General features: G+C 68.5%; 44 protein-coding genes (2 of these 44 only partly in view). 25 read left to right on the top strand and 19 right to left on the bottom strand.

Annotated features, from left to right (window positions below):
* A protein-coding gene (locus tag ACR4XJ_RS02840) for an NAD(P)H-dependent glycerol-3-phosphate dehydrogenase (protein ID WP_434753849.1) crosses the window boundary here: on the top strand, window positions 1-234 show its 3' end. Its footprint begins 759 nt before the window's first position; only the last 234 of its 993 coding nucleotides appear in the window; its start codon lies beyond the left edge, outside the window; its stop codon occupies window positions 232-234.
* Between the two features lie 18 nt (window positions 235-252).
* Here the strand turns inward: ACR4XJ_RS02840 and ACR4XJ_RS02835 are convergent, their stop codons facing one another.
* A complete protein-coding gene (locus ACR4XJ_RS02835; protein ID WP_434753778.1) occupies window positions 253-648 on the bottom strand; it encodes a secondary thiamine-phosphate synthase enzyme YjbQ in 396 nt (131 codons plus the stop codon).
* A gap of 300 nt (window positions 649-948) precedes the next feature.
* On the opposite strand from ACR4XJ_RS02835, the gene selB reads away from it, so the two are divergent.
* The gene (gene selB, locus ACR4XJ_RS02830; RefSeq protein WP_434753777.1) at window positions 949-2,901 is read left to right on the top strand and encodes a selenocysteine-specific translation elongation factor; all 1,953 of its coding nucleotides are present in this window, start codon (window positions 949-951) and stop codon (window positions 2,899-2,901) included.
* A 241-nt stretch (window positions 2,902-3,142) separates the two neighbouring features.
* Here the strand turns inward: selB and ACR4XJ_RS02825 are convergent, their stop codons facing one another.
* From ACR4XJ_RS02825 to ACR4XJ_RS02810, 4 genes are all read right to left on the bottom strand, one after another.
* Window positions 3,143-3,361: a hypothetical protein gene (locus ACR4XJ_RS02825; protein ID WP_434753776.1), complete on the bottom strand. Its 219-nt coding sequence runs from the start codon at window positions 3,359-3,361 to the stop codon at window positions 3,143-3,145.
* Window positions 3,362-3,729: 368 nt separating this feature from the next.
* Complete coding sequence (locus ACR4XJ_RS02820) at window positions 3,730-4,656, bottom strand: ATP-binding protein (protein ID WP_434753775.1); 927 nt, start codon at window positions 4,654-4,656, stop codon at window positions 3,730-3,732.
* Window positions 4,644-5,672 carry a P-loop NTPase gene (locus tag ACR4XJ_RS02815; protein WP_434753774.1) on the bottom strand — a complete coding sequence of 343 codons (1,029 nt, stop codon included), beginning with the start codon at window positions 5,670-5,672 and terminating at the stop codon, window positions 4,644-4,646. The genes ACR4XJ_RS02820 and ACR4XJ_RS02815 overlap by 13 nt, the downstream gene beginning before the upstream one ends.
* Window positions 5,673-5,754: 82 nt before the next feature.
* Window positions 5,755-6,087 carry a DUF5320 domain-containing protein gene (locus tag ACR4XJ_RS02810; RefSeq protein WP_434753773.1) on the bottom strand — a complete coding sequence of 111 codons (333 nt, stop codon included), beginning with the start codon at window positions 6,085-6,087 and terminating at the stop codon, window positions 5,755-5,757.
* A gap of 231 nt (window positions 6,088-6,318) precedes the next feature.
* Between ACR4XJ_RS02810 and ACR4XJ_RS02805 the strand changes: the two genes are divergently transcribed.
* The 3 genes from ACR4XJ_RS02805 to ACR4XJ_RS02795 all read left to right on the top strand — a co-directional run bounded on the left by ACR4XJ_RS02805 (window position 6,319) and on the right by ACR4XJ_RS02795 (window position 10,188).
* Window positions 6,319-7,680, top strand: a complete 1,362-nt coding sequence (locus ACR4XJ_RS02805) for a sigma-54 interaction domain-containing protein (protein WP_434753772.1) — start codon at window positions 6,319-6,321, stop codon at window positions 7,678-7,680.
* Between the two features lie 691 nt (window positions 7,681-8,371).
* A complete protein-coding gene (locus ACR4XJ_RS02800; protein ID WP_434753771.1) occupies window positions 8,372-8,770 on the top strand; it encodes a NifB/NifX family molybdenum-iron cluster-binding protein in 399 nt (132 codons plus the stop codon).
* Window positions 8,771-8,772: 2 nt separating this feature from the next.
* Window positions 8,773-10,188, top strand: coding sequence for an iron-sulfur cluster carrier protein MrpORP (locus tag ACR4XJ_RS02795; protein ID WP_434753770.1), 1,416 nt, complete (start codon window positions 8,773-8,775; stop codon window positions 10,186-10,188).
* An 89-nt stretch (window positions 10,189-10,277) separates the two neighbouring features.
* Here the strand turns inward: ACR4XJ_RS02795 and pnp are convergent, their stop codons facing one another.
* From pnp to rimP, 9 genes are all read right to left on the bottom strand, one after another.
* A complete protein-coding gene (gene pnp / locus ACR4XJ_RS02790) occupies window positions 10,278-12,545 on the bottom strand; it encodes a polyribonucleotide nucleotidyltransferase (protein WP_434753769.1) in 2,268 nt (755 codons plus the stop codon).
* 293 nt (window positions 12,546-12,838) lie between these two features.
* Window positions 12,839-13,108, bottom strand: coding sequence for a 30S ribosomal protein S15 (gene rpsO, locus ACR4XJ_RS02785; RefSeq protein WP_333506709.1), 270 nt, complete (start codon window positions 13,106-13,108; stop codon window positions 12,839-12,841).
* 22 nt (window positions 13,109-13,130) lie between these two features.
* Window positions 13,131-14,057, bottom strand: a complete 927-nt coding sequence (truB, locus tag ACR4XJ_RS02780; RefSeq protein WP_434753768.1) for a tRNA pseudouridine(55) synthase TruB — start codon at window positions 14,055-14,057, stop codon at window positions 13,131-13,133.
* A 5-nt stretch (window positions 14,058-14,062) separates the two neighbouring features.
* Window positions 14,063-15,055 (bottom strand): DHH family phosphoesterase, encoded by a 993-nt coding sequence (locus ACR4XJ_RS02775; protein ID WP_434753767.1) that lies wholly within the window; start codon window positions 15,053-15,055, stop codon window positions 14,063-14,065.
* Between the two features lie 181 nt (window positions 15,056-15,236).
* On the bottom strand, window positions 15,237-15,527 hold the full coding sequence (locus ACR4XJ_RS02770; protein ID WP_434753766.1) for a DUF503 domain-containing protein: 291 nt from the start codon (window positions 15,525-15,527) through the stop codon (window positions 15,237-15,239).
* Window positions 15,528-15,635: 108 nt separating this feature from the next.
* Window positions 15,636-18,791, bottom strand: coding sequence for a translation initiation factor IF-2 (infB, locus tag ACR4XJ_RS02765; protein WP_434753765.1), 3,156 nt, complete (start codon window positions 18,789-18,791; stop codon window positions 15,636-15,638).
* The gene (locus ACR4XJ_RS02760; RefSeq protein WP_333506704.1) at window positions 18,788-19,039 is read right to left on the bottom strand and encodes a YlxR family protein; all 252 of its coding nucleotides are present in this window, start codon (window positions 19,037-19,039) and stop codon (window positions 18,788-18,790) included. Before ACR4XJ_RS02760 ends, infB begins: the two co-directional genes overlap by 4 nt.
* Window positions 19,040-19,046: 7 nt before the next feature.
* Window positions 19,047-20,423 (bottom strand): transcription termination factor NusA, encoded by a 1,377-nt coding sequence (nusA, locus tag ACR4XJ_RS02755; protein ID WP_434753764.1) that lies wholly within the window; start codon window positions 20,421-20,423, stop codon window positions 19,047-19,049.
* Window positions 20,420-21,130: a ribosome maturation factor RimP gene (gene rimP, locus ACR4XJ_RS02750; RefSeq protein ID WP_434753763.1), complete on the bottom strand. Its 711-nt coding sequence runs from the start codon at window positions 21,128-21,130 to the stop codon at window positions 20,420-20,422. The genes nusA and rimP overlap by 4 nt, the downstream gene beginning before the upstream one ends.
* A gap of 441 nt (window positions 21,131-21,571) precedes the next feature.
* Here rimP and flgF point away from each other — a divergent pair, with 441 nt between their 5' ends.
* The 11 genes from flgF (at window position 21,572) to fliW (ending at window position 33,859) form a co-directional block, all read left to right on the top strand.
* Window positions 21,572-22,351, top strand: coding sequence for a flagellar basal-body rod protein FlgF (gene flgF, locus ACR4XJ_RS02745; protein WP_434753762.1), 780 nt, complete (start codon window positions 21,572-21,574; stop codon window positions 22,349-22,351).
* 344 nt (window positions 22,352-22,695) lie between these two features.
* A complete protein-coding gene (flgG, locus tag ACR4XJ_RS02740; protein WP_434753761.1) occupies window positions 22,696-23,478 on the top strand; it encodes a flagellar basal-body rod protein FlgG in 783 nt (260 codons plus the stop codon).
* A gap of 201 nt (window positions 23,479-23,679) precedes the next feature.
* On the top strand, window positions 23,680-24,720 hold the full coding sequence (flgA, locus tag ACR4XJ_RS02735) for a flagellar basal body P-ring formation chaperone FlgA (protein ID WP_434753760.1): 1,041 nt from the start codon (window positions 23,680-23,682) through the stop codon (window positions 24,718-24,720).
* Window positions 24,721-24,802: 82 nt separating this feature from the next.
* Window positions 24,803-25,519 carry a flagellar basal body L-ring protein FlgH gene (locus ACR4XJ_RS02730; RefSeq protein WP_434753759.1) on the top strand — a complete coding sequence of 239 codons (717 nt, stop codon included), beginning with the start codon at window positions 24,803-24,805 and terminating at the stop codon, window positions 25,517-25,519.
* Window positions 25,520-26,050: 531 nt separating this feature from the next.
* Window positions 26,051-27,175, top strand: a complete 1,125-nt coding sequence (locus ACR4XJ_RS02725; RefSeq protein ID WP_434753758.1) for a flagellar basal body P-ring protein FlgI — start codon at window positions 26,051-26,053, stop codon at window positions 27,173-27,175.
* A gap of 147 nt (window positions 27,176-27,322) precedes the next feature.
* The gene (locus ACR4XJ_RS02720) at window positions 27,323-28,990 is read left to right on the top strand and encodes a peptidoglycan DD-metalloendopeptidase family protein (protein WP_434753757.1); all 1,668 of its coding nucleotides are present in this window, start codon (window positions 27,323-27,325) and stop codon (window positions 28,988-28,990) included.
* Window positions 28,991-28,994: 4 nt separating this feature from the next.
* Window positions 28,995-29,459, top strand: a complete 465-nt coding sequence (gene flgN, locus ACR4XJ_RS02715; protein ID WP_434753756.1) for a flagellar export chaperone FlgN — start codon at window positions 28,995-28,997, stop codon at window positions 29,457-29,459.
* On the top strand, window positions 29,460-31,568 hold the full coding sequence (gene flgK / locus ACR4XJ_RS02710) for a flagellar hook-associated protein FlgK (protein ID WP_434753755.1): 2,109 nt from the start codon (window positions 29,460-29,462) through the stop codon (window positions 31,566-31,568). It abuts the gene before it with no gap.
* Window positions 31,569-31,586: 18 nt separating this feature from the next.
* Entirely contained in the window at window positions 31,587-33,110 is a 1,524-nt protein-coding gene (gene flgL / locus ACR4XJ_RS02705) for a flagellar hook-associated protein FlgL (protein WP_434753754.1), read from the top strand.
* A gap of 15 nt (window positions 33,111-33,125) precedes the next feature.
* Window positions 33,126-33,365 (top strand): carbon storage regulator CsrA, encoded by a 240-nt coding sequence (gene csrA / locus ACR4XJ_RS02700; protein WP_007526389.1) that lies wholly within the window; start codon window positions 33,126-33,128, stop codon window positions 33,363-33,365.
* On the top strand, window positions 33,341-33,859 hold the full coding sequence (fliW, locus tag ACR4XJ_RS02695) for a flagellar assembly protein FliW (RefSeq protein ID WP_434753753.1): 519 nt from the start codon (window positions 33,341-33,343) through the stop codon (window positions 33,857-33,859). The genes csrA and fliW overlap by 25 nt, the downstream gene beginning before the upstream one ends.
* A gap of 149 nt (window positions 33,860-34,008) precedes the next feature.
* Here fliW and nifA read toward each other — a convergent pair whose 3' ends face one another.
* Both nifA and ACR4XJ_RS02685 read right to left on the bottom strand, forming a co-directional pair.
* Window positions 34,009-35,685, bottom strand: coding sequence for a nif-specific transcriptional activator NifA (gene nifA / locus ACR4XJ_RS02690; RefSeq protein ID WP_434753752.1), 1,677 nt, complete (start codon window positions 35,683-35,685; stop codon window positions 34,009-34,011).
* 221 nt (window positions 35,686-35,906) lie between these two features.
* Entirely contained in the window at window positions 35,907-38,456 is a 2,550-nt protein-coding gene (locus ACR4XJ_RS02685) for a mechanosensitive ion channel domain-containing protein (RefSeq protein ID WP_434753751.1), read from the bottom strand.
* Window positions 38,457-38,779: 323 nt separating this feature from the next.
* On the opposite strand from ACR4XJ_RS02685, the gene ACR4XJ_RS02680 reads away from it, so the two are divergent.
* The 5 genes from ACR4XJ_RS02680 (at window position 38,780) to ACR4XJ_RS02660 (ending at window position 47,270) form a co-directional block, all read left to right on the top strand.
* On the top strand, window positions 38,780-39,934 hold the full coding sequence (locus ACR4XJ_RS02680; protein ID WP_434753750.1) for a peptidase: 1,155 nt from the start codon (window positions 38,780-38,782) through the stop codon (window positions 39,932-39,934).
* Window positions 39,935-39,937: 3 nt separating this feature from the next.
* Complete coding sequence (locus ACR4XJ_RS02675; protein WP_434753749.1) at window positions 39,938-41,245, top strand: cytochrome ubiquinol oxidase subunit I; 1,308 nt, start codon at window positions 39,938-39,940, stop codon at window positions 41,243-41,245.
* A 69-nt stretch (window positions 41,246-41,314) separates the two neighbouring features.
* Window positions 41,315-43,096: a cytochrome c3 family protein gene (locus ACR4XJ_RS02670; protein ID WP_434753748.1), complete on the top strand. Its 1,782-nt coding sequence runs from the start codon at window positions 41,315-41,317 to the stop codon at window positions 43,094-43,096.
* Window positions 43,097-43,504: 408 nt separating this feature from the next.
* The gene (fdnG, locus tag ACR4XJ_RS02665; RefSeq protein WP_434753747.1) at window positions 43,505-46,537 is read left to right on the top strand and encodes a formate dehydrogenase-N subunit alpha; all 3,033 of its coding nucleotides are present in this window, start codon (window positions 43,505-43,507) and stop codon (window positions 46,535-46,537) included.
* Window positions 46,538-46,544: 7 nt separating this feature from the next.
* Window positions 46,545-47,270: a 4Fe-4S dicluster domain-containing protein gene (locus ACR4XJ_RS02660; protein WP_434753746.1), complete on the top strand. Its 726-nt coding sequence runs from the start codon at window positions 46,545-46,547 to the stop codon at window positions 47,268-47,270.
* A gap of 130 nt (window positions 47,271-47,400) precedes the next feature.
* Here ACR4XJ_RS02660 and ACR4XJ_RS02655 read toward each other — a convergent pair whose 3' ends face one another.
* The gene (locus tag ACR4XJ_RS02655; protein WP_434753745.1) at window positions 47,401-48,030 is read right to left on the bottom strand and encodes a TetR/AcrR family transcriptional regulator; all 630 of its coding nucleotides are present in this window, start codon (window positions 48,028-48,030) and stop codon (window positions 47,401-47,403) included.
* 130 nt (window positions 48,031-48,160) lie between these two features.
* On the opposite strand from ACR4XJ_RS02655, the gene ACR4XJ_RS02650 reads away from it, so the two are divergent.
* Genes ACR4XJ_RS02650 through ACR4XJ_RS02635 form a run of 4 tightly spaced genes read left to right on the top strand, consistent with a single transcriptional unit; the run spans window position 48,161 to window position 54,839 of the window.
* Window positions 48,161-48,820 (top strand): CerR family C-terminal domain-containing protein, encoded by a 660-nt coding sequence (locus ACR4XJ_RS02650; protein WP_434753744.1) that lies wholly within the window; start codon window positions 48,161-48,163, stop codon window positions 48,818-48,820.
* A 47-nt stretch (window positions 48,821-48,867) separates the two neighbouring features.
* The gene (locus tag ACR4XJ_RS02645; RefSeq protein ID WP_434753743.1) at window positions 48,868-50,106 is read left to right on the top strand and encodes an efflux RND transporter periplasmic adaptor subunit; all 1,239 of its coding nucleotides are present in this window, start codon (window positions 48,868-48,870) and stop codon (window positions 50,104-50,106) included.
* Window positions 50,107-50,124: 18 nt separating this feature from the next.
* Entirely contained in the window at window positions 50,125-53,325 is a 3,201-nt protein-coding gene (locus ACR4XJ_RS02640; RefSeq protein WP_434753742.1) for an efflux RND transporter permease subunit, read from the top strand.
* Entirely contained in the window at window positions 53,325-54,839 is a 1,515-nt protein-coding gene (locus tag ACR4XJ_RS02635; protein WP_434753741.1) for an efflux transporter outer membrane subunit, read from the top strand. Before ACR4XJ_RS02640 ends, ACR4XJ_RS02635 begins: the two co-directional genes overlap by 1 nt.
* 154 nt (window positions 54,840-54,993) lie before the next feature.
* Here ACR4XJ_RS02635 and ACR4XJ_RS02630 read toward each other — a convergent pair whose 3' ends face one another.
* On the bottom strand, window positions 54,994-56,400 hold the full coding sequence (locus ACR4XJ_RS02630; protein ID WP_434753740.1) for a sigma-54-dependent transcriptional regulator: 1,407 nt from the start codon (window positions 56,398-56,400) through the stop codon (window positions 54,994-54,996).
* Window positions 56,401-56,410: 10 nt separating this feature from the next.
* A protein-coding gene (locus ACR4XJ_RS02625) for an ATP-binding protein (RefSeq protein ID WP_434753739.1) crosses the window boundary here: on the bottom strand, window positions 56,411-57,671 show its final stretch. 2,306 nt of this gene lie beyond the right edge of the window; the window shows 1,261 of its 3,567 coding nt (coding positions 2,307-3,567); the start codon falls outside the window, past its right edge; it ends in the stop codon at window positions 56,411-56,413.

Genomic DNA, 57,671 nt, shown 5'->3' with positions numbered 1-57,671 from the left:
CGCAACCGGCAGGTGGGGCTGCGCCTGGCCGAGGGGCGGGCGCTGGCGGACATCGTGGCCGAGATGCGCATGGTGGCCGAAGGGGTGAAGACCACCGAGGCCGTGCACGACCTGGCCGACGCCATGGGCGTGGACATGCCCATCACCGAGGCCATGTACAGCGTGCTGCACGACGGGGCGAACCCGCACGACGCGGTGCGCGAACTGATGACGCGGGAACTCAAGGAAGAGTGAGCTGTCCGGCTGCCTTGGCTACCCGGGCAGCCACTGCACCCACAGCCTGCGCTCGCGCGGGCCGTCGAATTCGCAGAAGTACACCCCCTGCCACGTGCCCAGGCGCAGCCGCCCGCCGTCCACGATGAGCAGCAGCGACGGCCCGAACAGGCTGGTCTTGATGTGCGCGTCGCTGTTGCCTTCGGCGTGGCGGTAGTCGCCGCGCCGTGGAACAAGATTTCCCATGTTCACGGCGATGTCGCGGGCAACGTCGGGGTCGGCGGCCTCGTTCACGGTCACCGCGCCGGTGGTGTGCGGGCAGAACAGCACCAGCGCACCGTGGGTCCAGCCCTTGCGGGCCACCAGTTCCTGAAGTTCCTCGGTCACGTCCAGCAAGTGTTCGCGCGCGGTGGTGCGCAGGGACAGCGTTTCCATGGGTGCTCCTTGGGTGGCGTGCGGGGTGCGCCATGCCGGTTCGGGACGGGCGCATTTTCGTCGTTTCGCCAGTAGGTGCGGCGGGTTGCGGGTGCATCCGCCGCCCGGCCATCTTGAGCCCGTGCTGTTTTTTGCCTACAACCGCATGGCGATGCGAGGCAAGTGGGGGGTGCAGGGGACATCGTCCCCTGCCCGCCGGAGGCGAGCAAGAAGGCTCCCGGCTGATGGCGCAAGGACAGGATTCTCCGCGCAGCATATACCAGACTGGCCGCGCCCGCGCGCGGCCGCAGGAGTACACGCATGCCTGTCGTCATGGGCACCGCAGGACATATCGACCACGGCAAGACCTCGCTGGTCCGCGCGCTGACCGGCATCGACTGCGACCGGCTGGAAGAGGAAAAGCGCCGGGGCATCACCATCGAACTCGGCTTCGCGTTCGTCGACCTGCCGGGAGGCGGGCGGCTGGGCATCGTGGACGTGCCGGGGCACGAGCGTTTCGTCAGGAACATGGTGGCCGGGGCCTCGGGCATCGACTTCGTCATGCTGGTCATCGCGGCGGACGAAGGGGTGATGCCCCAGACCCGCGAACACCTGGAAATCTGCTCGCTGCTGGGTATCCGGCACGGGCTGGTGGCCCTGACCAAGGTGGACATGGTGGACCCGGAATGGCTGGAACTGGCGCGCGAGGACGTGGCCGGGTTCCTGGCCGGGACCTTCCTTGAGGGCGCGCCCATCTTTCCGGTGTCGTCGGCCACGGGCCAAGGGCTGGATGCGCTGCGCGAACACCTGGTGACGCTGGAACGCGAACTGCGCCCGGTGCGCCGCAGCGACCTGTTCCGCCTGCCCGTGGACCGCGTGTTCACCATGAAGGGGCACGGCACGGTGGTCACCGGCACCATGGTGTCCGGCAGCGTGAAGGTGGGCGACGAGGTGTTGTTGTACCCCGGCGGCGCCCTGACCAGGGTGCGCGGCCTGCAAAGCCACGGCGGCCCGGTGGACGTGGCCCCGGCCGGGCGGCGCACCGCCGTCAACGTGCAGGGGCTGGACGTTGAGGACGTGCAGCGCGGCGACGTGCTGGCCCATCCCGGCACGCTGTTTCCGTCCCTGCGCTGGATGACCCGGCTGACCTGCCTGTCGTCCGCGCCCACGCCGCTGAAAAACCGCACCGAGGTGCACTTTCACCACGGCGCGCGCGAGGTGTTGGCGCGGCTGTACTTCCCGGACCGGGACAAACTGGCCCCCGGCGAAACCGCCCTGTGCGAGGTGCGCTTCACCGAGCCCATGGTGGGCGTGGCGGGCGACCGTTGCGTGGTGCGCTCGTTCTCACCGCTGCGCACGGTGGCGGGCGGCCCGGTGCTGCACCCGCTGGGGCTGGACCTGCGCCGCCGCGACCCGGAATTCGCGGACAGGCTGGCCCTGCTGGATGGCCTGCCCGACGTGCCCGGCGCTCCCCAGGACGCGGGCGACGGCGGAACGCCCGAAGCGGCCACCCTGGCCCTGCTGCGGCTGGCCGGTTCGGCCGGGGCGCGGTTCGCCCAGCTTTCGGTGCTGACCAACCTTGAGTCGAAGCGGCTGGACAAGGCCCTGCAAGCGCTGGGGGCCAAGGGGCAGGTGTTCTGCTTCGACCGCGACGAGCGCGCCTACGTGGATGCGGAGACGGTGCGCCGCCTGGGGGCGGGGTGCCTGGCCCGCGCGGCGGAATTCCACGCCCGCGAACCGTTGAAGCCCGGCATGGCGCGGGGCGCGCTGTCCGCCGGGTGGGGCCGGGGGCTGCATCCCAAGCTGGTGCATTTCATCGTGGAGCGGTTGCTGAAGTCGGGCGAACTGGTGGCCGAGGGCGACGTGCTGCGCCTGCCGGGGCACAAGGTGTCGCTGGCCTCGGACCAGGAAGGGCTGCGCGCCAGGATCCGCGCCGCCTACGCGGAAGGGGGCAGCAGCCCGCCCAACGTGAAGGACGTGCTGGACCCGCTGGGGCTGGAGTTCAAGGAGGCGGCGGCGGTGTTCAAGCTGCTCCAGGACGCCGGGGAACTGGTGAAGGTGAAGGACGGGCTGTACTTTCCGGGGCCGGTGATGGCGGACCTGAAGGCCCGCGTTGCCGCGTGGTTCGACACCCACGACGACCTGGACCCAGCGGGCTTCAAGGAACTGTCGGGTGGCCTTTCGCGCAAGTACGTGATTCCGCTGCTGGAATACTTCGACAAGGAGCGCGTGACCATCCGCGTGGGGGACAAGCGGCAACTGAGAGGCCGCTAGGGGCTGTTTCTAAATTGTCCTTTCGCCCGTTGGCTGCGTCAAACTTTGCCTGCCATTTCGGTCAAATACAATAAGAGTATGTTCCCTCATGGCAGGCTCGTTTTCCTTGCCAACGAACGAAAATCCTAATTTAGAAACAGCCCCTAGCCCGCGAAGCGTCCGCATCGTTTTCCAGAGAGCATGAAAGAACGTCACCATCGGGCGGACCCGATGGTGACGTTTCGTTTGCGGCGGCGAAAGCTCAGAACAGCAGCGCGCGCAGGCTGCCCAGAAGGCCGGTGAAGGTGCCCTGCGAAGGCCCGGCCATGCCGGGCGGGGGCGGCAGCACCACGTCCCCGGCGTCGGGGTCGGGCTGGGCGGCAAGGCGCTGGCGCAAGGCCGCATAGGCCTGGTCCAGGCGTTCCTCGTCCAGGCGGCGCTTGCGTTCGGCCTCGTGCATGGCGCGTTCGTGACGCTCCATGGCGGCCTGGTGGTGTTTTAACAAATGTTCGACATCGTCATGCATTACGAACCTCGCTGTGGCCGGTCCTCGCGACATTCGTGGCGCGGTTTGCCATGGCTGTTTCGTGGGCTTTCATTTTGTGCGCAGGTCGTGAATATCTTTATAAAAACTGGAAAGATAACTATAGCGCCGCCACGCATTTTCTGTCAATCGCGTGAGATGCGCGGGCAAGGAAAAACCTGTGGTCCGGCACGCGTGCCGCAGGTTTTCATGTCATGTCGCGGGGATTCGAAAGGCAGGGGGTGGCTGGAAAACGTGAAGGCAGCCTGTGGCCCCGTGCCATTCCGCACGGTGGAGACAGCGGCGTGCGCGTGGGCTGTGCGCCGTCACGCTCCGGCGTCCGCGTCCGCAAGGGCGCGCAGGCTGCGCCAGACCTCGCGGAACAGGACGCCCTCGGCGTGGGGGGCGAACTCCGGCACGGAAAGTCCGGCGAACTGCGCGGCCATGAAGACCGGCGAAAGGGGCAGGCTGCCGAGCAGGGGCAGGGCGTGTTCGCCGCAGAAGGCTTCGATGCGGCGGGCCATGCCGGTGTGGATGTCCGCCTTGTTCAGCAGTACGGCCGCGCGGACGCCGAAATGCCGGGTCAGCGCGTGCACCCGCTCCAGATCGTGCAGGGCCGAGACCGTGGGTTCCGTGACCAGCAGGGCCGTATCCGCACCGGCCAGCGAGGCGATGACCGGGCAGCCCACCCCCGGCGAGCCGTCGATGAGCACGGTGTCCGCCCCCAGCGCCCCGGCGATTTCGCGGGCGCGGGTGCGCACCGTGCTCACCAGTTTGCCGGAGTTTTCCTCGCCCATGTCAAGCGCCGCGTGCACCATGGGGCCGCAGCGGGTGTCGGAGACGTACCATTCGCCGCAAAGCCGCTCGTCCAGCGCCACGGCCCCCTCGGGGCAGACGTGGGCGCAGGCGCCGCAGCCCTCGCACATCTCGCGGGCCACGTACGGCGGCGCATCCAGTGCGCCGTAGCGGCACGCCGCCGTGCAGGCCCCGCAACGGGTGCAGAGACCGGCGTCGATGCGGGCCAGCACGCCGCTGTGAAAGTCGTGCCGTTCGCGCACCACGGGCGCCAGCAGCAGGTGCAGATCCGATGCGTCCACGTCGCAGTCGGCCAGCACCAGCGCGGGCGGTGACGCTCCCTCTTCCCGCGCGGTTCCCGCCGGGGCGGCGCTTTCGCGGGCCACGGCCGCCAGCGCCGCCGTGACGCTGGTCTTGCCCGTGCCCCCCTTGCCGCTGATGACCACTATCTGCCGCATGTCCGCTCCCTTGCGTTCGCGTCTCTGGCCATGGCCTCCATCGTATCCGCCAGTTTGGCGTAGGCCGCGCGCATCTCCGGCGCGGCGTCGTGCACCAGGCTGCCGGTGGCCCCGCATTCCGTCGCCGCCCGGCTGAAGGGGATGGTCACCAGCAGGGGCACGCCTTCGCGCGCGGCCCAGTCGCGCACGGGGTCGTCCGCCGCCGGAGTTGCGCCGGGCTGGCCCATCCCGGCCCCCATCCCGATTCTATTCAGCACCACGGCATGCGGCAGGCGCAGGTGCCGCGCAAGGCCCACGGCCAGACGCAGGTCGTGCAGGCCGAAGGGCGAGGGCTCGGCCACCAGCAAGAGCAGGTCGGCGTCATGCACGGCGTTGATGGCGGCGCACGCGACGCCCGGCGGGCAGTCGCGGATGGTGAAGACGCACGGCTCCGGCGCGTCATCCCCCCGCGCGACGGGCGCCACCGGGGGCGGCACGTCCTTCACCGCCTTGATCAGCGGGGTGGCCATGGCCTCGCCGATGCGCAGCACTCCGTCCCGAAAACGCAGGACGGGCGTTGCGCCGGGGCGTGCGGAGCCCCTTTCCGCCGTGTCCGCGCCATCGCCCATGGCCGGGCGGATGCGGGCGATGCCGCCTCGCACTTCGCCCACCAGGCGCGTGGCGGAGGTCATGGCTCCCGTGGGGCAGACCAGGGCGCACAGCCCGCAGCCGTGGCACAGGTCCGGAAAGTCCAGCACCGCATCGCCCATGAACGCCAGAGCCTTGAAGCGGCAGGCATCCACGCAGCGGCGGCACGCCGCGCCAAGGCACAGGGTTTCGTTCACCTTGGGCACGGGCAGGGTGCACTGTTCGCGTGTCTTCCACTCCACGGGCAGGAACAGGTGCGCGTTGGGTTCCTCCACGTCGCAGTCCGCGAGCGCCACCCGATGGCCCCGCGCGGCAAGCAGCGCGGCAAGGTTCACGGCCACGGTGGTCTTGCCCGTGCCCCCCTTGCCGCTGGCGATGGCCAGTTTCATGCGGCCTCCGTCGCGGCGCCGCGTGCATGCAGGCCGCCGGGGACGGCGATTCCCGGGCGGCCTGCCGGTTTGTCGGCGGGCGTCATCGGCCGCCGCCGGTGGAGGGCGGAACGGCCGGTCCGCGTCCGCGTCCGGCTCCGCGCCCCGGTCCGAGCCCCCTGCCGAGACCCCTGCCGAAGCCCCTGCCGTTGCCCGGCCGCAGGGCGTCGATGGCGTCCCGCGCCATGCCGAGCACGTTGCCGAGGCTGGCGGCAAGTTCGTCAAGGGCGGAAGCCTCCGCCCCCGCGTCATCAACCACGGGCGGGCACGGGCGGCCAGCGGGCTCACGCCGCGCCCGTGCCGCGCCGCAGCGGCCCATGCCGCGTCCGGTGCCGGGGCCCTGCCCCAGGGGACCTGTTCCGTTCATGCTGGGCATAAGCGCCTCCTGATTACAGGTGAAACCGTGACCACGCGGCCACGGTTGCCGGTCAGCATGAACCGTTCCAGCGCGGGACGGTCAATGATGCTGCTCTGTTATGACGGGCATGAAGCGCCTGGAGAAAAAACGGGCGCGAAACGCGCCCGCGTGATACGTGAATGCTTGCATACCAAATAAACGGCAGTGTCGCGCCACGCGGCGCGCCGTATCCGGAAAAAGGAGCACGCCATGGCCCTGCCGCGTGACATATCCTGCGAAACCATCATGGAAAGCGTGGCCGACGGCGTGTTCACCGTGGACCTCGACTGGCGGATCACCTCGTTCAACCGGGCGGCGGCGGAAATCACCGGGGTGCCCCCGCACGAGGCCCTGGGCAGGCGCTGCCGCGACGTGTTCCATTCCAGCATCTGCGACGGGGCCTGCGTGCTTCGGGCGTGCATCGAGCAGGACATGCCGCTGGGCAACCGGTCGGTGTTCATCCTGCGCCCGGACGGCTGCAAGGTGCCCGTGAGCATCAGCGGCGCGCCCCTGCGCGACCGGCGCGGCAGGCTGATGGGCGGGGTGGAGACCTTCCGCGATCTTTCCGCCCTGCACCTGATGCGCAAGCAACTGGACGGCCAGCACACCGTGGAGGACATCGTCACCCGCGGCGCGGCCATGATCCGCCTGCTGGGCATCCTGCCGCAGGTGGCGGCCAGCGACGCGCCCGTGCTGGTGCTGGGAGAATCGGGCACCGGCAAGGAACTGTTCGCCCGCGCCATCCACAACCTGAGCCCGCGGCGGGGCAGGCCCTTCGTGGGGGTGAACTGCGGGGCCCTGCCGGAACACCTGCTGGAATCGGAACTGTTCGGCTACAAGGCCGGGGCGTTCACCGACGCGCGGCGCGACAAGCCGGGCCGCTTCGCCCTGGCGGACGACGGCACCATCTTCCTCGACGAAATCGGCGACATGCCGCTGCCCTTGCAGGTGAAGCTGCTGCGGGTGTTGCAGGAGAAGGCGTACGAACCGCTGGGCGCGGTGCGGCCCCAGGCGGCGCCCGCGCGGGTCATCGCCGCCACCAACCGCGACCTGGAACGCCTGGCGGGCGAGGGGGGATTCCGCAGCGACCTGTACTACCGGCTCAACGTGGTCATGCTGCGCCTGCCCGCCCTGCGCGAGCGGCCGGAGGACATCCCCCTGCTGCTCGACCACTTCGTGTCGCAACGCAACCTGCTGAGCGGCAAGGATATCGAGGGCGTGTCCGAGGACGTGCTGCACCTGTTGCTGCGCTATCCCTTTCCCGGCAACGTGCGCGAGTTGGAGAACATCATCGAGTATGCGTTCATCCTGTGCCCGCGCGGGTTCATCCAGTTGGAACACCTGCCGGAGTATCTGCTGGGCGCTCATGCGCCGCCTGCCGGTCCCGGTCTGGCGGCGGGCGGGACCGTGGCGGCGGTTGCCGCCGGGCCGCGCACCATGGCCGCCGCCAAGCTGGCCGCCGCGCGCGAGGCCCTGCGGCGGCATGGCGGGCGTGTGATGGCGGCCTGCCGCGAACTGGACATATCCAAGGATACCCTGCGGCGCATCCTGAAGGGCGGCGGAGCGGGCTGAGCCGTCCGCCGTGGAGGGAAGGCGGGCCTGGCAGAGCGCAGGGCGGATCACGGGCTGCTGCGGCGCGGTCGCCGGGGGAAGAATGGGCGTATTTTACGCCCATTTTTCGTTTGGGGCGTGTTTCGCGCCCGTATCGGGGGCCTCTCCGGGACGCCGCGAGCGCCACGCACCTGCAACATGCCGTGATGACGGCGCGTTTCCGGATGGCATCATGCATGCTTGGTGGGGGTGCGGCCGCCGCGCCGCGGGGACGCCATGAATGCCCATGTCTGCCTTGCCTGCATCGAGGATCGCCTTGCCACGCTGCTGGAAACGGCCGCCGAACTGCGTTGCGTGCGCATGTCCGGCGGGGTTCCAGCGGAACGGACCGTCCTCCCCGTGCCGGACGGCGGTTCAGCGCCGCTCATCGACGTTCTGTCGCGCCATGGAGTTTCCCTGCTGGTGTGCGGAGGGATCCGTCCATGCTGGCGGAACGCCGTGGAGATGGCCGGGATCGCCGTCCTGCCGTGGCTTTCGGGCAGCGAGGCGGACGTGCTGTCCGCCCTTGCGCGGGGCAGGCCGGATACGCTTGCCATGCCCGGATGCCGTCCTCTCGGTGGCAGGGGCGGCGGGCCACGGCGCGGCGGCCCATGCACCACAACGGACGCAGCCTGCCTTCGGCGGCGGCGTCGCAACGCAGGAGAATGACACCATGCAGGTTCTTATCACCGTGCAGGACAACGTGCCGGACGCCCCGCCCGGCGCGGCGGAGGGCGACGCCCTTCTGGACGCCCGCCTGGACCCGCGTTTCGGGCGCGCGCAAGGCTATCTGCTGTGCGATACGGCCACGGGGGCGGTGCGCAGGCTGGATACGGCCTGCAACATGTCGCTGGCCCAGGGCGCGGGCATCCAGGCCGCGCAGGCCGCCGCCGACGCCGGGGCGGAGGCCGTGATCACCGGCCACGTGGGACCCAAGGCATACACGGCGCTGCGGCGGGGCGGCATCGCCATCTATCTTGCAACGCACGCCACCGCGCGCCAGGCCCTGCGTTCCCTGGCGGAAGGCAGCCTGGCCCCGGCGACGGAGCCCGACCGGGAAGGACACTGGTAGCCATGGGTACGGACACGCACGAACAGGAGCACGGTTGCGGCTGCGGCGGGGCCGGTTGCGGCGGGGAACGGCACGTGGAGGCCACTGGGGGCTGCACCGGATCCGGCTGCGGCAGCCGGGACGAACATGCCGGACAGGGTGATCATGCCGGGCAGGGTGAACATGCCGGGGATGACGCCGTCGGACCGGGCGACGGCGCGGAAACCCCGGTGCGCCTTGCCGGACGGGTGGGCGCCAAACTGGTGGTGCTGAGCGGCAAGGGCGGCGTGGGCAAGAGCACCGTGGCCGTGAACCTGGCCGTGGGCCTTGCCCGCACCGGGCGCAAGGTGGGCCTGCTGGACGTGGACGTGCACGGTCCCAGCGTGCCGCGCATGCTGGGGCTTGGCCGGGCCAGGCCCGTGGCGGGCGAAGGCTGGATGGCCCCGGTGAGCGCGGGGCCGAATCTGCGGGTGATGTCGCTGGGGTTCTTCCTGCCCGACCCGGAAGTGCCGGTAATCTGGCGCGGCCCGGTGAAGATGGGCATGGTGCGGCAGTTTCTGGTGGACGTGCGCTGGGGCGACCTGGACGTGCTGGTGGTGGACTGCCCGCCCGGCACCGGGGACGAGCCGCTTTCGGTGCTGCAACTGCTGGGGCCGGACGCGCATGCGGTGGTGGTCACCACGCCGCAGGGGGTGGCCGTGGACGATGTGCGGCGGTCCGTGGGGTTCTGCCGCCAGGTCGGCAACCCTATTCTGGGCATCGTCGAGAACATGGGCGGTTACGTGTGCCCCAAATGCGGCGAACTGACTCCGCTGTTTCCCGCCGGGGGCGGCGAGCAATTGGCGCGCGAGTCCCGCGTGCCGTTTCTGGGCAGCATTCCCCTGCACCCCGACCTGACCAGCGCCGGTGACGCAGGGCGCAGCCTGCTGGATACGGACCCGGCCGCCGGGCAGGAACCGGCGCACCCGGTGATCCGGGCCTTTGAACCGCTGGTGCGGGCCGCAGGAGCGGTGTGCCCGCCCGCGCCGGGAACCCCGGCAACGGCGGCGGCAACCCCGGCCAGCGACAACGGCGGCCCTGCGCCGCAGGGAGCATCGGACATGAAGATCGCCATTCCGCTGGCGGCAGGCAGGCTGTGCCAGCACTTCGGCCATTGCGAACAGTTCGCCGTGCTGACCGTGGACCCCGGCAACGGCACGGTGAAGGACCGGGAACTGCTGACGCCCCCGCCCCACGAGCCGGGTGTGCTGCCCGCGTGGATAGCGGAGACGGGCGCCCGGCTGGTCATTGCCGGGGGCATGGGCGCACGGGCGCGCCAACTGCTGGAAGAACGGGGCGTGCAGGTGCTGGTGGGCGCGCCCGCCTCCGATCCGGCGGACCTCGTGTCGGCATGGTTCGGCAACCGCCTGGAGCTTGGGGCCAACACCTGCGACCATTAGGCGGCGCGGCAACGAAAAACGGGCGCGGGGATGTCCCCGCGCCCGTCGTCAATGCAAGGCGTTTTGGTGCGCTGTGATGCGGCGTGCGCCTAGCGGCGGTCGCCGCCACGGCCACGGTCGCCGCCACGGCCGCGATCACCGCCGCGGCCGCCCCGGTCCCCACGGTCGCCGCCACGGCGGTCTCCACGGTCACCGCGATCACGCGGCGGGCCGGACGGACGGGCGGTGTCTTCGGGGTTCCATTCGACGCCCTGCTCTTCCAGCAGCACGGCCTTGCGGCTGGCGCGGATGCGGTCGCCGTTGATCTCGATGACCTTGACGGTCATGTCCTCGCCAAGGCGCGCCACGTCGCCCGCCTGTTCCACGCGGTTGGTGTCCAGCTGCGAGATGTGCACCAGGGCTTCGAGGTTGGGCAGGATTTCGACGATGGCGCCGATTTCCAGCACCTTGCGCACCTTGCCCACGTAGTTCTTGCCCAGTTCCGCGCGCTGGTCGTAGTACTGCACCATTTCGCGGGCCATTTCCATGGCCTCGAAGGTGGGCGCGAAGATGGAGACCTTGCCGCTGTCCTCGATGTCGATGGACGCGCCGGTGGCGGCGGTGATGGCCTTGATGTTCTTGCCGCCGGGGCCGATGATGATGCGGATGACGTCGGGGTTGACGAACACCTCGGCATGCTGCGGCGCGTACTTGGAAAGCTCGGTGCGGGGAGCTTCCAGCACCTTGGCCATTTCGCCCAGGATGTGCAGGCGCGCCTCGCGGGCCTGGGCCATGGCGCGGGCCATGACTTCGGTGGGCAGGCCGGTGATCTTGATGTCCATCTGGACCGCGGTGATGCCTTCGGCCGTGCCCGCGATCTTGAAATCCATGTCGCCGAGGGCGTCTTCATCGCCAAGGATGTCGGTGAGCACCAGGTACTCGCCCTCTTCCTTGATCAGGCCCATGGCCACCCCGGCCACCGGGGCGGTGACGGGCACGCCCGCGTCCATCAGCGAAAGGCTGCCGCCGCACACCGCGGCCATGGACGAGGAACCGTTGGATTCCATGGTTTCCGCCACCACGCGCAGGGTGAAGGGGAAGGAATCGTCAACGGGCAGCACCGGCTTCAGGGCCTTTTCGGCAAGGGCGCCGTGGCCGATTTCGCGGCGGGACACGCGCGACATCTTCACTTCGCCCACCGAGTAGGCGGGGAAGTTGTAGTGCAGCATGAATTTCTTGGTCACGTCGCCCACCAGCGAATCCATGCGCTGGCTGTCGGTGGAGCTGCCAAGGGTGGCCACCACCAGCGACTTGGTTTCGCCGCGCGCGAACAGCGCGGAACCGTGGGCGCGGGGCAGCAGGCCAGCCTCGATGAGGATGGGGCGCACGGTCCTGGTGTCGCGGCCGTCGATGCGGGTGCCTTCCTTCAGAATGCGGCGGCGCACCAGCACCTTTTCCAGCGAACCGAGCATGTCGCCCACTTCGCGGCCAAGGTTGGGGTTCTCGGCCAGGGCCGGGTCGGCCAGCAGGGCTTCGAGCACCTTCTCCTTCACGGCCTTGCGGGCGTCCTTGCGGGCCATCTTTTCGGGGATGCGCAGGGCCTTTTCCAGTTCGGCGGTGGCCAGTTCCTCGACGCGGGCCTTCAACTCGGTGTTTTCCACCGGTGGGGTCACGGCCATCTTGGCCTTGCCCGCCAGTTCCATCAGCTTGAGCTGGGCGTCGATGAGCGGCTGGATTTCCTTGTGGGCCCATTCCAGGGCGGCCACGATGACGTCCTCGGGCACGAACTGGGCTTCGCCTTCCACCATCACCACGGAGTCGCGCGAGGCGGCGATGACGATGGCGAGGTCGCTGGCCTCCATTTCCTTCAGGGTGGGGTTCAGCACGAACTCGCCGTTCACGCGGCCGATGCGCGCGCCCGCCACCGGGCCTTCGAAGGGAATGGGCGAGATGCACAACGCGGCGGAAGCGCCGGTAAGGGCCAGCACGTCGCTGTCGTTTTCCTGGTCGGCGGAAATGACGTTGGCGAGAATTTGCACTTCGTCACGGAAGCCCTTGGTGAACAGGGGGCGCACCGGACGGTCGATGAGGCGGGAAACCAGGGTTTCGCGCTCGCTGGGGCGGCCGATTTCGCGGCGGAAGAAGCTGCCGGGAATGCGGCCCGCGGCGTACATCTTTTCGGAGTAGTCCACGGTCAGCGGGAAGAAGCCCATGTCGCGTTCCATGGGCTGGGTGCATGCGGTGACCAGCACCACGGTGCCGCCGCACTGCACCCAGACCGCGCCGTGCGCCTGGTTGGCGAGGCGGCCGGTCTCGAGGATGATCTCTTTTCCGCCAACCGTGGCGGAGACGCGCGTGGCGTCGAAAACGCTTTCCATTGTTGCGTTCCTTCTCGATGCAGCGAAGGGGATTCCGGGGAGAAGGCCATGACGTGGCGGGGTGTGGCCAGGCGGGACCGGGTAAAACCGGAGATGACCGGACGGGGCCAACGCGGCAGGACGGGGCGGGATGCGGCGTCGTGCCGTCATGGTGTGGCCGGGCCGGTGTTCCGGCTCCGGCATGGCGCTCTTCCCGGACCCCCCTTCACGCTGCGTGTTGGGGGCGACTCGGCGCCCATATGCATCGCACGGGGCCCGGCGTCACGTGACGCCGGGCCCCGGCCGATGGCGGATTACTTTCTCAGGCCGAGCTTCTCGATCAGCGCACGGTAGCGCTGAACGTCCTTGTTCTTGAGGTATTTCAGAAGCTTCCGGCGCTGGCCGACCAGCTTGAGCAGGCCGGTGCGCGAGTGGAAGTCCTTCTTGTGCACCTTGAAGTGTCCGGTGAGTTGCTCGATGCGGGCGGTGAGCAGCGCGACCTGCACTTCGGGCGACCCGGTGTCGCCTTCGTGCTTCGCGTGCACGTCAATGATGCCCTTCTTCTGATCGACGTCCATGACCACAGCTGTTTCCTCCATGCGGTTGTTACTGGCTCCACAGTCCCCGAAGCACGGTCCAGACCGGCTGCGCGTTCACGATGCGCGTCTCGGCCAGGGCCACGGGCGTGTCGTCCGGAGCGAGCATGATGGCCTTCAGCCCTTCGGCGAACGGCAGTTGCGCCATGGCCTCGGGCACGTAAGGCAGGGCCGTCCCGTTGCGTACCGCCGCTTCCTGCGCCGCGCCGATGCGCAGCTTGGGCCAGTGGGGCAGGGCACGCGTGACGGGTATGACCCGCTCCGGCAACCGCTCGGGCTCGGCGAGCACGGCATCAAGCTCGTGCGCCTCGTCAAGGCCGAACGGGTGACTGTACTCCCGGGTGAGTTCCGTAAGCATGGCGCCGCACCCTAAACGTATCCCCAAGCTGTGGGCCAGGGACCGTATGTAGGTGCCGGAACTGCACGTCACCCGGAAGGTCGCGAACGGCAGGTCGACCGATACGACCTGCGCCCGCGAAATTTCGACGGTCTTCGTCTTCACCGGCGTCTCGCGCCCGGCCCGGGACAGCTTGTACAAGGGCTGCCCCTGGTGCTTGGCGGCGGAGTAGGGCGGCACCTCCTGTTCGGTGCTGCCCAGCCAGTGTTCCACCTCGCGCCGGATGTCGTCCGGGGTCACGTGGTCGCAGGGGGCGGTGGCCGTCACGCTGCCTTCCGCGTCCCACGTGTCGGTGGTGGCGCCAAGGCGAAAGGTGCCCAGGTACACCTTTTCGCCGTCGGCCATCAGGTGGCCGGAAATCTTTGTCGCATGCCCCAGCAACACAAGGAGCACCCCCCTCGCCATGGGATCGAGGGTGCCCGCGTGTCCGATCTTTTTCTGGCCGAGCCGCTTCACCCTGGCGATGCACTGCGCCGAGGTGGGGCCCTGGGGCTTGTTCAGCACCAGAAGGCCGTGCTGCTGCGCTGGCAGGACAGCCATATACTTTATGCCTCTTTGCCGCAGGGCGCAAGCTGCGCGGGAATGGCCGCCAGCACGGCGCGCGCGGCCACGTGGGGGGCCATGTCCAACTCGGCCCCGGCCGCGTTGCGGTGGCCGCCGCCGCCAAAGGCCGCCGCCACCACGCGCACGTCATCCGTGCCGCTGGAGCGCAAGCTGATCTTGCTGCGGCCCGAGCCGTCGCCGCGCACCATCAGCGAAACGCGCACCCCGCCCAGACGGCGCAACTGCGAGGCGTACCCTTCCAGGTCTTCCTTGTCCGCTCCGTGCAGCGCGAACATGTCGTCGGTGATCACCGACACCGCCACCGCGCCGCCGCAGTGCAGCTCTATGCCCTGCATCAGCGCGCCCCACAGCCGCATGCGGCCGATGGACCAGTTGTTTTCCAGCCGGTCGTGGAACAGGCCGGGTTGCAGCCCCAGCCGCACGATCTCCGCCGCCAGTTCCAGCAGGTCGCCGCTGGTGCTGCCGTAGCAGAAGTTGCCGGTGTCCGTGCACATGCCCAGGTACACCGCCTCGCCCAGCGGGCCGGAAAGCGGCACGCCCAGTTCGCGCGCCAGCATGCCCGCCATCTGGCAGGTGGCCGCCAGGTGCGGCTCCACCCAGTTGCCCACCGTGCCGAACATCGGATTGCCCTGGTGATGGTCGATGTTCACGCTGCGCAACTCCGGCAGCCTCGCCTGCAAGTCGCCGCCCACGCGGTGCGCGTCGCCGCAGTCCAGGATCACCGCCAGGCGCGGCGTGAACCCTTCCAGTTCCGCCCAGGTGCGCGCCACCGGACCGCCCATGTCCACCCAGCCGTACTGGTGCGGCACCCCGCTGGTGTTGTACAGCCGGAACCGCTTGCCCAAGGCCCGCAGCACGTGCGCCACAGCCGCCATGGACCCCACGGCGTCGCCGTCCGGGTTGGCGTGGCTGGCCACAAGGATGTCGTCCTCCGCACGGAGGATGGCGGCTATGCTGGCTGCGGTGTCGGTCATGGCGGGGTTCCTGCGGGGGGTGGGGGGAGTGTGCTGATTGATCAGGAGAGGAACCGGGGAGGGGACCTTTTAAAAAAGGTCTCCCTCCCCGGACCCCTCCCCCCAAAATTTTTTAATTGGGGCGGGAGTCGGTGGCGTGTCTTTCGGGCACGCCGAGGCGCGGAGAACCGGCGTTCGGGCTTCATTCCGCTGAAAAGAATTCAATGTCGCTGTAGGTCATCTCCTCGGGGCACACGGCCTCGATCATGGCCAGGCACTTGTCGAGACGGCTTTGCAGGTGCCGCTCGCTGTTGCTCACCGAAACCACGGCCAGCGACAGCCGGGTCAGGGAATCCTGGTTGCGCACCTCGGCGATGGACACGTTGAAGGTGTTGCGCACCTTCGTCTTCAGGCTGCTGGCGATGCGCCGCTTCCCTTTCAGGGAATCGTTGCCGTGCAACTCGAATTCCACCGTGAGCACGCCGATGATCATGGGAATATCGCGCCATGGGGCGCAGCGGTTGCAAGTCCGTTGACGGCAAACCGGGGGTGCAGGGGGCGAAAGCCCCCTGCCCGCCGGAGGCGTATACAACAGAACCCGTTACAGCGTGGCGGCTTCCTCGACCATCTCGAAGGCTTCGATGACGTCGCCGATCTTGATGTCGTTGAAGTTTTCGAGGCCCACGCCGCATTCGTAGCCCTTCAGGACTTCCTTCATGTCGTCCTTGAAGCGCTTGAGGGACGTGATCTTGCCGGTGTAGACCACCACGCCGTCGCGCAGCAGGCGCACGCCGGCGTTGCGGGTGATCTTGCCGTCGCTGACGTGGCAGCCCGCGATGGTGCCCACCTTGGGCACGCTGAAGGTCTGCCGCACTTCCACCTGGCCCAGGTACACCTCGCGCTGCACCGGGGCGAGCATGCCTTCCATGGCGCTCTTCACTTCATCCACGAGCTTGTAGATGATGTCGTAGAAGCGGATGTCCACGTTCTCCTGCTCGGCGATGTCCTTGACCTTGGCGGTCGGACGGACGTTGAAGCCGATGATGATGGCGTCGGAGGCCGATGCCAGCAGGATGTCGGATTCGGAGATGGCTCCGGCCCCGCCGTGGATGATGTTGATGCGCACCTTGTCGGTGCTGAGCTTGCGCAGCGCCTCGGAGATGGCTTCCAGCGAGCCCTGCACGTCGGCCTTGACGACGAGGTTGAGCACCAGGGCTTCCTGGTCGTCGGCGCGGCGGGACAGGAACGTTTCCAGGGTGACCTTGGATTCGCGGGCCAGTTCCTTTTCGCGCTGCTTCACGGCGCGGGTTTCCGCGATGCGGCGGGCGAGCTTTTCGTCCGTCACGCACACGAATTCCTCGCCCGCTTCGGGCACGCCCTCGAAGCCCTGCACTTCCACCGGCATGGCGGGGCCGGCTTCCTTCACCTTCTTGCCCTGGTCGTTGAACATGGCGCGCACGCGGCCGCTGAACACGCCGCACACGAAGGTGTCGCCCTGGCGCAGGGTGCCTTCCTGGATCAGCACGGTGGCCACGGGGCCACGGCCCTTGTCCAGCTTGGCTTCCACGATGTGGCCGCGCGCGGGCTTGTCGGGGTTGGCCTTCAGTTCCAGGATTTCGGCTTGCAGGGCCAGCAGTTCCAGCAGTTCGTCAAGGCCCTGGCGGGTCTTGGCCGACACGTGGCTGAACACGGTGTCGCCGCCCCAGGCTTCGGAAACCAGGCCCAGTTCGGCCAGTTCGCGCTGCACGCGGTCGGGGTTGGCGCCTTCCTTGTCCATCTTGTTCACGGCGACCATGATGGGCACGCCGGCGGCCTTGGAGTGGTTCACCGCTTCGCGGGTCTGCTCCATGACGCCGTCGTCGGCGGCCACCACCAGCACCACGATGTCGGTCACCTGCGCGCCTCGGGCGCGCATGGCGGTGAACGCCTCGTGGCCGGGCGTGTCGAGGAACACGATCTCGCCCTTCTTGGTGGTCACGTGGTACGCGCCGATGTGCTGGGTGATGCCGCCCGCCTCGCCCATGGTGACGTTGGTCTTGCGGATGGCGTCAAGCAGCGAGGTCTTGCCGTGGTCCACGTGGCCCATGATGGTGACCACGGGCGGCCGGTGCTGCATGGTCTCGGGCGCGTCCTCTTCCTTGGGGATCAGGTAGTCGTCTTCCGAGAAGCCGACCTTTTCCACCTCGTAGCCGAACTCGGAGGCCACCAGGGTGGCGGTTTCGATGTCCAGCGACTGGTTGATGGTCGCCATGACGCCGAGGCCGAACAGCACCTTGATGATCTCGGTGGACTTCAGGCCCATCTGGTGGGCCATGTCGGCCACGCGGATGGCTTCCTCGACCTTGATCTTGCGCTTGGCGGCCTTCAGCGGCTGGGTGGCGGTGGCGGGCTTCATGTCGCGGCCCTTGCGCCCCTTGCCGCGGCGGGCGCCGCCGCGCGGGAAATCGTCGTCCTCGCGGCCGCGCGGGGCACGGTCCGCACCGGCCTGGAAGTCCACCGTGCGGCGGCCCTTCAGGCGCTTCTTCTTGCTCTGGCCTTCGTCGCCGCCCGCCGGGGGCTGGCCCATGCCGGGCCCGCCGGGGCCTGCCGGACGCGGACCGTAGCCGGGACCGCCGGGACCACCGGGACGGGGGCCGCCAGGGCCGCCCGGACGGTAGCCGGGACGGTCGCCACCGGGTCCGCCGGGGCCGCCGGGACGGGGGCCGTAACCGGGGCGATCGCCGCCGGGGCCGCCGGGACCACCGGGACGGGGCGCGTAGCCGGGCCGGTCGCCACCGGGACCGCCGGGGCGGGGGGCGTAGCCGGGCCGGTCGCCGCCGGGGCCGCCGGGGCGGGGCTGGTAGCCCTGCCGGTCGCCGTATGCGGGGCGGTCCCCACGGTCGCCATAGGCGGGCCGGTCGCCCTGCCCGTCGCGCGGGTAGGGGCGCGGAGCCGGGGCGGAAGGATCGGGACGGGAAATGACGCGGACCTGCGGTCCGGGCACGTCGGGCGTGCGCTTCTTTTTCTTGCGGCGGCGGCCGTCGGCGTCTTCCTCGTCGTCGTCCGTGCCATCGCCGCGCGGGGCGGCGTCGGCCGCCACGGGGGGCAGGATGGACGGCTGGGGGGTGGCGTCGGGCACGGCCGAGGCGTCGGGCCGGGCCGGGCGGATGACCCGCGCGGCGGACGCGGCGGGCCTGGACTCCGCGGCCTTTTCGGTCACGGGCGCGGCTGCCGCGGGGGCTTCGGCCACGGGCGCGGCCTGCACGGGCTCTGCCGGGGCTTCGGCGGCGGGAGCGGCCGATGCCGGGGCGGGCTCGTCGGGGCGGCGGATGATGCGCGCGGCGGGCGCGGCAGGCGCAGCCGGGCGTGCCTCGGGCGCCGCGGGGGCTTCGGCGCGGGCGGCACGGGCGGGCCGTTCGTCTGCCACGGAGGGCACGGGCGCTTCGGCCTTGGCGGCCTCGGGAGCTTCGGCGGCGGGAGCGGCCTCGGGGGAGGCTTCGCGCTCTTCGGCACGACGGCGCGCGGAGGCTTCGCCCTCTTCGCCGTCGCGGCGGCGGCGGCGCACGATGACGCCGGGCTGCACCACCTTGCGGTCAACGCCCGCTTCGGCGGCCTGGCCCTGATGGCGTTCGCGCACGCGGGCGACCTCGTCGGCGTTGAGCATGGTCATCACGCTCTTGGCCGGGATGTCGAGATCGCGCAGCGTGTGGAGCAGATCTTTGGTGGACACGCCCAGCTCCGTGGACAGGTCCTTCACCCTGGTCTTGTCGTCGGTCATTCCTGAACCCCCTTGCGCTTCCTCCGCCAGCCGCCGAACTTCCGGAATCGCTCCCGGCATTCGGGGCTTTCGCATACGTAGACCCCCCGTCCAGGCAGTACCTGCCTTTCGTCCGGAACGGGGTCGGCCCCCGCCCCGGCGGCGTCCGTCGGGGGGACGTACCGCAGAAGCTCGCGCTTTGCAAAGCGGCGCCTGCATATGACGCAGGTGCGTAATGGTATGTGCTTCCCGCGGATGGCGTCATCCATCCGCGTACTATTCCTTCGCTTCGGCTTCGGTTCCCTGGTCCGCGTCATGGCCAGGAACAGGGGCCGCATCCGCGTCCTGCGGGGCGGCTTCCTGGTCGGCGTCCGGGATGGCTTCCGCCTCCGGCCCGGCGGCCGCGTCGGCCTCGCCCTGCGCCTGGGGCGCAAGGAAGTTGATGGCCGCGCGCAGGTCGGCGATCTTGCCCGGCGCAAGGCCCAGCGCCGAGGAAAGTTCCTCGTCGTCGGCCTCGCGCAGACGCTCGATGGACTGGAACCCTGCCGCGATGAACTGTTCGATGGAGATTTCGGCGACGCTGGCGATCTGTTCGAGCCCGCGTCCGATGGCGTTGGCCTCGTTGTAGCGGGTTTCGGTGTAGATATCTATCTTCCAGCCCAGCAGCTTGGCGGCCAGCTTCACGTTCTGGCCCTTGCGGCCGATGGCGTTGGTCAGCTGGTCGTCGGGCACGATGACTTCGAGCAGGTTTTCTTCCTCGTCCACCACGATGCGCGAGATCACCGCCGGGGACAGGGCGTTGCGGGCGTAGGTGGCGATGTCCGGGCTCCAGACCACGATGTCGATGCGCTCGCCGCGCATTTCCTGCACGATGTTCTGGATGCGCGAACCGCGAATGCCCACGCACGCGCCCACCGGATCCACGTCGCGGTCGCGTGACATGACGGCCGCCTTGGCGCGGCTTCCGGGGTCGCGGGCCACGCCCATGATCTGCACGGTGCCGTCGTCCACCTCGGGCACCTCGCGGCGGAACAGGGCCGCCATGTAGTCGCGGTGCGCGCGCGAGACGATGACCTGCGGGCCGCGTCCTTCCTTGCGCACGTCGATGAGGATGGCCTGCACCCGGTCGCCGCGCTTGTAGTGTTCGCGCGGGATCTGCTCTTCCTTGGGCAGCAGCGCCTCGGTGCGGCCGAGGTTGATGATCCACCCGGCCTTGTCGCGGCGCTGGATGATGCCGCTGACGATCTCGCCCCGGCGGTCCTTGTATTCCTCGTAGATGATCTCCTGCTCGGCGTCGCGCATGCGCTGGATGATCACCTGCTTGGCCGACTGGGCGGCGATGCGGCCAAGGTCCTCGATCTTCACGCGGAAGCCCATTTCGTCGTCCAGCTGCACGCTGGGGTCGTGGGTGCGCGCGTCATCGAGCGAAATTTCGCTGTTGGGGTTCTCGACCTTCTTCACGACGATCTTGAACTGGTAGACGTCGATCTCGCCGGTCTCGTCGTTGTAGCTGACTTCGGCGTCCATCTCGTCGCCGAACTTGCGGGCCACGGAGGTGCGGACGGCTTCCTCCAGGGTGTCGATCAGCATGTCGCGGTCAAGACCCTTGTCCTTGCTGATCTGGTCGATGGCCTTCTTGAGTTCCAGGCTCATGGGTGTTCCTCCGGATCGGTGCCCTGGTCCGTGGTGTCGTCGTGCGGCGCGCCGCCGCGTGCGGGCTTTTTCGGCTGCGCCTTCTTGCGCTGGCCGGTCTTGCCGCCGGGCTGGGGCCGGGTCGTGTCGGGAAAGATGTGGACGAGGTGCGCCTGCTTCACGTCGTCCCACGCCACGGTGAGGGGGGCGGGGGCTTCGCCGGGTGCGGGCGCGGCGTCGGGCAGGAAGGTGAGGGCGTCGCCTTCCACCCGCACGATGTCCCCCCGGAACTTGCGGCGGCCCGGCCATTCCGGGTGGGGCACCGCAAGGGTCAGTTCGATGGTGCGGCCCGCGTAGGGGGCCATCTGGGCGGCCTCGAAGAAGGGGCGCTCCAGACCGGGAGAGGACACTTCGAGCACGTAGGCGTCGCGGATCACGTCCTCCACGTCCAGGGCAAGGCCCAACTGGCGCGAGAGGCGGGCGCACTGGTCTATGGTGACACTTTCCGGGGTGACGCTTTCCGAAGCGACGTCTTTCGGGGCGTCGCCTTCGGGCGCGGCTTCGGGCTCGGATTCGGTTCCGGACGCGCCGGGCCTGGCGTCCACGTACACGCGCACCACCATGCGTCCCCCGGCAAGGATCTCGATGCCCCACAGGGCGATGCCCAGGGCATCGGCCAGGGGCGAGGCGATGGCGGCGACGGCGTCGCGAAGGGGATGCGTGCTCATGGTGCGGGGTGTCGTTCCGTTGTCGTGGGCGGCGGGGCCGCAGCAAAAAAAAAGGGGGCCGAAAGGCCACCCGGAATGGCCGCGCACGGCCCTCAGGATGTCGAAGCGGCGTTGCCGTGGAGCGGTAAGGCGTGGCGCTCCGTGAAGCGATTCCAGAGGAATATCGGCAGCCGCTTCTGTCAAGACGAGAGTGTATAGTATGGGGGCCGCGTCCTGTCAACAGGGAATGACGCGGATTCCGGCGGGGTACGGGGCGCGGGCGGGCCGCCGCGCAGCCGGTGAGGGGCGGGTCACCGTCGTGGTTCCGTCGGTGCGCCCCCCGCGCGGGCGGCGCGGGGGGCGTGCGCACGCCGCCAGGCACCGGCATGATTCACGTTTTGGGGCATGGTCCATGCCTTGCATTGCCACCGGCGCGGGTACCATGCCCGCAAGGAGGCACGCATGCAGGAAGGCATGTTGTCGAGCCTGTTCGGCGCGCTCACCAGCGAGCACCGCATGAACAACATCTCGAACAATCTCGCGAACGTGAATACCACGGGCTACAAGCGCGACGTCGTATCCTTCAAGGATACCATGCAGCTGTTCGCCCATGACCAGATCATGGAGCCCATCGCCAACGTGCGCTCGAAAAAGCTCTTTCCGGAGCCCATGCACGTGGCCCGGCCGCGCATTGCCGTGGCCCACACCGACTTCGATCAGGGCAGCATGCGCTACACCGGCAACCCGCTGGACGTGGCCATCTCCGGCAACGCCTTTTTCAAGGTGCGCACCCCCGAGGGCGAATTCTACACCCGCAACGGCAACTTCCTGCAAACCGCCGACGGCCAGCTGGTGACGGCCATGGGCCACGCGGTGCAGGGCGACGGCGGCGACCTGGGCCTGCCGCCCGGCGAGCAGGTGCAGATTTCCGACGACGGGCAGATTTTCGCGGACGGCGTGCTGGTGGGGCAGCTGAACCTGGTCACCGTGAACGACCTGACCGCCCTGGAAAAGCTGGGCGGCAACATGTACCGGCTGCGGCCGGGCTCCGAGGCGGGCGAGGTGCCCGCGCAGGGGGCCTACGTGGCGCAGGGCTACCTGGAGGCGTCCAACGTCGAGGTGGTCTCCGAAATGGTGAACATGATCGAGGCCCAGCGGCAGTTCGAAGCCTACCAGAAGGTGATGCAGACCTCGGATGCGATAGACCGGGAGGCGACCCAGAAGGTGGGCAAAAAGGTCTAGGGCGTGTGTGCAAACGGTCCTTTTGCCCGCTGGCTTCCGACCCGAAGGGCGCGAAGCGTGGCCGTTGGGCGAGTCTGCGAGCCCTACGGCCATCGTGCGCAACGCGGTCAAACTTCGCCTGCCATTTCAGTCAAATACCGAAGAGTATATTCCTTCATGGCAGGCTTGTTTTCCTCGCCAGCGAACAAAAAACCTGTTTGCAAACACGCCCTTGCGCTCCTGCCGTCCTCCTCAAGGCTTCTGACGGCCGCCGCATCCGGCATCCGGTTTGCAATCGACTGCCCGGCGGGCAACCACCGACGGACAACTGACGGAATCAACCTCCTCGCAAGGAGACAGCAACCATGATGCGTTCACTCTGGACGGCCGCCACCGGCATGGTGGCCCAGCAGCTCAACATCGACGTGATCTCCAACAACCTCGCCAACGTGAACACCACGAGCTTCAAGAAAAGCCGCGCGGAGTTCGAGGACCTCATGTACCAGAACATGCGCATCGCCGGCGCCGCCACCGAGGGTGACAACCGCATTCCCACCGGCATCCAGGTGGGCATGGGCGTGCGGCCCACCACGGTGCACAAGTTCTTCACCCAGGGCGACTATTCCAACACCGGCAACTCGCTGGACCTCGCCATCGAAGGCGACGGCTTCTTCCTGGTGCAGGTGAACGGCGAGGACGCCTACACCCGCGCGGGCGCGTTCAAGCTGAACCAGGACGGGGTGGTGGTGACCGCCAACGGCTACACCCTGCAACCCGAATTCACCGTGCCCGCCGAGACCAAGAACATCACGGTAACGGAAAACGGGCACATCTCCGCGCTGGACAGCAACGGCGCCGCGCTGGCCGAGGCCGACATCCCCCTCTACACCTTCATCAACCCGGCGGGCCTCGAAGCGCGCGGGCGCAACCTGTACATCCCGTCCGAAGCCTCGGGCGAGGCGGTGGAAGGGGTGCCCGGCGAAGACAACGTGGGCACCATCGCCCAGGGCTTTCTGGAAATGTCCAACGTCGAGGTGGTGGACGAAATGGTGAACATGATCGTGGGCCAGCGCGCCTACGAAATGAACTCCAAGGCCATCCAGACCTCGGACACCATGTTGCAGACCGCCGTGCAGCTGAAGCGCTAAGGGCTGCCTCCAAATGGTCCTTTCGTCCGTTGGCTGCGTCAAACTTCACCTGCCATTCCAGTCGAATACGATAAGAGTATACTCCCGTCATGGCAGGCTCGTTTTCCTTGCCAACGAACGAAAATCCTCATTTGGAGACCGCCCTAGGGGCGTGCGTTATCCCGCAGCGTGAACGTTTCTGGAACTCCAGGGAGATATAGTATGATCCGCCACCACCGTTCCGGGCCCGCCCGCCGTTCCGCCGTCATGGCGTCCGCATTCGCCGGTCCCATGGCCTGGCTGGCCGCGCTGGCCCTTGCCATGGGCCTGCTGGCCTTCGGCCTTGCCCCGGCCCGGGCAGGCACCGCCGACGCGGGCTGGCGTATCCGGCTGCTGGACGCGGCCGTGGTGTCCGGGGCCACGGTGACCCTGGGCGAGATTGCCGAGCCGGTGGGCCCCATTCCCCCGCAGACCTGGCGCGAACTGGCCGCCACGCCCCTGTGGCCCTCGCCCGCCGAGCCGGGCCGCCCCATGAGCGTCAACCGCCCGCGTTTGCAGCAGGCCCTGCGCGAGGCCCTGCGCGACACCGAAGCCCTGTGCCTGTACCCCGGCACGCTGGTGCTCCAGCGCGGCGGCGCGGTGCTGCGCGAGGCCGACCTGCGCGCCCTGGCCGTCAGGACTCTGACGCCCGCCTTGGCCGCCATGCCCGGCGAGGCCTCCATGCAGGACTACCGGCTGCCGCCCTACGTCTTTCTGGCCCACCCGCAGCAGCAGGTGGTGGTGGAGAACACCCTGGCCGCCCCCGGCCGCAACACCCTGCGCTTTGCCGTGCGCGAGGTGGACGGCGGCACGGTGCGCAAGTTCACCGGTTCCGCCTTCGTGGACGTGTGGGCCGACGTGCCCTGCGCCGCGCAGCCCGTGAACAAGGACGACGTGCTGACCCCAGACAAGGTCACCCACGTGCGCAAGAACCTGGCCTACCTGCGCGAGCCCGCCTGGGACGGCCGTGGCGGCCCGTGGCGTTTGACCCGCCCCGTGGGCGCCGACCAGGTCATCTACCAGAGCGATCTTTCTGGCGTGCCCACCGTGCGGCGCGGCAGCGTGGTGACCGTGCTGTACGAATCCGGCTCGGTGCGCATGCAGGTGCAGGGCGAGGCCATGGCCGACGGCGGCCTTGGCGAGACCATTCCCGTGCGCAACATGCAAAGCAAGCGGCAGATCTATGCCGCCGTGAAGGACGGGGCGACGGTCAGCGTGCGGTAGACCCGCAAGGTCCGGACCGGCCGCATGACGGCGGCGCGCCCGCCGTGCCGCATCCCGCATCCGCAATCCAAGGAGAATCGCCATGAAACGCAGACTGCTCGCCGCCGGGTGCGCCATGCTGCTGCTTTCCGGGTGCAACGCCGCCCGCCAGCAGCCCTCGCCGGTGCCGCCGGTCACGCAGCCGCAAGCCTATTCCGAGCCCGAGGATGCGGCCGCCAACCCCGGGTCGCTGTACAGCGAATCGGAGTCGGAGTTCCTGTTCTCCGACAACCGCGCCCGCCGGGTGGGCGACATCGTGCTGGTCAAGGTCGTGGAAACCGACAAGGCCAAGAACAAGGCCGACACCACGGCGGACAAGACCTCCACCAACGAACTGGGTGTCAGCGCCTTCTTCGGGCAGTCCAGCGCGTCCATCAACCCCATGAACCCCACGGGGCCGTTCAGTGGGGTAGTGGGCACCAACCCCGTACTGGGCACCAGTTCCACCTCCAAGCATTCGGCCACCGGCGAAACCAAGCGCGAAAGCACCGTCACCACCACCATCGCCGCCCGCGTGCTGCGCGTGCTGCCCGGCGGCCTGATGGAAGTGGAAGGCGCGCGCGAAACCCGCGTCAACGACGAAACGCAGTACATCGTGGTCAGCGGCCTGGTGCGCGCCCGCGACGTGGCCTCCGACAACTCCGTGACCTCGTCGCAGATGGCCAACGCCCGCATCGAGTACTACGGAAAGGGCACCTTGGCGGACAAGCAGAAGCCGGGGTGGTTTACCCGCCTTATGGACAACGTCTGGCCCTTCTAGTGCGAACGCGGCGATTCCGCCCGCATGCGTCGTCAAACGGGATTTTCGCTCCGGTCACGTACGTCCTTGTACGCTCCCGTCGCGAAAATCCCGTTTTCCTTGCCTGCGAACGGACTTGCCGCGTTCGCGTTGCACGGTGTGGGTAAAGAGGGGGAAACGCAGCCCGGCGGAAAAGCGGCAGGCGTTAGGTGAGCGCAGCGCGCGAACCTTACGGATGGCGACCGCAGAGCGCACGGATTTCGCCAGCGACGTGCCCGCGCTGAACCTCAAGCCTGTCTGCCGCTCCCCCACCCATTCTCCTCCCATCCCCGCGTCTTCTCGCTCCTTCCGGTCGCCGCGTTCGCGCTGGCACGGTGTTGGCATTACCACCCGGCAGCGCCGGAATACCGTCGGTTCCCCGGCGCACCCCGCGCCCTGCGGAATGCCTATCTTGTAGATTGTCAGCAATCCGCGCGCCCCATCCCTGCGCAACCATCCGGGAGGGGCCGCGTAACGGGCTGCCCAGCGCAGCCGGATTTCCGGAGATACGCCATGTCGCCCAGCCTTCGCTCCCTCACCGCTCCCCTCCTCGTGATCCCGCTGCTTGCGGCCCTGTGGCTGCTGGCCCTGCCGGGCGGCGCGGAAGCCGTGCGCATCAAGGACATCGCGAGCTTCGGCGGCGTGCGCGACAACCAGCTGGTGGGCTACGGCCTGGTGGTGGGCCTGGGCGGTACGGGCGACAAGAAGGATTCCACCTTCACCATGAGTTCCATGGTCAACATGCTGGAGCGCATGGGCGTGGCCGTGGACCAGACCAAGATGAAGCCCAAGAACGTGGCCGCCGTCATGGTCACCACGCGCATGCCCGTGTCGGCCAAGCCCGGCACCCGGCTGGACGTCACCGTGTCGTCCATGGGCGACGCCACCAGCCTTCAGGGCGGGGTGCTGCTGCTCACGCCGCTGAAGGGCGTGGACGGCAAGGTGTACAGCCTGGCGCAGGGGCCGCTGGCCCTCGGCGGTTTTTCCGTGGAAGGGCAGGCCGCCCGCGCCCAGAAGAACGTGACCACCGTGGGCACCATCCCCGGCGGGGCCATCGTGGAGCGGGGCATCCCCTTCCAGTTCAACAGCCAGGACACGCTGACCCTGCACATGACCAGCGCCGACTTTTCCACCACCATGCAGGTGGTGGAGCGGCTGAACCGGGTCATGGGCGGCAGCTACGCCAAGGCCCAGGACGCCTCCACCGTGGCCCTGGACGTGCCGCCCGCCTACCGGGGCAACCTGGTTCCGCTGATGGCCTCCATCGAAAACATCGAGGTCACCCCCGACTCCCCGGCCCGGGTGGTGGTGGACGAGAAGACCGGCACCGTGGTGCTGGGCCGCGACGTGCGCATATCGCGCGTGGCCGTGGCCCACGGCAGCCTCCAGGTCACGGTGCAGGAAGGCATGGACGTTTCGCAGCCCGGCCCGTTCAGCCAGGGCCAGACCGTGGCCACCCCGCGCACCGACATCAACGTGCGCGAGGAGAACCGCCGCCTGATGCTCATGGAAGGGGCCACGTTGCAGGAACTGGTGGACGGCCTGAACGCCGTGGGCGCCACCCCGCGCGACCTGATCTCCATCCTGCGGGCCATGAAGACGGCGGGGGCTTTGCACGCGGATTTAGAGGTTATCTAATTTCAGGGTGATAGCGCCCGCAGGCAGCCTGTCGATGCAGCACGCGAGGCGAATCTCCAATCGGGGGTGCAGGGGGCGAAGTCCCCTGCCCGCCGGAGGCGTTCAAAAAAGCGCCGCACCCCGACCCTGGCCGGAAGGACAGCAACCATGACCGCTCCCGTCGATCCCAAACTCGCCACCGCCGCCTCGGCCCAGCACGAGCTTACCCAGCGCAAGCTCGAGATGGATGCCCTGCGCAAGCGCCTGCGCAACGATCCATCCAAGGAACAGAAGCTGCGCGAGGCGTGCGAGGGGTTCGAATCCATCTTCGTGCAGAAGATGTGGGAGCAGATGCGCGCCACCCTGCCCAAGGAAGGCTACCTGCACAGCAAGGAGGAGGAATTCTGGCAGTCCATGTTCGACCAGGAGCTTGCCAAGAAGATGACCTCCGCAGGCGGCATCGGCTTGGCCGACATGATCTACGAACAGCTTTCCACCCGCCTCACCGACGCCAGCCGCACCACCGCGCCCGGTTCGGTGCGCGAGCCGGTGCCGGTGAAGCCGGTGTCGTTGGTGCCGCGCATGATCACCCCCGTGGCCGAGTCCAAGGCCGGTGCGTCCCCGTCCATGTACGAGCCCGCCAGTCCCGAGGCCCCGGCGGCGCCGGAGGCGCCACCGGAGGCGGACGGACAGGCCAAGGCGTTGCCGCAGGCCGGGCACGACCTGGTGCAACAGCACCTTGCCGAACTGGAACGCCAGGTGGCCTCCGCGCCCCCGGCCGGAGATACCGGCCCGGCTGCGGCAACGGTGGAGGCTGCATCAGCGGTGACTGCCGCCGCTGGCGCAACCGCCGTAACGGGCGCTGCTGACGCCGTCGCGGCCCAGTCCGGCTTGGCACCGGCAGCCGCTGCTGCCGAAGCCGGACAGGCCGCAGCCTCCACGGCCCAGCGCCGTACCGCGCGCGGCCAGGACGGCCCCACGCGCGGCCTGCCCGCCGCCTCGGTGGCGGGCGAGAGCACGCGCAAGGTGCGCAGCCCCATGCGCGACGCCCAGCTGGGTCCGCCCATCGTGCACCGCACCGGCGCCATGAAGCGGGTGGCCTCGCCCGCGTCCACACGTGCGCTCACCGTGCCTTCGGGTGCGCCTTCGGCTGCCGAATTGCAGGCCGGGCAGGCGGTGCAGGGCGTGCAGGCCGCCGTATCCGGCGATGCCGCCATCGGTACGGCTCCGTCGTCCGGCGCAACCCCGTCGTCCGGCGCAACCCCGTCGTCCGGCGCAAACTCTTCGGCCTCCACCATTCCGGCCTCCGCGTCCCAGGCCGCACCGGCCTCCACCATTCCGGTCCCCACCCCGGCTCCCAAGGCGTCGCCCACGGGCGGCCCGGCGGTGGCCCTGGGCGCGCCCGGCCCCATGGCCTGGCCGCATGAGGGGCGCATCGCCTCCGGCTTCGGCTGGCGCAACGACCCCATCACCGGCGAGCGGGCCTGGCATCCGGGCGTGGACATCGCCGTCACCGAGGGCGACCCGGTGCGCGCCGCCTGGGACGGCAAGGTGGTCTTTGCCGGAGAGCGGGCCGACTACGGCCGGCTGGTGGTGCTGGAGCACCCCGGCGGCTGGCGCAGTTTCTACGGCCACAACGGCAGCCTGGACGTGCGCGAGGGCGACGTGGTCCGGGCGGGCACGGAAATTGCCAAGGCAGGGGGGACGGGCCGCGTTGCCGGGCCGCATCTTCACTTCGAGGTGCGGCAGGGCGAACTGGCGGTAAACCCGGAATACGCGGCGCGCAGCCTCGCTTCCGGGGGGCCTGCGGCACAACGGACCCGCCCCGGAGGATAACCAGATGTACGACCAGATACGCGGCAATCTTGTCCGGCAGACCAAGGGCCTTGAAGTGCTGGCGCTGCTTCTTGAGGAAGAGTTTGCCCACCTGCGCGGCCGCGACCCCGACGCCGTGAGCGCGGTGGAATTCTCCATCCACGAACTGATGCGCCAGCTGGCCTGCGAGCGCGTGGACCTGAAGGCGGCCATGCAGCGCACCCGGCTTTCGGAATACGCCGACATGCTGCCCGAGGAGCAGGCGGAGGAAGTGCGCGCCATCATCGTGCGCATCGACGCCCAGGAACAGCACTGCGCCCGGCAGGCCTCGCTGAACGCGGACCTGGCCCTGGCCCTGCTGGACCAGAGCCAGGAACTGCTGGACTTCCTGCACCGCCGTCTGGTGCCGCCCAGGCAGGAGACCTACGGCCGCAAGGGCGGCATGACCACCGCGCGCGCCGAGGCGGCGCTGATCCGCGGGAGGCTGTAAATGGCCAGTGTCACCTCGCTGCTCAACATGGGGCAGCTTTCGCTGCTGGCGAACCAGACCGCCATCCAGACCACGGGCAACAACATCGCCAACGTGAATACCGTGGGGTATTCGCGCCAGGCGGTGCGCTTCGAGGAGTACCCCGCCCTCGACGGCTTTCCGGGTCAGATCGGCAATGGCGCCTACGCGGCCGAGGTGTACCGCTATTTCAACGGCTTCGTGGAAAAGTCGTACCTGGACAAGGCCTCGCAGCAGTCCCGCTGGGACGCGCAGTACGCAATGCTGCAAAGCGTGGAAAGCCTGTTCAACGAATCGTCCACCCCCGGCATCAACGCGGCCATGTCGCAGTTCTTCGCCGACTGGCAGGCCCTTTCGCAGCGGCCCGACGACAAGGCCAGCCGCGACGCCCTGCTTTCGCATTCCGACAACCTCGTCAAGCTGTTGCAGAATGCCGAGTCCAACCTGCGCATCATGCAGCAGCAGATGGACCAGTACCTGAAGCAGGAAGTGGGCGAGGCCAACAACCTGATCAAGCAGATCGCGGAGCTGAACCGGCAGATCGAGATGCACGACGAGCCGGGCAAGAACAACGCCAACACGCTCATCGACAACCGCAACCTGCTGGTGCGCCAGTTGTCGCAAAAGCTCGACGTGGACGTCATCGACAACGGCAGCGGCAAGTTCACGGTGGTCACCAAGGCCGGGCACACCCTGGTGGACGGGGTGAACGCCTTCTCGCTGGCCTACCAGGGGCCGCAGTCGCAGGCGTCGCTGACGCCCGGCTCGAACTTCGACGGCGAAATCCATTTCGACGGTTCGGACGAGTACGAATACACCCTCGACGTGGTGCAGTCCGGCGCGGTGACCAGCGGCGCGGGCTCGGCCATGTTCCGCGTCTCGCTGGACGGCGGCAAGACCTGGCTCAAGGACGAGAACGGCAACGACCGGCTGTTCGCCGCCCGCCCTGAAGACCAGAAGGTCAAGGTGCAGGGGCTGGACATCTACTTCAGCGGGGCCACCCAGGATCTCACGGCGGGCGACCGCTTCACCGTCACGCCCAAGAGCGGCGTGTACTGGATAACGCCCACCACCTCGCCCCTGAACATTTCGCCCCAGACCATGGCCGACGGCACCGACAACCCCCGGCGCATCACCGGCGGGACCATCGGCGGGTACATGATCTTCCGCGACACCCAGGTGGGCCGCTACGTGGACCGCGTCAACGCCCTGTCGGAATCGCTGATCTGGGAAGTGAACCGCCTGCACAGCCAGGGGGCCGGGCTTTCGCACATGTCGGTCATGAGCGGCACCTACGGCGTGTCCGACCCGTCCATCGCCCTGGGGTCCGACAGTTCGGGCCTGGCCTGGCTGGACCGGCTGGAATCGGGCAACTTCAGCATGTACGTCTACGATGCCGCCAGCGGGGCCTATCTTTCCAACGCCTCGGGCCCGCTGGACTTCGATTCGGTCACGCCGGGCATCCAGAATTTCGACCCCGCCGTGCATTCGCTGAACGACGTGCGCGACGCGCTGAACAACACCTTCGGCACCTACATCACCGCCGACATCGTGGACAACAAGCTGGTGGTGCGCAGCAACGACGGCTACAAGTTCGGCGTGGGGGGGGATTCGTCCGGCCTGCTGGCGGGCCTTGGGCTGAACACCTACTTCCAGGGTTCGGACGCGTCCACCATCGCCGTGCGGCCCGACGTGCGCAGCGACACCAATTTCATCAATGCCGGCAAGATCAACGGCGGCAGCGAGGCCAACGCGGGCGACAACGACACCGCCACGGCCATCGCCGGGCTGGCCACCAAGGAAGTGACCATCGCCACCACCTTCGAGCGGGCCAGCTCGCAGACCCTGTCGGAATACTACAGCGCCATCGTGGCCACCGTGGGCGCGGACACCGCGTCCACCAAGTTCAACGCGGCCTACACCGCCACGCTGGCCAGGGACCTTGACGAGCGCCAGAGCCAGTCGGCCGGGGTCAACCTGGACGAGGAGATGGCGAACCTCGTCAAGTTCCAGCACGCCTACAAGGCGGCGGCCAAGCTGGTGACCACGGCGGACCAGATGATGCAGACGCTGCTGGGCCTCAAGCAGTAGCGACGGAAGGAGTCTCCCATGGCAGGACGCGTCTCGCAGCGGACCATGTTCGACAACTACGTCTCGAACATGAACTACGCGCTGTCCAATCTCATGGAATCGAACATGCAGGCGTCCAGCCAGAAGCAGGTCAACCGCCCCTCGGACGACCCCGTGGGCATGGCCCGCATCCTGAACTACCGCGCCTCGCTGGCCACCAACGAGCAGTACCAGAAGAACGTCAGCCAGGCCGAAAGCTGGCTGAGCCTCGCGGACAAGACGCTGACCCAGGTGAGCACCGTGCTCACCCGCATCAAGGCGCTGGCCGAGCAGGCGGCCACCGGCACGGTGAGCCCCGAGAACCGCAAGGAAATCAGCTACGAAATGCGCGAGTTGTACGAGCAGCTCATCAACCTGGCCAACACCGAGAACGAGGGGCGGCACATCTTCGCCGGGCACAAGATCGAGGACGCCGCCTACGTCGCGGGGCTGGCCGTCACCGCCAACGACCCGGCCATGGCGAGCACCTCGTTCACCGTGGAGGGCGGGGCCAGCAACACCATCGTGTTCCAGTTCCTGGAAAGCGGCACCATCGGCGCCGACGCGCTGGACTACCGCTATTCCGAGGACGGCGGCGCCACCTGGAAGACCGGCACCCTGGCCTCCAACGCCGCGCCGGTGATGCTGGGCGGAGCGCGCCTGACCATGACGCCGGGGGCCACGGTGACCGCCGTGGACACCGCCAACGACCACGAGACGGACAACGGCACCTGGCTGTACATCCGGCCCACGGCCATCTACAAGGGCGACGACTTCAACTCCACGGGCCTCACGGCCGACCGGTACGGCGCCGCCAACATCGCGGCCACGGCCGACGGGTCGTTCCCGCGCGACGTCATGGTGCGCATCGACCAGTCGGGCACGCTCAACGGGGCCATCAGCTATTCGTACAGCATGGACGGCGGCTCCAGCTGGGTGCCCGCCACCGCCTCGGGCACGGGCGGCCCCGTGTCGCTGCTGGTGCCCGGCGGCTTCCTGACCCTGGCCTCCAACGGGGGCAACGCGCTGACGGCGGGCGACCAGTTCGTCATCCGGCCGCACCGCGCCTCGCTGGAGTACGAGATTTCGCCCGGCGAATACATGTCGGTGAACAACGTGGGCAAGGACATCTTCGGCGGGCTGTACCAGGCGCCGGGGCAGTCCAGAGCCACGGCGGTGTACGGCGGCGACGGGCGCAACATGTTCGAGGTGTTGGGCAGGCTGATAGCCTTCACCGAAACCAACAGCCAGACCGGCATCCAGCAGGCGCTGGACGAACTGGGCACCGCCTCCAAGGTCATCCTGACGGCGGCGGCGCGGGTGGGCGGCAAGGAAAACCGGCTCGACGTGGTGCAGGGCATCCTGGAGTCGCAGGAAGACGACCAGACCATGCGCATGAGCAGCATAGAGGACGTGGACGTGGCCAAGCTGATGACGCAGCTCGCGCAGCAGCAGCTGACCTACAACAGCGTGCTCAAGTCGTCCTCCATGATCATGCAGATGAATCTCACGAACTTCCTGTAAGGGCCGGCGGCACCCATGCTCATACTTACGCGCAGGCCGGGCGAAAGCCTGTACCTCGGCGACAACATCCGCATCACCATCCTTGGCATGCAGGGAAAGCAGGTCAAGATCGGGCTCGACGTGCCCGGCGACATGGTCGTGTACCGAGAGGAAGTCTACCGGCGCGTCATGGAGGAAAACCGCATGGCGCTCGAAACCAGCAACGCTGACCTGCTTGCGGCGACACAGATATGGCACGACAGAACGAAAGAGTGATCCAGACCCGGCTCGGCCGCCAGAGGGTGGCGCTGGACAAGGTGCTGTACTTCCCCCGGGGCCTCATGGGCTTCGAGGACAGGCACGAGTTCACGCTGCTGCAACTGCGCGAGGGCGCGCCCTTCCTCATCCTGCAAAGCATGGACGACCCGCGTCTGGGCCTGCTGGTGGGCGACCCGTACAGCTTCCTCGACGACTATCCCATCCGCGTCGGCGACGCGGAGCAGAAGCTGTTGCGGCTGCGCACCATCCGGCAGGTGGCCGTGCTGGTCACCGTGTCCATTCCGCCGGGACGGCCCGAAAAGACGGCCCTGAACCTTACCGGCCCCATCCTGATCAACCACGAGGCCCGGCTGGGCCTCCAGGTGCCCCAGACCGACGGGCGCTTTCCCACGCAGTTCTACCTGCACGAGCAGGCCGGCTGCCCGGCGGAGCGCGCGCCGGGTGGTGAGGACGGCCAGGACGGCCAGGACGGGGAGGCCAGCGAGGCGTAAACCCGGCTGATCCGGACCGCCGGATGAACGGCAATGCACGCGAAGGGCGGCCCCCATGGGGGCCGCCCTTTCGCATGGCGACAACAAGACACGGCGGACACGGCAGGCTCCCGAATTTCCCGCGTGGCCGGTGGAGGATGGTGCGCGCGTCAGTCGCCCCGGCGGGCGCGTTCCCCGGCCACCAGGCCGGAAAGCCCCATCTTGCGGATGCGGTAGCCCATCTGGCGCGGGGTGATGCCCAGCGCGGCGGCGGCGCGGTGCTGCACCCAGCCGTTGCGGCGCAGGGCGGCGATGATCTCGTTGCGCTCGATGTCGCGCAGGGTGGTGGGGTGGGACTCCGCGTGCGGGGCATTCCCGCCGCCGTGCCCGGCGTGCTCGGTGTGGGTGTCGTGGAGGGGCGGCCCCATGCCCGCCATACCTCCCGTTCCCCCCGTTCCCCCCATGTCCGCCGTCGCGGCCGGATACGGCCAGTCGGGCTGGGCGTTCTCTGTGGCGGAATGCTCCAGCAGGGGTTCCAGGAAGCGCCGGTCGATCTGGCCCGACTCGGACAGGATGGCCAGGCGTTCGATGAGGTTTTCCATCTCGCGCACGTTGCCGGGCCATTCGTGGCGGCGCAGCAGGCCCAGCGCGTCCGGGGCCAGGGTGATCACCCGGCGGTAGTCGCGCGCGGCCTTGGCCAGAAAGTGGTTGAGCAGGCGTTCCACGTCGTCGGGGCGTTCGCGCAGGGGCGGCACCCGGATGGGGAACACGCACAGCCGGTAGTACAGGTCCTGGCGAAAGCGCCCCTGCTCGGAAAGCTGGGCCAGGTCGCGGTTGGTGGCGGCCACGATGCGCACGTCCACGCGGTGGGTCAGGTTGCTGCCCAGCCGTTCGAATTCGCGGTCCTGGATCACCCGCAGCAGTTTGGCCTGGACGCTTGGCGGCAGTTCGCCGATCTCGTCGAGGAAGATGGTGCCCCGGTGGGCCTCCTCGAAGCGCCCGGCCCGGCCGGTGGCCGCGCCGGTGAACGCGCCCTTCTCGTGGCCGAACAGTTCCGCCTCCAGCAGCGTTTCCGGGATGGAGGCACAGTTCACCTTCACGAAGGGGTGCACCATGCGGTCGGAAAGGTTGTGCAGCAGCCGCGCGATGAGCGTCTTGCCCACGCCCGATTCGCCCAGCAGCAGCACCGTGGCCCTGGTGGGGGCCACGCGCTCTATCTGGCGCTGCACGTCGAGCATGGCAGCGCTGCGGCCCACGATGTAGTCGCCCCGCTCGTCCAGCACGCGGGTGCGCAGCTTGACGTTTTCGCGGCGCAGGGTGTCCACCCGCTCGTTGACCTGTTCGTTCAGGCTCAGGAACTGGGCCACCAGGGTAGCCACGATGCCCAGGAATTCCACGTCCTCGGAGGTGGAGACCTCGTCGCTGAACAGGCGGTCCACGTTCAGCACGCCGATGGGCGCGCCCTGCTTCAGGATGGGCACCCCGAGGAAGGATATCTTGCCCTTCTCCACCTTGCGCGCGCCGGTGCGGTCGAGAAACAGCGGGTCGGTGCGCACGTCGCGCACGATGTACGGGCGGGCGGTCTGGAAGATGGCGCCCGTCACCCCCTCGTCCAGCCGGTACACGCCGCGCCCGCGTTCCTCGGGGGTGAGCCCGTGCGAGGCGGCGATGACCAGTTGCCCGGTCTCGCGGTCGGGCAGGGTGATGGTGGCGCGCTTCATGGAAAGGGTTTCCGACAGCACGCGCAGCACGTCCTCCAGCGACTGTTCGAGGTCCAGGGCCCGGTCGAAGACCTGGCTGATGGCGTAGAGGGCCTTGAGTTTCAGGCTTTGCAACGTGCACGGCATGCCCGCTGCGTTGCAAGGATGGTTCCGTGGCGTCGGGGCGGGGCGGCGAGGGAAATCAGGAAACGATTCAAGGATGTTGCGGTGTGGTCGGGGCGGGCGGCGGGGCGATTCTGGGCAAGGTCGTTTTAACAATTAGCGGAAAAAACAAGCTCCAGAAATGCCATTTTTGAAAAAACGGCATTTCTGGCACCCTGTTATATCGGCGGCGCGGGATGGGGCCGTCAGACCTTGTCGCGGGAGGCGTCGCCGTCCCCGCCGGGGCCGCCCTGGCTTTCCGCCGCGGGCGGGGTGGGGCCGGGCAGCCCTTCGACGCCGCGCACGTGCACGTCCAGTTGCGGAAAGGCCATCTCGATGGAGTTCTCGCGGAACAGCCGCTCGATGTTCCGGCGCAGATCGGACGCGGTGGAGCCGCCGTAGTTCAGGTCATCCACCCATACCTGCAACACGAAGTCCAGGCTGCTGGGGCCGAAGTCCTGGAACTGCACGCCGGGGGCGGGGTCGCGCAGCACGCGAGGGTGGTCGGCCGCCGCTTGGCGCAGCAGTTCGGTCACCTTGTCCACGTCCGAGCCGTAGGCCACGCCCACGTTGATGGCGCGGCGGATGCGCAGGCTGTTGCGGCTCCAGTTGGTGAGCCGGTTGGACACGAATTCCGAGTTGGGCACGAAGATCACGGCGTTGTCGAAGGTTTCCACCGTGGTCGAGCGGATGCTGATCTTGCGCACCGTGCCCCACGTCTCGCCGATCTGGATGATGTCGCCTTCCAGCAGCGAGCGGCCGAAGATGAGGATCAGCCCGCTGAAGAAGTTGTTGAAGATGTTCTGCAACCCGAAGCCCAGGCCCACGCTGAGGCCCCCGGCGATGACCGTGATGCTGGTCAGGCTGACGCCCAGCGCGTTCAGCACCACTAGGCCGAACAGCGCCCACAGGGCATAGGTCAGCCCGGTCTGCAACGGCGGAATCACGCCGCGCTCCACGCGGGGCAGGCGGGCGGGCAGGTTTTCCAGGAACGAGGTGCCCACGGCGATGGCCGAGCGGGTGAGGTAGAACAGCAGCACCAGCCCCAGCACCCGCAGCGAGTTGAACGACACCGAGCCCACGTTGACGTTCAGTTCCAGCGCCTGGCGCATCATGTACGGCCCGCCGGGGAAGGCGGACATCCACGGCAGCAGGGTGGCGGCGGCCACCACCCACATGGCGGGCGCGCCAAGGCCCAGCACTAGGCCGCGCAGCAGGGCGCGCATGCCCTTTTCCGGCAGGCGTTCCGCCAGCAGGGTTACGAGGGCCACCAGCACCGCGCCCAGTTGCAGGGCCACGGCCAGGGCCAGCCCCACCAGGAAGAACGGGATGGCCAGCCGCGCCCAGCCGAACACCGCCGCCAGCAGCGAGACGACGCACAGCGCGGGTTCGCAGGCCAGCAGCACCCGTTCCAGCAGGGGCAGCACGCGGGGCTTGCCGCGCCGGGCGCGCAGGGCCAGCACCGCCACCATGCACAGCGCCCACACCGGGGCCAGCAGCACGGCGGGCGGGTTCAGGAACAGCAGCAGCACCCCGATGGCCGCCGGGGCGAACAGCAGCGACAGGGGCGAGCGTTGCGGCACCCCGGTCAGGCCGGTGGCGCGCAGGCTCCAGACCAGGGTCAGTTCGCCCCACAGCAGCAGAAGGTGCGCGGGCACCACCACGGCCCGGTACACCTCGCCGCCGCGCGTCCACGAGGCGAAGTGCAGGGCGATGCCGATGGCGATCCACGGCCAGCTGCGGGCGGCCACGTTGCGGCAGCTCTGGGCCCAGCCGCCGGGCAGCTCGCAGCCGCTCCGCAGGGCCAGCCTGCCCAGCAGGAACAGGGGCACGGCCAGGAAGGCGAAACGCAGCAGCAGCGCGCCCCAGTCGCGGGCGTTCTGCGGGAATTCCGTGGCCAGGCGCACCTCCACCGTGTCGGACCATGCGGCCAGGTTGGCGGGCAGCGACTGCCACACCAGAAGGTCCATCAGCGAACTGGAGGCCACCAGATAGTAGGTGCGCCACAGCGCGGGCAGTTGCGCGTCGATCTGCTCCAGGGCCTGGGCCAGCTTGGCGGCCACCGCATGGCCGGGGTCCAGCGCGCGGGTGAGGCGGGTGCTCAGGGCCGTCAGGTTCCTGCGGCCCTCGGTGAGCTTGGCGAGGTATTCGGAGAGATCCTTGGAAAGGTCGCTGGACCGTTCGGCGGCCAGGTGCCCGGAAAGTTCCTTGTCCAGCGCGTTGAAGTCGTCCAGGCGCTGGCGCACGGCGGCGTCCATGGATTCCATGGGGGCCAGGCGGCCCAGCAGGGTGCGCTGGACCGAGGCCATCTGGCGGCGGATGGCGGCCATTTCGCTGGGGTGGTTGCGGCTCAGCTGGTACAGCGCGAACAGGCGCTGGTAGTCGCGCTGCACGGCGGCCACCTGGGCGTCCAGGGTCTTGACCATGTCCGGCAGCGACTTGCGCAGCCGGTCGGTTTCCTCCACCAGCGTGGTCAGTTCCTGCCCGCGCGTCTGCCAGATGACGTCCATGGACTGCTGGCCGTCCGGTGCGTCTCTGGGCGCGTCGCCCGGCAGGGACGATGCCGCGTCGGCAGCCGGGGGCGCGGCCTGGGCCGCCAGCGCGGGCCGGGGGGCAAGCAGGCCGGAGCGCTGGGGCGCGAAGCAGGCAAGCAGGGCCAGGCCCAGCAGGGCAAGCAGCACGGCCGGGCGGCGCGGGGCGGGGGCGGGGCGGCGCGGCGACGCGCCGAGCGGGCGATGTATGGGGGCATGAAGCATGAAGGTCTGCATCCTGTGTTTTTTGGGGGGGCGGTCTCGCGGCGGTCTCCGGTGGCTGGCGCGGGCCGGACTTCACCATATACGCCGACGCCGCGCGTTCTTCAACGTCGGCGGATGCGCGGCCGCTGGACGCGCGGCCTGATTTTTCATTGGAACCGCTTGCCCGGTTAGGCAAATTGGGGAACAATGCAAGTATTCACGTCAGCCTTGATCGGCGTTGGGCACGGATTTCGCGCAACGCGTGTGGCGCATCCGCCCGCATCGCCAAAGACGACGCCGGCCCGCGTGACCTCGGCGGCTGGCGAACCCAGGAGGAAACCGGCATGACCCCGGCCTTGCCGCCCGCCGCGCTGGTGCCCGTGCCCGACCCCATACCGGGGCCGTGGGGCTGGTTCCAGGCGCTCTTGCTGCTCACCTTCGTGGTGCACCTGCTGTTCATGAACGTGGTGCTGGGCACGGCGGTGATCACCCTGTTCCGGTCGCTGCGCACGCCGTTCGCGCCCAATGACCAGATCAACACGGACATCCGCGAGACGGCGGCCTGGGTGCCGCGCGCCATGGCGCTGGCCGTGAACTTCGGCGTGCCGCCGCTGCTGTTCCTGCAGGTGCTGTACGGGCAGTTCATCTACCCCAGTTCCATCCTGATGGCCGTGTGGTGGCTGGGCATCGTGGGCTTCGTGATGATGGCCTACTACGGCTTCTACCTGTACGGCCTGGGGCACGCCGTGCTCGGCCCGCGCCGCACGCTGGTGGCGGGCATCAGCGTGGCGCTGCTGCTGGTCAACGCCTTCGTGCTCACCAACAACGCCACCCTGATGCTGGACCCGGCCCGCTGGACCGGCTACGCGGCCTCGCCCGGCGGCACCCTGCTGAACTGGGGCGAACCTTCGCTGCTGCCGCGCTACCTGCACATGGTGACGGGCGCGGTGGCCGTGGGCGGGCTGTTCGTGGCCGGGCGCGCCCAACTGCTGCTGAAGGCGGGCGGCCCCGTGGCCGCCGGTCCGCAGGGGCCGCAGGACTGGAGCCTGCGCATCACCGAGGGCCTCAAGTGGTTCACCCACGCCACCTACGCCCAGTTCGTGCTGGGCGCGTGGTTCCTGTTCAGCCTGCCGGGACCCATGGCGCGCCTGTTCATGGGCGGGCACTGGCTGGCCACCGGAGCCTTCGCGCTGGGCCTCGCGGGCACGGCGCTGGCCCTGCTGGCCGCCCGGCAACGCCGGGTGTGGCTGGCCTCCGGAGCCACCGTGGGCATCATCTTCCTGATGGCGGCCATGCGCGCCGTGCTGCGCGACGCGTGGCTGGCCCCTCACCTGAAGGCATCCATGGCAAAGGCGGCCGCCGTGCCCGTTCACCCCCCCCAGCTTCCAATGGCGGGGCAGGACGGCGCGGCCGCGCTGTTCGTGGTGTCGCTGGCGGCGGGGGCCGCCGCCGTGTGGTGGCTGGTGGTCATCGCCCGCCGCAGCGGGAAGGAGGCGTAGGCCATGCAGTACCCGGTCTGGCAACTGCCGGTGAACGGCGGCCTGCTCATCGCGCTCATTTCGGTCATCCACGTGTTCGTGGCCCAGTTCGCCGTGGGGGGCGGGTTCTTCCTGGTCATGGCCGAGCGCAAGGGCCACGCCGAAGGCAGCAACGAGATATTGCAGTGGGTCAAGCGGCACAGCCGGTTCTTCGTGCTGCTGACCATGGTCTTCGGCGGGGTGACCGGGGTGGGCATCTGGCTGATCATCTCGCTGGTCAGCCCGGCGGCCACCTCGCAACTGGTGCACCTGTTCCTGTACGGCTGGGCCACGGAGTGGGTGTTCTTCCTGGGCGAGATAGCGGCGCTGCTGGTGTACTACTACACCTTCCAGCGCTGCATCTCGGGCCGCATGAGCAAAAGGGACCACATGACGGCGGGCTGGCTGTACGCGCTGTTCGCCTTCCTGTCGCTGTTCATGATCAACGGCATCATCGGGTTCATGCTCACCCCCGGCGAATGGCTGCGCACCGGCGACTTCTGGGACGGGTTCTTCAACCCCACCTTCTGGCCCGCGCTGGTGTTCCGCTTTTCACTGTGCCTGCTGCTGTCCGGCCTGTTCGCCATGATCACGGCCCTGCGCATTCCCGGCCCGGAAACGCGGGAGACCATGGTGCGCTGGTCGGCCAAGTGGGTCTGCCTGCCCTTCGTCGGGCTGCTGCTGGGCGCGGCGTGGTACTTCGCCGCGCTGCCCCCGGACCAGCAGGCCATGATCCTGCGCCGGACGGAGGACATCCGCCCCTTCGTCCTGGCCTGGCCGGTGGTCACGCCGCTGCTGTTCCTGGGCGGGCTGGCCTTTTTCGTGAAGGCCGGCGGCAGGGCGCGGGCCGTGCTGGCGGGCGTGGTGCTGCTGCTGGGGCTTGCGCAGGTGGGGGCCTTCGAGTGGGTGCGCGAAACGGGCCGCCGTCCGTGGGTCATCCACGGCTACATGTATTCCAACGGCATCCGCGCGGCGGACGTGGAACGCATGCGGCGCGACGGCGCGCTGTCGCTCACCGCGTGGGCGGGCGCGCATGAGGTGACCGACGCCAACCGCCTGGAGGTGGGCCGGTTCCTGTGGGCGCAGCAGTGTTCCAGCTGCCACGGCATGGGCAACCCCATGCTGGACATGGTGCCGCGCGCGGCCAGACGCGGCGTGGCCGGGCTGGAGGCGCAACTGGCCGGGCAGGGCAAACTGCTGCCCTACATGCCGCCCTTCTGCGGCACCCCGGCCGAGCGCAACGCGCTGGCCGTGTACATCGCCCATGAGGTTGAACGCCGCACGCAGCGGTAACCCCCGCCCGAAACACCCGGCGGACGCCTTTGTGATCCTTCGGCAGCAACGACGCAGGGAGATGCGACGATGAGCAAGAACGATACCCGCATGACCGAGAACCTGTTCCGCGTGTGGCTGATCGTGGTGGCCGTGTTCGCGGTGGGCTTTCTGGGCGCGCAGCTGTTCGCGCCGTCCATGCGGCCCGCCCCCCCGGAAAAGGCCCCGGTCCCGGCTCCGGCCCAAAACGCCACGGCCGGGCAGCCCGGCGGCGCGGCAGGTTCCGGCTACGGGCAACTGGTCACCGACGTGCCCCCGTTCGACCCGGACAAGGACGGGCACGTACTGGTGGCGTGGAGCAGGCAGGGCATGCAGCACGTCACCGACGCGGAACCCGCGTGGACCCTGCTGCCCCCCGGTTCCACCCTGCGGGCGCAACTGGTGCATCGCGGTCCCGGTCCCCAGGCGGTGACCGAGGGCGCGACCCTGACCTGGCTGCTGGACGGCGAGGCCAGGCCCCCGGCCGCGCGGCTTTCCGGCGAACTGAAGCTGGTGGAAGGCACCACCCTGTACGAGGCTACGGACATTCCCGTGCTGCCGTATGTGGACAAGGACGGGTTCAACCCGTACCCCACGGTGACCGTGGAGGCGCGCGACGCCTCGGGCGCGCTGCTGGCCATCACCCGTTGCGTGCTGCCGGCTTCCACCGAGATGGGCTGCCGCAACTGTCACGGCGGCCCGTGGAAGGTGGGCGGCGTGGCGGGCATTTCCCCGGCCACGGCCGCCGACGTGCTGGAGGTGCACGACCGCATCAACGGCACGGACCTCGCGCAGCGCGCCAAGTCCGGCGCCACCGTGGTCTGCCGGAGCTGTCACGAGCCGGAGGGCAAGGCCGACGCAGGCAAGCCCGTGCCCCCCGCCATGTCCGCCGCCATCCACGGCTGGCACGCCGCCTACATGGGCGGCCGCGGCGCGGATGCCTGCAATTCCTGCCATCCCTCCGCGCCCGACGGGGCCACCCGTTTCTGGCGCGACTATCACGTGACCAAGGGCCTCGACTGCACCCGCTGCCACGGGGCCATGGAAGACCATGCCCTGTCCCTGCTGCGCAAGGAACAGGAGGCGGGCAACCCCGCCGCCGACCGGCTGATGGCGGCCATCACCCCCGTGGCGGTGCAGGACGTGAAGGACATCGCCCCGCGCACCCCGTGGGTGAACCTGCCCGACTGCGCGGGCTGCCACGACTTCGCGGAAAAGCCCAGGTCCGCCACCGCCAGCGCCTTCAACAAGTGGACCGCCGACGCCGCCGGGCTGTACGCCGAACGCACCGACGACACCACCATGCTGCGCTGCCCGGCCTGCCACGGCGCGCCGCACGCGGTGTACCCGGCCCGCAACCCCCTTGGGCGCGACCGCGACAACATCCCCCCCATGCAGTACCAGCAGCACGCGCGGTCCATGGGCGCTTCCGGCAACTGCTTCGTCTGCCATGGCGAGACGCCAGAATTCTCGGTGCATCACCCGCTGGTGGAGCGCAAGACGGTCACCGTCACCGTGCCGCAGGGGGCGAAGCTGGCCAAGCCGCGCGTGCCCTTCCCGCACGAGGCGCACACCCCCACCGTGGACTGCGGCACCTGCCACCACAAGGGCTACGTGGACGGCGGCCCCATGAAGTGCGCCAGCGCCGGTTGCCACGACGTGGTGGTGGACGCGGAAACCGGCACCCCGCAGCAACGCGCCGACCCGCGCTACTTCCGCAACGCCTTCCACGGCGAAGGCCCCAGCTGCAACGCCTGCCACGCCCGGTTGCTGGCGGCGGGCAAGGCGGCGGGGCCCCTGGACTGCCGGGACTGCCACAAGGTCAAATCGTAGGGCACTGCGGTCCTTTTGTCCCCTGCCTTCGTCAGAGCGCTTTTTTATTCCGGTCGAGTACCATAAGAGTACACTCCCTCCATAAAAAAGCGCTCTTCCTTGGCAGGGAACAAAAATCCTCGCAGTGCTGACGAGGCCCACAGCCTGACCCCATCACACCCACCGGGGCGCGCGGAGCACACCGCGCGCCCCGTCCGTTTCGGGCTGCCGTCCGCGTGTCCATTCTGCCAAGATAGACATATATCACTGATAACGTGGGAAAAAATTCCTTCCCATATCCCCGTGGTGTGGTATGCAGGAAATGTCGGGCATCAGCTTCGGCAGGGGGCCGCGCCTGTTCCGGTACCGGCGGCCCACGCCCGACGCGCAGTTCCGCGCGCAACCTGCATCCTCGCAAGGAGGCACGCCATGAGGATGAACAGGCGAGGCTTCATCAAGCTCGCGGCCACGGGCGCCGTGGCCACCGCGTTCGGGGGGCTGGGCATCAGCCTTGCCCCGGTCGCGGTCCATGCCGAAGGGCTGGCCATCGACAAGGCCACCCTGACCACTTCCGTATGCTGTTACTGTGCCGTGGGCTGCGGCCTGCTGGTCTGGACCGACCCCGTTACGGGACGCACCATCAACATCGAAGGCAACCCGGATCACCCCACCAACGAAGGCACCCTGTGCCCCAAGGGCGCGTCCATCTGGCAGACCGCCGAGCAGAGCCAGCGGGTGACCAAGGTGCTGTACCGCGCCCCCGGCAGCGACAAGTGGGAGGAAAAGTCATGGGACTGGGCGCTGCCGCGCATCGCCCGCAAGATCAAGGACACCCGCGACGCCTCGTTCGAGACGGTCAACGACAAGGGCCAGCCGGTCAACCGCACCCGGGCCATCGCGTCCGTGGGGTCGGCCGCCATCGACAACGAGGAGGGCTGGCTGTTGCAGGCCATGCACCGCTCGCTGGGCCTCGTCTATCTGGAGAGCCACGCCCGCATCTGACACAGTTCCACTGTGGGGGCTCTGGCAGAGTCCTACGGACGCGGCGCGATGACCAATCACTGGATCGACCTCAAGAACAGCGACGTGTTGCTGATCATGGGCAGCAACGCGGCGGAGAACCACCCCATCTCGTTCAAGTGGGTGACCCGCGCCCAGCAGCGCGGGGCAACGCTGATCCACGTGGACCCGCGCTTCACGCGCACCTCGGCCAAGGCCGACCTGTACGCGCCCATCCGCTCGGGCACGGACATCGTGTTCTTCGGCGGGCTGATCCGGCACATTCTGGAGAACGAGCTGTATTTCAGGCAGTACGTGGTGGACTACACCAACGCCTCGTACCTGGTGGGGCCGGACTACGGCTTCAAGGACGGCCTGTTCTCCGGCTTCAACCCCGCCGCGGCAAGCTATGACCGGAAGACCTGGGCCTTCGTCACCGACGACAAGGGCGTCAGCCTGAAGGACCCCACCCTGAAGGACCCGCGCTGCGTGCTTCAGGTGATGCGCCGCCACTACGCCCGCTACGACCTGAAGACCGTGGTGGACGTCACCGGCATGCCGGAAGACAAGGTGCTGGCGGTGTGGAACGCCTTCGCGTCCACGGGCAGGCCGGACCGGGCGGGCACCATCCTCTACGCCATGGGCCAGTGCCAGCACACCGTGGGCGTGCAGAACATCCGCGCCCTGTCCATGATCCAGATGCTGCTGGGCAACATCGGTATCGCGGGCGGCGGGGTCAACGCGTTGCGCGGCGAATCCAACGTGCAGGGCACCACGGACATCGCCCTCCTGTGCGACAACCTGCCCGGCTACCTGCCCATTCCCCGCGCCGTCTGGGCCGACTACGACGCCTACGTGAAGGCGGGCACCCCGGTCACCAGCGACCCGCAAAGCGCCAACTGGTGGTCCAACCTCGACAAGTACGCGGCGTCGTTGCTGAAGGCCATGTACCCGGAGGCGGACCACCGCACCGCCTACACCTGGCTGCCCAAGATCGACGACACCAAGGTGGTGGAATACTCCTGGCTGTCGCTGTTCGAGCGCATGTACAACGGCGGCTTCAAGGGCGCGTTCGTGTGGGGGCAGAACCCCTGCGCGGGCGGGGCCAACGCGGGCAAGAACCGCAAGGCCATGGCCAACCTGGACTGGACGGTGGTGGTCAACCTGTTCGAGAACGAGACCTCGCTGTTCTGGAAGGGCCCCGGCGTGAACCCCAAGGACGTGAAGACCGAGGTGTTCTTTCTGCCCGCGTGCATGAGCGTGGAAAAGGACGGCTCCATCGCCAACTCCGGCCGCTGGCTGCAATGGCGCGAGAAGAGCGCGCAGTTCATGGGCGATTCGCTGAGCGACGGCGACATCGTCATCCGGCTGTTCGAGGAAGTGCGCAAGCTCTACAAGGCGGAGGGCGGCAAGTTCCCCGAGCCCATCCTGAACCTGGACACCGCCTACCTCAAGGACGGCTTCTACGACGCGGGCGCGCTGGCCAAACGCCTCAACGGCACGTTCCTGAAGGACGTGACCATCGCGGACAAGCAGTGGAAGGCGGGCCAGCAGGTGCCCGGTTTCGCCGCGTTGCAGGCCGACGGCTCCACCGCGTGCGGCTGCTGGATATTCTCCGGCTGCTACACCGAGCAGGGCAACATGATGGCCCGGCACGACCGCACCCAGACCCCGGAACAGGCGGCCATCGGTCTGTTCCCCAACTGGTCGTACGCCTGGCCCGCCAACCGGCGCATCCTGTACAACCGCGCCGGGGTGGACCAGACGGGCAAGCCCTTCGACCCCAAGCGCGCGGTCATCGCCTGGGACGGGACGAAATGGACGGGCGACGTGCCCGACGGCGGGTGGAAGCCCGGCGAAAAGCTGCCGTTCATCATGGTGCGCGAAGGGCGCGGCCAGTTGTTCGGCCCCGGCCGGGTGGACGGCCCCCTGCCGGAACACTACGAGCCCTTCGAAAGCCCGCTGGCGGCCAACCCCCTGTCGCCGCAACGGGTGAATCCCACGGCCCTGCACTTCGCCCACGAGGAAAAGGCCGTGCGCGACCCGCGCTTCCCCTACGTATGCACCACCTACCGGGTGACCGAGCAGTGGCAGTCCGGCGCCATGACCCGCAAGACCGCGTGGCTGAAGGAAATGCAGCCCGACGGCTTCTGCGAGATGAGCCGCGAGTTGGCGGCGCAGCTGGGCGTGGCCAACGGCGACCAGGTGGTGCTGGAATCGGTGCGCGGCAAGGTGCAGGTGGTGGCCATCGTCACCCCGCGCCTGAAGCCGTTCACCGTCATGGGCGAAACAGTGCACCAGGTGGGCATTCCCTGGCAGTTCGGGTGGGGCCAGAAGAAGAACGCCACGTTCGATTCGGCCAACCTGCTGTCGCCTTCGGTGGGCGACCCGAACACCGGGATTCCCGAGACGAAAGTCTTCATGGTCAACGTGCGGAAAGCCCAGCCCGGAAAGCAAGGGTAGGTGAGTCATGAGCGAGAACAAGGGCAAGACCTTCTTCATCGACCAGACCCGCTGCACCGCCTGCCGGGGCTGTCAGGCCGCCTGCAAGCAGTGGAAGAAGCTGGCCGCCGACGAGACCGTGAACACCGGCAGCTACCAGAACCCGCCGGACCTCAACGGGCACACCTTCAAGCTGGTGCGCTTCAACGAGGTGGAGGTGGACGGAAAGCTGAAGTGGGTGTTCTTTCCCGAGCAGTGCCGCCACTGTCTGGAGCCGCCGTGCAAGATGATGGCGGACGCCTTCATCCCCGGCGCCATCATCCAGGACGAGGCCACCGGCGCGGTGCTCTACACCGAAAAGACGAAGGATCTGGATTACCAGACGATTCGTGAAGCCTGCCCCTACGACATCCCCCGCAAGGAGGAGTCCACCGGGCTGCTGACCAAGTGCAACATGTGCATCGACAGGGTGCGCGCGGGCATGCTGCCCGCCTGCGTCAAGACCTGCCCCACGTACACCATGCACTTCGGCGACCGGGACGACATGCTGGCCCTGGCCCACGCGCGGCTGGCCGAAGTGCAGAAGACATCCCCGGCGGCCCTGCTGGCCGATTCCGACCTTGTCCGGGTGCTGTACCTGTGCGAGGTGCACCCCAGCCACTACCACCACCGCATGGTGGCCGACGCCTCGGACCGCATCGGGCCGTTCAGCCGCCGGGCGCTGCTGGCCATGCGCCCGCTGCGCACGGGGTAGCCGCCGCATGGCGGGTACCGCCAGACCGGAAAACACATCGGGCCGTCCGCATCGCGCGGACGGCCCGTTTCATGTGCGGCGGCTGGAGGCTTCCCCCCTGCGCATGCAGCAGGAAAGCCTGCCGATTGCATCAGTCGGCGCGGCACGACGCCTTGTCGTTCCTGTATGCCTTCAGGAAGACATTGACGGCGTTCCTTATGGCGATATCTGCTTCGGCATCCGTTATCTCATGCCTGATGCAAAGCATGAGCGGCATGTGGAAGGGAGATTCGCAAAGCGCGAAAAAGTGGTCTGCTGCGGTTGATGTGCATGGAATGTCAAGCAACCCATCGGAATGTGCGGTTGCAAGATACGCTTCGAACTGTCCCTTGAACTTCAGGATGCAGGTTTCGTAAAAAATGCGGCCGATTTCCGGGAGGCGGGGGGCTTCATGATAGAACAGGCGAAGCAGTGCGATGGAGGTTTCATCCACGATAAGTCCGAGAAACCGTTTCCCGAGTATGGTCAGCACGCTTTCCGGATATTTCGCATGGTCCGGCAGCTTGAAGACCCACGCATCCGCCTGCATCCTGTCTTGCAGGTAGGCTTCGAAGAGGGCCTCCTTGCTGTTGAAGTAGGCGTACAGCGTGCCCTTCGAGCCCCCCACGGCGGCCGCAATCTGCGACATCGAGGTGCCCTGGTAGCCGTGTTCGAGAAACAGCCCTCCGGCGATTTCGAGAATCCTGGACCTTCGGTCCCGTGGCGGACGGCCCTGCGTCATGACGTGTCCCCTTCCTTGGCGATGAGTACCGGCAGCATACCCGACATGGGCGGGTGTTGACAACGCAGCGTTTGAACCGTACCGTACGGTCATAAACAGGAAGGCGCAAGGCGTTGGCCGGAGGACGCGTATGTGCACCCCGCAGGACGAAAAGACGAGGACGCGGCTGCTGCACGCGGCGAAGGTGGTCTTTGCGTCGGACGGCCTGGAGAAGGCCACCGTCCGGAAGATCATCACGCTGGCGAAAACCAACATCGCCGCGGTGAACTATCATTTCGGCAGCAAGGAAAACCTCTATGTCGCGGTGCTGCGGGACTATCTGGAGCAACGCCTGCGCCGCAACCCGAGGGACGGCGGCGTGCACGCCCTGTCCACGCCACGGGAACGCCTGCGCGTGTACGTGCGCAGCGTGCTGGCGCAGTTCACCTGCGATGACGACCCCGTTTCGACCCGTTTGGGCAAGCTGCTGGCGCAGGAGTTCATCCAGTCGTCGTCACGATATTTCCATGTCATCATCGATGACTATTGCGGCCCGTCGTACCTGATGCTGGTCGACATCCTGAAGCCGCTGCTGCCCGGCGCGGACAAGGTGGTCGTATCGCGCTGCGCCGCGAGCATCCTGGGACAATGCGTCCTGTACGGGCAGGCGAAGGAAGTCATCAACGCAATGTCGCCCGCCATGGCGCTGAACCCCGGCAACGTGGACGCCGTGGCGGACTTCATCGTGGAATTCACCCTTGGCGGCATAGAGCGGCTGAATGTGGGCCGCGCCATGCCCGCCTTTTCCTGAAAGACGGAACAACCTCAAGGATATTCACGGAAGGCTCAGGAAATCATATGGATACAAAACGTCTTATTCCGGTTGTCATCATCTGCGCCGCGCTTGTCGCGGCGCTTTCCGGTTGCGGCCAGGACCAGCAGGCCGCCGGCCCCGCCCCGAATTCGGAGGTCACGGAGGCCACGGTGGTGACCGTCCGGCCCCGTCCGGTGACGCTTTCCACCATCCTGCCGGGGCGCACCTCCGCGTTCCTCGTTTCCGGCGTGCGCCCGCAAGTGGGCGGCATCATCCAGAAGCGCCTGTTCAAGGAAGGGGCGGACGTGAAGGAAGGCGAGGTGCTCTACCAGATCGACCCCGCCACCTGGCAGGCCGCCCACGACAGCGCCAAGGCTGCGCTGGCCAAGGCCGAGGCCGCCGTGGAACCCGCCCGGCTCAAGGCCGAACGCTACGCGGACCTGGTGAAGACCAACGGCGTGAGCAGGCAGGACAACGACGACGCGCAGGCCGCCCACAAGCAGTACGTGGCCGAGGTGGCGGCGGCCAAAGCCGCGCTGGAAACGGCGCGCATCAACCTTGGCTACACCCGCATCACCGCCCCCATCTCGGGGCGCATCGGCCGTTCGGCCGTGACGCCCGGCGCGCTGGTCACCGCCAACCAGGCCGACGCGCTGGCCACGGTGCAGCAGACCGACCCGGTCTACGTGGACGTCACCCAGTCCACCGGCGAGTTGCTGCGGCTCAGGCGCGCCCTGGCCGACGGCAGGCTGCGCAGGGCCGGGGCCGACGGCGCAAGGGTGACGCTGCTGTTCGAGGACGGCAGCGCGTATCCGCTGGAAGGCGCGTTGCAGTTTTCCGACATCTCCGTGGACCAGAACACCAGCGTCGTGACCCTGCGCGCCCTGTTCCCCAACCCGAAGCGCGACCTGCTGCCCGGCCTGTACGTGCGCGCCGTGCTGGAAGAGGGCGTGAACGAGAACGCCATCCTCGTGCCGCAGGCCGCCGTGACCCGCGACTCCAAGGGCAACCCCACGGTGCTGCTGGTCGGGGCCGACGGCACGGTGGAGCGCCGTTCCATCGGCGTGGACCGCGTGGTGGGCGGCGACTGGCTGGTGAGCGAAGGGCTGGCGGAAGGCGAACGGGTGATCGTGGAGGGATTGCAGAAGGTGACGCCCGGCGGCAAGGCGCGGGCCGTGGAAATGGACGCCGCCAATCCCGCGTCCGGCCCGACCGGCATATCCGGCGCATCCGGCGCGACCGGCGGCGCACAGCCCGCCGCAACCCCGGCCGCGCACCGGTAGGCGCGGGGAGCACGCATCATGGCAAGATTCTTCATCGACCGCCCGGTCTTCGCCTGGGTCATCGCCATCATCATCATGCTGGCGGGGGCCCTGTCGATCCTGAGCCTGCCCATTTCGCAATATCCCAAGATCGCCCCCACGGCGGTCACCATCAGCGCGTCGTACCCCGGCGCTTCCGCCAAGACCATGGAGGACACCGTCACCCAGGTCATCGAGCAGAAGATGAAGGGCATCGACAACCTGCGCTACATGTCGTCCACCAGCGACGCCACGGGGCAGGCCTCCATCACCCTGACCTTCGACGCGGACACCGACCCGGACATCGCCCAGGTGCAGGTGCAGAACAAGCTCTCGCTGGCCACGCCGCTGCTGCCGCAGGCCGTGCAGCGCCAGGGCATCGCGGTGAACAAGAGTTCCACGAACTTCCTCATGGTCATCGCGCTGGCCTCGGACGACCCGTCCATGACCGGCCGCGACCTCAGCGACTATGCCGCCACCTACCTGCTGGACCCCATCAGCCGCGTGGACGGCGTGGGCGAAACCGAACTCTTCGGCGCCCAGTACGCCATGCGGGTGTGGCTCGACCCGCACAAGCTGCTGAACTACAAAATGACCCCGGCGGACGTCAGCGGGGCCATCACCGCCCAGAACGCCCAGATATCCGCCGGGCAGATCGGCGGCACCCCCGCCGTGCCGGGGCAGGCGATGAGCTTCACCATCCTCTCCCAGTCGCTGCTGCAAACCGCCGGGGAGTTCGAGAATATCGTGCTGCGGGTGAACCAGGACGGCTCCACGGTGCGCCTCTCGGACGTGGGGCGCGTGGAGCTTGGCAGCGAAAGCTACGACGCCGTTTCCCACTTCAACGGCAAGCCCTCCACCGGCATCGCCATCAAGCTGGCCACCGGGGCCAACGCCCTGGACACGGTGCAGCGCGTGCGCGCCACCATGGAGGAATTGTCCAAGACCCTGCCTGAAGGCATCCACACCGTCTTTCCCTACGACACCACGCCCTTCGTGCGGGTGAGCATCGAAGAGGTGGTCAAGACGCTGGCCGAGGCCATCGTGCTGGTGTTCCTGGTCATGTACCTGTTCCTGCAGAACATGCGGGCCACCATCATTCCCACCATCGCCGTGCCGGTGGTGCTGCTGGGCACCTTCGGCGCGCTGGCGGCCTTCGGCTTCTCCATCAACATGCTGACCATGTTCGGGGTGGTGCTGGCCATCGGCCTGCTGGTGGACGACGCCATCGTGGTGGTCGAGAACGTGGAACGCATCATGGCCGAGGAGGGCCTGTCCCCACGGGAGGCCACCCGCAAGTCCATGGGCGAGATCACCGGGGCGCTGGTGGGCATCGCGCTGGTGCTGTCGGCGGTGTTCATTCCCATGGCGTTCATCAAGGGATCGTCGGGGGTCATCTACCGCCAGTTCTCGCTGACCATCGTTTCGGCCATGACCCTTTCGGTCATCGTGGCCATCGTGCTCACCCCGGCCCTGTGCGCCACCTTCCTCAAGCCCATGCACCGGCAGGAGCACAAGCCCCAGCACGGGTTCTTCGGCTGGTTCAACCGCCTGTTCGACAAGGCCAGCAGGGGGTACCGGGGGCATGTCGCGGGGGTGACCCGCCGCATCGGCCGGATGATGCTGATCTACCTGCTGTTCCTGGTGGCGACGGGGTTCCTGTTCCTGCGCCTGCCTTCCTCGTTCCTGCCGGAGGAAGACCAGGGGGTCATCTTCAGCCTGGTCCAGTTGCCCACCGGGGCGCCCCAGGAACGCACCCTCGAAGTGCTGGAGCAGGTCGAACACCATTTCCTCGTCAATGAGAAGGAATCGGTCAGTTCGCTGTTCACCGTGGCGGGGTTCAGCTTCGCGGGCAGCGGGCAGAATACGGGCCTTGCCTTCGTGCAGCTGAAGCCGTGGGGCGAGCGCAAGGGCGAGGGCATGGCCGCCGCGGCCATAGCCGGACGCGCCATGGGGGCGTTCTCGGAAATCAGGAACGCCCTGGTGTATGCCTTCACGCCCCCGGCGGTGATGGAGCTGGGCAACGCGTCGGGCTTCAACCTGTTCCTGCAGGACCGCGCGGGCCTGGGGCACGAGGCGCTCATGCAGGCCCGCAACCAGTTGCTGGGCATGGCCGCGCAAAGCCCCGTGGTCGTCGGCCTGCGTCCCAACGGGATGGAGGACACGCCGCAGTTCCAGATCGACATCGACAAGACCAGGGCCGGGGCGCACGGCCTGTCCATGGCCGACGTGAACGATACGCTGAGCACGGCGCTCGGCGGCGCCTACGTCAACGACTTCATCGACAGGGGCCGCGTGAAGAAGGTCTACGTGCAGGCCGATGCGGCCTACAGGATGATGCCCGAGGACATCAACGACTGGCACGTACGCAACGCCCAGGGCAACATGGTGCCGTTCTCCGCGTTTTCCTCCGGGCGCTGGACCTACGGTTCGCCGCGCCTGGAACGCTACAACGGGATGCCCGCGGTCGAACTGATAGGCAACGCCGCACCCGGCAAGAGCACCGGCGAGGCCATGGCAGCCATGGAGGAAATGGCGGCCAGGCTGCCTGCGGGCATCGGCGTCGAATGGACGGGGCTTTCGTACCAGGAACGCATGAGCGGCTCGCAGGCCCCGGCGCTGTACGCCATCTCCATTCTGGTGGTGTTCCTGTGCCTGGCCGCGCTGTACGAGTCGTGGTCCGTGCCCACGGCGGTCATCCTGGTGGTGCCGCTGGGCGTCATCGGGGCGCTTGCGGCCACCTACGGCCGGGGGCTGAACAACGACGTGTTCTTCCAGGTGGGGCTGCTGACCACCATCGGCCTTGCGGCCAAGAACGCCATCCTCATCGTGGAGTTCGCCATGCATCTGGTGAAGGCGGGCAAGCCGCTGCTGGAGGCCACGGTGGAGGCGTCGCGGCTGCGGCTGCGGCCCATCCTGATGACCTCGCTGGCCTTCGTGCTGGGGGTGCTGCCCATGGCCATCAGCACCGGGGCCGGGTCCGGCAGCCAGCGGGCCATCGGCACCGGGGTCATCGGCGGCATGCTCTCGGGCACGGTGCTGGCGGTGTACTTCGTGCCGGTGTTCTTCGTGTTGGTGTACCGGTTCGCCACGCGCGGGCGAAAGGCGGCGAAGCCGGAGAAGCCGGATTCCGGAACGCCCGTCGCCGCCCTGCCTTCCAACGACAACCCAGCCGGAACCCCCGGCGAGGTGACGCGATGATGTCCACCACACTCATACGCGGGGCCGCCCGGCTGGTGGCAGCGGTGGCGCTGGCCGCCCTGACCCTTGTACCATTGACCGGCTGCTCGCTGATACCCGAATACCACAGGCCCGCGCCGGACCTGCCCGCCGCCTGGAATGCGGGCGCGGCGGGGCACGCCGCCCAGCCCGCCGGACAGGCCCCAGCCGTGCCCCAGGACTGGCGGCAGGTGGTGGCCGACGCGCCCATGGCCCGGCTGATCGACCTGGCGCTTTCCAACAACCGCGACCTGCGCGTGGCCGTGTTGCAGATCGAGAAGGCCCGCGCCCAACACGCCATCGCCCGTGCCGACCTGTTTCCGCACATCGACGCCAGCGGCGGGGCGGACATGGGCCGCACCTCGGCGCCGCTGTCCACCACGGGCGATGCGTACACCTCGCACGCCTATTCGGTGGGCGTGGGCTTCAGTTCGTTCGAACTGGACCTGTTCGGGCGCATCCGCAGCCTGAAGGAGCAGGCCCTGGAGCAGTTCCTGTCCACCGACGCCGCCGCGCGCAGCGTGCAACTGACCCTGGTGGCCGAGGTGGGGCAGGCCTACCTGACCCTGGCCGCCGATCGCGAACAGCTGGACCTGGCGCGGGAGATACTGGAGACGGAACGGGCCTCGTTCGCGGTGGTGCAAAGCCGGTACGACAACGGCATCGCCGGGGAACTGGACGTGGTCCGGGCCCGGACCACGGTGGACACCGCCCGCGTGAACGTGGCGGCCGCCGAGGCTCGGGTGACGGCGGACGAGAACACCTTGGCCCTGTTGCTGGGCATGCCCCTTTCGCCGGACCTGGCCCCGGCCCGCAGGCTGGCCGACGTGGCCCCGCTGGCCGACCCGCCCGCCGGGTTGCCTTCGGAAGTGCTGGCCCGCAGGCCCGACGTGGCGGCGGCGGAACATACCCTGAAGGCGGCCAACGCCAACATCGGCGCGGCGCGGGCCGCGTACTTCCCGCGCATCGGGCTTACCGCCAGCTACGGCAACGCCAGCACGGAAATGAACGACCTGTTCCGCGCGGGCTCGCGCACCTGGAGCTTCGTGCCGCAGGCCACCCTGCCCATCTTCCATGCCGGGGCCATCCGCGCCGGTGTGGAATCGGCCGAGGCGGAGCGGGACATTCAGGTGGCCCAGTACGAGAAGACCGTGCAGACGGCGTTCAAGGAGGTGTCCGACGCGCTGGCGCGGGGCACGTCGCTGGCCACCCAGGCCGAGGCCCAGACCTCGCTGGTGCAGGCCACGGGCACGGCCTACGACCTGTCCACCCGGCGCTACGAGCGCGGCGTGGACGGCTATCTGTCAAAGCTCGACGCGCAGCGGTCCCACGCGGCCGCCCGGCAGGATCTGGTATCCGTCCTGCTTTCGCGCCAGAGCAACCGCCTGACCCTGTTCAAGGCGCTGGGCGGCGGCTGGAACGGCGAACCCATGCCCGGCACGGGGCATGCGCAGGCTAACGAAATCGGCTCCCCCGCACCCGCCGCGGCCAACTGAGGGAGGTGTCCGGCAGCCCCCAGCCTGGTCACCCCCCTTCCGTCTCCTCCTCCGGATGGTGCCCGGCGGTGCGTCACACGAAAGCCCCCGCGTATTCGCGGGGGCTTTCACGTTTGCGCAGGAATTTCGTGTGGATAATCTGGAGAAACAGCCCCTAGCGCAGCTTGCGCAACAACCGGTAGAACTGCGCGCGCGAAAGGCCGGAAAGCTGCTGGGCCTTGCCCATGTCGCCGCCCGCGTAAGCCAGCAGGTTCTGGAAATAGTCCACGGCGGCGCGTTCCAGCGCCACGTCGCGGTAGGTCATCCAGGTGGGAATGGACAGCCCGGCCAGGGGCAGGCCCGGTGAATCGGCCTCGGCCTGCTCCGCCCGGATGTTCCCGGCCGTGGCGCGCATGTGGCGCACCCGGATATGCTCCGGCAGGTGCACCGGGTACAGGGTGCGCACGTCGCCCGCGAAGGCGATCATGGTTTCCAGGGTGTTGCGCAACTCGCGCACGTTGCCCGGCCAGTGGTGCGCGCCAAGGGCCCGCAGCAGTTCGGGCGTCAGGATGCGCGAGGGCAGGTTGTTGCGCTCGCAGTACTGGTGCACGAAATGCTCGGCCAGCGGGCGCAGGTCGTCCTCTCGCTGGCGCAGCGGGGGCAGGGGGATGTGCATGGCCCGCACCCGGTACAGCAGGTCTTCGCGAAATTCACCCCGCTTGGCCATCACCGAAAGATCGCGGTTGGTGGCGGCCAGCAGCCGGAAGTCGCACTCCACCTCCTGCCGCCCGCCCACGGGGCGGAAGCGCCGCTCCTGCAATACCCGCAGGAAGGTCTTCTGCAGGACGGGGGGCAGTTCGCCGATTTCGTCCAGGAACAGGGTGCCGCCCGACGCCTGGCGGACCAGCCCTTCGGCGTCGCGGTCGGCCCCGGTGAAGGCCCCGCGCACGTGGCCGAAGAGCACGCTTTCGGCCAGGTTTTCGGGCATGGCGGCACAGTCCACCACCACGAAGGGGTGCCCCGCCCGGTCGCTGTTCTCGTGGATGGCCCGCGCGGCCAGTTCCTTGCCGGTGCCCGTTTCTCCGGTGATCAGCACCGGCACGTCGCTCTGCGCCGCCTTGGCCACCAGGTCCAGACATTCCGTGAAGGCCGGGCTGGTGCCCACGAGGCCGGTGGGGTTGAACTGCCGCCCCTGCTGGGCCGTGCGGGCCAGCTTTTCGCCCCGGAATTCCAGTGCCCGCAGGATGGCAAGGCGGACGGCGCTGACCGGCGCGCCTTTGGTGATGTAGTCCCAGGCGCCGTTGCGCACGGCCATCTCGGCCGACTGCCCGGCGTCGGTGCCGGTGATGATGACCACCTCGGGCCGCGCGGGGGACGCCACGAAGCGCGGCAGCGCTTCCAGCCCGTTGCCGTCGGGCATCATCACGTCCAGCAGCACCACGTCGCCGAAGCCCGCGTCCGCATGGGCCAGCCCGTCGGCCAGCGATGCCGCGCGCAACGGGACGTGGCCCATGTCCTCGGCAAGGTCGGCCAGGGTTTCCGCCACCAGCGGATCGTCGTCAATGATGAGGATTTCAGGCATCCTCTAGCCTTTACGCCTTTTTCAACGATACATGCAAGTGTTTCGATAATTCTTCGCCCGTGAACGGTTTGCCGATCAGGGTCAGGCCGGCCTGCTCCAGTTCTTCCGGGGTGATGTCGCACTGGTTGCCGGTGCACAGCACCAGCGGCAGGGTGAACCCCCGCGCGCGGATGGCCCGCGCCAGTTCCGGGCCGGACCGGCCGGGCATGCGCAGGTCCAGCAGGGCCACGTCGTAGCGCCCCGCCGCCAGCAGGCGCAGGGCGTCCTCCGCATCGCCGGTGCCGGTGGAGCGGTGCCCGTGGGCGTGCAGCATTTCCGCCACGGACTGGCGGAAGTCGTGCTCGTCGTCCACCACCAGCACGTGCAGCGGCTGTCGGCCGGGCGTGCCCGGCACGTCGGCGAAATCCGGGCCATGGGCGCAGCCGGGGCCGGGCGGAGCGCCGCCCGCCGGGTCCAGCAGGGGCAGCAGCACGTCGAAGCGCGCCCCCTGGCCGGACTGCGAATGGGCGCGCACCGTGCCGCCGTGCTTGCGGACGATGCCGTGCACCATGCTGAGCCCCAGGCCCGACCCGGTGCCCTGCGGCTTGGTGGTGAAGAACGGCTCGAACACCCGTTCCAACTGGGCGGCGGTCATGCCCAGGCCGGAATCGGCCACCGAAAGACGCACGTACCGGCCCGGCGACAGTTCCGGGTAGCTGCGCAGCACTTCGTCGCCGCCGAGGACCAGCGTTTCCAGGGTCACGTCCAGCAGTCCGCCCTCGGGCATGGCGTGCACGGCGTTGGTGCTCAGGTTCAGCAGCACCTGATGGATCTGGGTGGCGTCGCCGTATACGGGCAGGGCGTCCGGGGGCAGCAGGGTGCGCAGGGTGACGTTGGGCGGGATGGACGGTTTGACCAGTTGCAGGGCGTCGTCCACGGTGCGGCACAGGTCAAGGGGCACGTAGGGTTCGTCGGCCGGGCGGCCGAAGGCCAGCAACTGGCGCACCACCTCGCGCGCCCGCAGCGCGGCGCGCAGGATGCGGTCGGCGCGGGCGGCGGCCCTGCCGGTCAGGCCCGTGTCGCGCAACATCTCGATGTTGCTCATGACCACGCCGAGGATGTTGTTGAAGTCGTGCGCGATGCCGCCGGCCAGGGTGCCCACGGCCTCCATCTTCTGGGCCTGGCGCAGTTGCCGCTCCAGGGCCACCTCGTGGGCCACGTCCTCGGCCAGCCAGGCCACCCGGTGCACCCGGCCCGACTCGTCGGCGATGGGGTACAGGGAGTGGTCGAAG

It is taken from the genome of Nitratidesulfovibrio sp. D1 (genome assembly GCF_051133415.1).
Lineage (GTDB): Bacteria > Desulfobacterota > Desulfovibrionia > Desulfovibrionales > Desulfovibrionaceae > Cupidesulfovibrio.
This window is presented reverse-complemented; position numbering and strand designations above follow the sequence as displayed.

What these genes read in the sequence shown, in the direction of transcription:
- ACR4XJ_RS02835 (WP_434753778.1), bottom strand. Translation starts at nt 648, where the DNA reads ATGGAAACGCTGTCCCTGCGCACCACCGCGCGCGAACACTTGCTGGAC.
- selB (WP_434753777.1), top strand. Translation starts at nt 949, where the DNA reads ATGCCTGTCGTCATGGGCACCGCAGGACATATCGACCACGGCAAGACC.
- ACR4XJ_RS02825 (WP_434753776.1), bottom strand. Translation starts at nt 3,361, where the DNA reads ATGGAGCGTCACGAACGCGCCATGCACGAGGCCGAACGCAAGCGCCGC.
- ACR4XJ_RS02820 (WP_434753775.1), bottom strand. Translation starts at nt 4,656, where the DNA reads ATGCGGCAGATAGTGGTCATCAGCGGCAAGGGGGGCACGGGCAAGACC.
- ACR4XJ_RS02815 (WP_434753774.1), bottom strand. Translation starts at nt 5,672, where the DNA reads ATGAAACTGGCCATCGCCAGCGGCAAGGGGGGCACGGGCAAGACCACC.
- ACR4XJ_RS02810 (WP_434753773.1), bottom strand. Translation starts at nt 6,087, where the DNA reads ATGCCCAGCATGAACGGAACAGGTCCCCTGGGGCAGGGCCCCGGCACC.
- ACR4XJ_RS02805 (WP_434753772.1), top strand. Translation starts at nt 6,319, where the DNA reads ATGGCCCTGCCGCGTGACATATCCTGCGAAACCATCATGGAAAGCGTG.
- ACR4XJ_RS02800 (WP_434753771.1), top strand. Translation starts at nt 8,372, where the DNA reads ATGCAGGTTCTTATCACCGTGCAGGACAACGTGCCGGACGCCCCGCCC.
- ACR4XJ_RS02795 (WP_434753770.1), top strand. Translation starts at nt 8,773, where the DNA reads ATGGGTACGGACACGCACGAACAGGAGCACGGTTGCGGCTGCGGCGGG.
- pnp (WP_434753769.1), bottom strand. Translation starts at nt 12,545, where the DNA reads ATGGAAAGCGTTTTCGACGCCACGCGCGTCTCCGCCACGGTTGGCGGA.
- truB (WP_434753768.1), bottom strand. Translation starts at nt 14,057, where the DNA reads ATGGCTGTCCTGCCAGCGCAGCAGCACGGCCTTCTGGTGCTGAACAAG.
- ACR4XJ_RS02775 (WP_434753767.1), bottom strand. Translation starts at nt 15,055, where the DNA reads ATGACCGACACCGCAGCCAGCATAGCCGCCATCCTCCGTGCGGAGGAC.
- ACR4XJ_RS02770 (WP_434753766.1), bottom strand. Translation starts at nt 15,527, where the DNA reads ATGATCATCGGCGTGCTCACGGTGGAATTCGAGTTGCACGGCAACGAT.
- infB (WP_434753765.1), bottom strand. Translation starts at nt 18,791, where the DNA reads ATGACCGACGACAAGACCAGGGTGAAGGACCTGTCCACGGAGCTGGGC.
- ACR4XJ_RS02760 (WP_333506704.1), bottom strand. Translation starts at nt 19,039, where the DNA reads ATGGATGACGCCATCCGCGGGAAGCACATACCATTACGCACCTGCGTC.
- nusA (WP_434753764.1), bottom strand. Translation starts at nt 20,423, where the DNA reads ATGAGCCTGGAACTCAAGAAGGCCATCGACCAGATCAGCAAGGACAAG.
- rimP (WP_434753763.1), bottom strand. Translation starts at nt 21,130, where the DNA reads ATGAGCACGCATCCCCTTCGCGACGCCGTCGCCGCCATCGCCTCGCCC.
- flgF (WP_434753762.1), top strand. Translation starts at nt 21,572, where the DNA reads ATGCAGGAAGGCATGTTGTCGAGCCTGTTCGGCGCGCTCACCAGCGAG.
- flgG (WP_434753761.1), top strand. Translation starts at nt 22,696, where the DNA reads ATGATGCGTTCACTCTGGACGGCCGCCACCGGCATGGTGGCCCAGCAG.
- flgA (WP_434753760.1), top strand. Translation starts at nt 23,680, where the DNA reads ATGATCCGCCACCACCGTTCCGGGCCCGCCCGCCGTTCCGCCGTCATG.
- ACR4XJ_RS02730 (WP_434753759.1), top strand. Translation starts at nt 24,803, where the DNA reads ATGAAACGCAGACTGCTCGCCGCCGGGTGCGCCATGCTGCTGCTTTCC.
- ACR4XJ_RS02725 (WP_434753758.1), top strand. Translation starts at nt 26,051, where the DNA reads ATGTCGCCCAGCCTTCGCTCCCTCACCGCTCCCCTCCTCGTGATCCCG.
- ACR4XJ_RS02720 (WP_434753757.1), top strand. Translation starts at nt 27,323, where the DNA reads ATGACCGCTCCCGTCGATCCCAAACTCGCCACCGCCGCCTCGGCCCAG.
- flgN (WP_434753756.1), top strand. Translation starts at nt 28,995, where the DNA reads ATGTACGACCAGATACGCGGCAATCTTGTCCGGCAGACCAAGGGCCTT.
- flgK (WP_434753755.1), top strand. Translation starts at nt 29,460, where the DNA reads ATGGCCAGTGTCACCTCGCTGCTCAACATGGGGCAGCTTTCGCTGCTG.
- flgL (WP_434753754.1), top strand. Translation starts at nt 31,587, where the DNA reads ATGGCAGGACGCGTCTCGCAGCGGACCATGTTCGACAACTACGTCTCG.
- csrA (WP_007526389.1), top strand. Translation starts at nt 33,126, where the DNA reads ATGCTCATACTTACGCGCAGGCCGGGCGAAAGCCTGTACCTCGGCGAC.
- fliW (WP_434753753.1), top strand. Translation starts at nt 33,341, where the DNA reads ATGGCACGACAGAACGAAAGAGTGATCCAGACCCGGCTCGGCCGCCAG.
- nifA (WP_434753752.1), bottom strand. Translation starts at nt 35,685, where the DNA reads ATGCCGTGCACGTTGCAAAGCCTGAAACTCAAGGCCCTCTACGCCATC.
- ACR4XJ_RS02685 (WP_434753751.1), bottom strand. Translation starts at nt 38,456, where the DNA reads ATGCTTCATGCCCCCATACATCGCCCGCTCGGCGCGTCGCCGCGCCGC.
- ACR4XJ_RS02680 (WP_434753750.1), top strand. Translation starts at nt 38,780, where the DNA reads ATGACCCCGGCCTTGCCGCCCGCCGCGCTGGTGCCCGTGCCCGACCCC.
- ACR4XJ_RS02675 (WP_434753749.1), top strand. Translation starts at nt 39,938, where the DNA reads ATGCAGTACCCGGTCTGGCAACTGCCGGTGAACGGCGGCCTGCTCATC.
- ACR4XJ_RS02670 (WP_434753748.1), top strand. Translation starts at nt 41,315, where the DNA reads ATGAGCAAGAACGATACCCGCATGACCGAGAACCTGTTCCGCGTGTGG.
- ACR4XJ_RS02660 (WP_434753746.1), top strand. Translation starts at nt 46,545, where the DNA reads ATGAGCGAGAACAAGGGCAAGACCTTCTTCATCGACCAGACCCGCTGC.
- ACR4XJ_RS02655 (WP_434753745.1), bottom strand. Translation starts at nt 48,030, where the DNA reads ATGACGCAGGGCCGTCCGCCACGGGACCGAAGGTCCAGGATTCTCGAA.
- ACR4XJ_RS02650 (WP_434753744.1), top strand. Translation starts at nt 48,161, where the DNA reads ATGTGCACCCCGCAGGACGAAAAGACGAGGACGCGGCTGCTGCACGCG.
- ACR4XJ_RS02645 (WP_434753743.1), top strand. Translation starts at nt 48,868, where the DNA reads ATGGATACAAAACGTCTTATTCCGGTTGTCATCATCTGCGCCGCGCTT.
- ACR4XJ_RS02640 (WP_434753742.1), top strand. Translation starts at nt 50,125, where the DNA reads ATGGCAAGATTCTTCATCGACCGCCCGGTCTTCGCCTGGGTCATCGCC.
- ACR4XJ_RS02635 (WP_434753741.1), top strand. Translation starts at nt 53,325, where the DNA reads ATGTCCACCACACTCATACGCGGGGCCGCCCGGCTGGTGGCAGCGGTG.
- ACR4XJ_RS02630 (WP_434753740.1), bottom strand. Translation starts at nt 56,400, where the DNA reads ATGCCTGAAATCCTCATCATTGACGACGATCCGCTGGTGGCGGAAACC.